The sequence below is a fragment of the Actinomadura kijaniata genome (assembly GCF_014138665.1).
GTDB classification, from domain to species: Bacteria; Actinomycetota; Actinomycetes; order Streptosporangiales; family Streptosporangiaceae; genus Spirillospora; species Spirillospora kijaniata.
The window spans coordinates 1-56,477 of record NZ_JACJIA010000004.1; the positions used below are offsets into that span (position 1 = coordinate 1).

General features: G+C 73.7%; 51 protein-coding genes (1 of these 51 running past the window's edge). 32 read left to right on the forward strand and 19 right to left on the reverse strand.

Translation table 11 applies throughout. From position 1 onward, the window contains the following. Positions 1–276: 276 nt before the first annotated feature. Both HNR61_RS16070 and HNR61_RS16075 read left to right on the forward strand, forming a co-directional pair. A complete protein-coding gene (locus HNR61_RS16070) occupies positions 277–783 on the forward strand; it encodes a MarR family winged helix-turn-helix transcriptional regulator (protein ID WP_312897926.1) in 507 nt (168 codons plus the stop codon). A 38-nt stretch (positions 784–821) separates the two neighbouring features. Next, positions 822–2,066, forward strand: a complete 1,245-nt coding sequence (locus HNR61_RS16075; protein WP_220509435.1) for an MFS transporter — start codon at positions 822–824, stop codon at positions 2,064–2,066. A 22-nt stretch (positions 2,067–2,088) separates the two neighbouring features. Here HNR61_RS16075 and HNR61_RS16080 read toward each other — a convergent pair whose 3' ends face one another. Beyond that, entirely contained in the window at positions 2,089–2,496 is a 408-nt protein-coding gene (locus HNR61_RS16080; RefSeq protein WP_182843986.1) for a VOC family protein, read from the reverse strand. 70 nt (positions 2,497–2,566) lie between these two features. After that, positions 2,567–3,754: a serine hydrolase domain-containing protein gene (locus HNR61_RS16085; RefSeq protein ID WP_182843987.1), complete on the reverse strand. Its 1,188-nt coding sequence runs from the start codon at positions 3,752–3,754 to the stop codon at positions 2,567–2,569. Positions 3,755–3,891: 137 nt separating this feature from the next. Here HNR61_RS16085 and HNR61_RS16090 point away from each other — a divergent pair, with 137 nt between their 5' ends. From HNR61_RS16090 to HNR61_RS16105, 4 genes are all read left to right on the forward strand, one after another. Then, positions 3,892–4,473, forward strand: coding sequence for a TetR/AcrR family transcriptional regulator (locus tag HNR61_RS16090; RefSeq protein WP_182843988.1), 582 nt, complete (start codon positions 3,892–3,894; stop codon positions 4,471–4,473). A 44-nt stretch (positions 4,474–4,517) separates the two neighbouring features. Further along, the gene (locus HNR61_RS16095; RefSeq protein ID WP_182843989.1) at positions 4,518–5,045 is read left to right on the forward strand and encodes a DUF6939 family protein; all 528 of its coding nucleotides are present in this window, start codon (positions 4,518–4,520) and stop codon (positions 5,043–5,045) included. A gap of 68 nt (positions 5,046–5,113) precedes the next feature. Beyond that, positions 5,114–5,392, forward strand: a complete 279-nt coding sequence (locus HNR61_RS16100) for a hypothetical protein (RefSeq protein ID WP_182843990.1) — start codon at positions 5,114–5,116, stop codon at positions 5,390–5,392. A 199-nt stretch (positions 5,393–5,591) separates the two neighbouring features. Further along, positions 5,592–5,759, forward strand: coding sequence for a hypothetical protein (locus tag HNR61_RS16105; protein WP_182843991.1), 168 nt, complete (start codon positions 5,592–5,594; stop codon positions 5,757–5,759). On the opposite strand, the gene qcrB is transcribed toward HNR61_RS16105, so the two are convergent. Further along, positions 5,743–7,077 carry a cytochrome bc1 complex cytochrome b subunit gene (gene qcrB, locus HNR61_RS16110; protein ID WP_182843992.1) on the reverse strand — a complete coding sequence of 445 codons (1,335 nt, stop codon included), beginning with the start codon at positions 7,075–7,077 and terminating at the stop codon, positions 5,743–5,745. The two genes, HNR61_RS16105 and qcrB, sit on opposite strands and share 17 nt — an antisense overlap. A 161-nt stretch (positions 7,078–7,238) precedes the next feature. On the opposite strand from qcrB, the gene HNR61_RS16115 reads away from it, so the two are divergent. Continuing rightward, complete coding sequence (locus HNR61_RS16115; RefSeq protein ID WP_182843993.1) at positions 7,239–7,817, forward strand: hemerythrin domain-containing protein; 579 nt, start codon at positions 7,239–7,241, stop codon at positions 7,815–7,817. Here HNR61_RS16115 and HNR61_RS16120 read toward each other — a convergent pair. The 6 genes from HNR61_RS16120 to HNR61_RS16145 all read right to left on the reverse strand — a co-directional run bounded on the left by HNR61_RS16120 (position 7,805) and on the right by HNR61_RS16145 (position 13,848). Continuing rightward, positions 7,805–8,761 (reverse strand): FAD-dependent oxidoreductase, encoded by a 957-nt coding sequence (locus tag HNR61_RS16120; RefSeq protein ID WP_182843994.1) that lies wholly within the window; start codon positions 8,759–8,761, stop codon positions 7,805–7,807. The genes HNR61_RS16115 and HNR61_RS16120 overlap by 13 nt on opposite strands. An 11-nt stretch (positions 8,762–8,772) precedes the next feature. After that, the gene (locus HNR61_RS16125; RefSeq protein WP_182843995.1) at positions 8,773–9,576 is read right to left on the reverse strand and encodes a helix-turn-helix domain-containing protein; all 804 of its coding nucleotides are present in this window, start codon (positions 9,574–9,576) and stop codon (positions 8,773–8,775) included. A gap of 156 nt (positions 9,577–9,732) precedes the next feature. Beyond that, positions 9,733–11,067: a C4-dicarboxylate transporter DctA gene (gene dctA, locus HNR61_RS16130; protein WP_182843996.1), complete on the reverse strand. Its 1,335-nt coding sequence runs from the start codon at positions 11,065–11,067 to the stop codon at positions 9,733–9,735. Positions 11,068–11,092: 25 nt separating this feature from the next. Further along, complete coding sequence (locus tag HNR61_RS16135; protein WP_182843997.1) at positions 11,093–12,148, reverse strand: tartrate dehydrogenase; 1,056 nt, start codon at positions 12,146–12,148, stop codon at positions 11,093–11,095. Positions 12,149–12,204: 56 nt separating this feature from the next. Next, positions 12,205–13,089 (reverse strand): LysR family transcriptional regulator, encoded by an 885-nt coding sequence (locus HNR61_RS16140; protein ID WP_182843998.1) that lies wholly within the window; start codon positions 13,087–13,089, stop codon positions 12,205–12,207. A gap of 27 nt (positions 13,090–13,116) precedes the next feature. Further along, positions 13,117–13,848, reverse strand: a complete 732-nt coding sequence (locus tag HNR61_RS16145; RefSeq protein ID WP_182843999.1) for a S1 RNA-binding domain-containing protein — start codon at positions 13,846–13,848, stop codon at positions 13,117–13,119. A gap of 60 nt (positions 13,849–13,908) precedes the next feature. On the opposite strand from HNR61_RS16145, the gene HNR61_RS16150 reads away from it, so the two are divergent. The 3 genes from HNR61_RS16150 to HNR61_RS16160 all read left to right on the forward strand — a co-directional run bounded on the left by HNR61_RS16150 (position 13,909) and on the right by HNR61_RS16160 (position 18,159). Next, a complete protein-coding gene (locus tag HNR61_RS16150) occupies positions 13,909–15,645 on the forward strand; it encodes a GTPase family protein (protein WP_182844000.1) in 1,737 nt (578 codons plus the stop codon). After that, positions 15,642–17,240: a YfjP family GTPase gene (locus HNR61_RS16155; RefSeq protein ID WP_182844001.1), complete on the forward strand. Its 1,599-nt coding sequence runs from the start codon at positions 15,642–15,644 to the stop codon at positions 17,238–17,240. Before HNR61_RS16150 ends, HNR61_RS16155 begins: the two co-directional genes overlap by 4 nt. Before the next feature lie 256 nt (positions 17,241–17,496). Further along, entirely contained in the window at positions 17,497–18,159 is a 663-nt protein-coding gene (locus tag HNR61_RS16160; protein WP_182844002.1) for a helix-turn-helix transcriptional regulator, read from the forward strand. A gap of 12 nt (positions 18,160–18,171) precedes the next feature. Here HNR61_RS16160 and HNR61_RS16165 read toward each other — a convergent pair whose 3' ends face one another. Continuing rightward, the gene (locus HNR61_RS16165; RefSeq protein ID WP_182844003.1) at positions 18,172–18,651 is read right to left on the reverse strand and encodes a 2-thiouracil desulfurase family protein; all 480 of its coding nucleotides are present in this window, start codon (positions 18,649–18,651) and stop codon (positions 18,172–18,174) included. A 138-nt stretch (positions 18,652–18,789) separates the two neighbouring features. Between HNR61_RS16165 and ctaD the strand changes: the two genes are divergently transcribed. The 3 genes from ctaD (at position 18,790) to HNR61_RS16180 (ending at position 22,545) form a co-directional block, all read left to right on the forward strand. After that, positions 18,790–20,475 carry an aa3-type cytochrome oxidase subunit I gene (gene ctaD / locus HNR61_RS16170; RefSeq protein ID WP_182844004.1) on the forward strand — a complete coding sequence of 562 codons (1,686 nt, stop codon included), beginning with the start codon at positions 18,790–18,792 and terminating at the stop codon, positions 20,473–20,475. A gap of 67 nt (positions 20,476–20,542) precedes the next feature. Continuing rightward, entirely contained in the window at positions 20,543–21,226 is a 684-nt protein-coding gene (locus HNR61_RS16175) for a class I SAM-dependent methyltransferase (protein ID WP_182844005.1), read from the forward strand. Between the two features lie 191 nt (positions 21,227–21,417). Continuing rightward, positions 21,418–22,545, forward strand: a complete 1,128-nt coding sequence (locus tag HNR61_RS16180; protein WP_182844006.1) for a PP2C family protein-serine/threonine phosphatase — start codon at positions 21,418–21,420, stop codon at positions 22,543–22,545. A gap of 39 nt (positions 22,546–22,584) precedes the next feature. Here the strand turns inward: HNR61_RS16180 and HNR61_RS16185 are convergent, their stop codons facing one another. The 4 genes from HNR61_RS16185 to HNR61_RS16200 form a co-directional block, all read right to left on the reverse strand. After that, entirely contained in the window at positions 22,585–23,403 is an 819-nt protein-coding gene (locus HNR61_RS16185) for an SDR family NAD(P)-dependent oxidoreductase (RefSeq protein ID WP_067828453.1), read from the reverse strand. A gap of 155 nt (positions 23,404–23,558) precedes the next feature. After that, a complete protein-coding gene (locus HNR61_RS16190; protein WP_182844584.1) occupies positions 23,559–25,070 on the reverse strand; it encodes a flavin-containing monooxygenase in 1,512 nt (503 codons plus the stop codon). A gap of 68 nt (positions 25,071–25,138) precedes the next feature. Next, on the reverse strand, positions 25,139–26,137 hold the full coding sequence (locus HNR61_RS16195) for an AurF N-oxygenase family protein (protein WP_182844007.1): 999 nt from the start codon (positions 26,135–26,137) through the stop codon (positions 25,139–25,141). Between the two features lie 41 nt (positions 26,138–26,178). Next, complete coding sequence (locus tag HNR61_RS16200; protein WP_312897927.1) at positions 26,179–26,853, reverse strand: TetR/AcrR family transcriptional regulator; 675 nt, start codon at positions 26,851–26,853, stop codon at positions 26,179–26,181. A gap of 307 nt (positions 26,854–27,160) precedes the next feature. Here HNR61_RS16200 and HNR61_RS16205 point away from each other — a divergent pair, with 307 nt between their 5' ends. Both HNR61_RS16205 and HNR61_RS16210 read left to right on the forward strand, forming a co-directional pair. Next, positions 27,161–28,069, forward strand: a complete 909-nt coding sequence (locus HNR61_RS16205; RefSeq protein WP_182844008.1) for a TIGR03619 family F420-dependent LLM class oxidoreductase — start codon at positions 27,161–27,163, stop codon at positions 28,067–28,069. A 100-nt stretch (positions 28,070–28,169) separates the two neighbouring features. Then, positions 28,170–29,381, forward strand: a complete 1,212-nt coding sequence (locus HNR61_RS16210; RefSeq protein WP_182844009.1) for a pyridoxal phosphate-dependent aminotransferase — start codon at positions 28,170–28,172, stop codon at positions 29,379–29,381. Between the two features lie 73 nt (positions 29,382–29,454). Here HNR61_RS16210 and HNR61_RS16215 read toward each other — a convergent pair whose 3' ends face one another. Continuing rightward, entirely contained in the window at positions 29,455–30,003 is a 549-nt protein-coding gene (locus HNR61_RS16215; protein WP_182844010.1) for an RICIN domain-containing protein, read from the reverse strand. Between the two features lie 310 nt (positions 30,004–30,313). On the opposite strand from HNR61_RS16215, the gene HNR61_RS49175 reads away from it, so the two are divergent. Then, positions 30,314–33,076: an ATP-binding protein gene (locus HNR61_RS49175; RefSeq protein ID WP_182844011.1), complete on the forward strand. Its 2,763-nt coding sequence runs from the start codon at positions 30,314–30,316 to the stop codon at positions 33,074–33,076. Between the two features lie 374 nt (positions 33,077–33,450). On the opposite strand, the gene HNR61_RS16225 is transcribed toward HNR61_RS49175, so the two are convergent. Next, positions 33,451–35,511: an ATP-dependent DNA helicase gene (locus HNR61_RS16225; protein WP_182844586.1), complete on the reverse strand. Its 2,061-nt coding sequence runs from the start codon at positions 35,509–35,511 to the stop codon at positions 33,451–33,453. A gap of 251 nt (positions 35,512–35,762) precedes the next feature. Between HNR61_RS16225 and HNR61_RS16230 the strand changes: the two genes are divergently transcribed. From HNR61_RS16230 to HNR61_RS16255, 6 genes are all read left to right on the forward strand, one after another. Further along, positions 35,763–36,764 carry an MlaD family protein gene (locus HNR61_RS16230; protein WP_182844012.1) on the forward strand — a complete coding sequence of 334 codons (1,002 nt, stop codon included), beginning with the start codon at positions 35,763–35,765 and terminating at the stop codon, positions 36,762–36,764. 49 nt (positions 36,765–36,813) lie between these two features. Then, positions 36,814–37,311, forward strand: a complete 498-nt coding sequence (locus HNR61_RS16235) for a phosphoribosyltransferase (protein WP_182844013.1) — start codon at positions 36,814–36,816, stop codon at positions 37,309–37,311. 84 nt (positions 37,312–37,395) lie between these two features. Then, positions 37,396–38,862 carry a sulfatase family protein gene (locus HNR61_RS49180; protein ID WP_182844014.1) on the forward strand — a complete coding sequence of 489 codons (1,467 nt, stop codon included), beginning with the start codon at positions 37,396–37,398 and terminating at the stop codon, positions 38,860–38,862. A 66-nt stretch (positions 38,863–38,928) separates the two neighbouring features. Further along, positions 38,929–39,951: a DUF4192 domain-containing protein gene (locus HNR61_RS16245; protein ID WP_182844015.1), complete on the forward strand. Its 1,023-nt coding sequence runs from the start codon at positions 38,929–38,931 to the stop codon at positions 39,949–39,951. Between the two features lie 222 nt (positions 39,952–40,173). Continuing rightward, positions 40,174–40,797, forward strand: a complete 624-nt coding sequence (locus HNR61_RS16250; protein WP_182844016.1) for a DUF2867 domain-containing protein — start codon at positions 40,174–40,176, stop codon at positions 40,795–40,797. A gap of 254 nt (positions 40,798–41,051) precedes the next feature. Further along, positions 41,052–42,056 (forward strand): nuclear transport factor 2-like protein, encoded by a 1,005-nt coding sequence (locus tag HNR61_RS16255; protein WP_182844017.1) that lies wholly within the window; start codon positions 41,052–41,054, stop codon positions 42,054–42,056. Positions 42,057–42,110: 54 nt separating this feature from the next. Here the strand turns inward: HNR61_RS16255 and HNR61_RS16260 are convergent, their stop codons facing one another. Further along, positions 42,111–43,670, reverse strand: coding sequence for an MFS transporter (locus HNR61_RS16260; protein WP_182844018.1), 1,560 nt, complete (start codon positions 43,668–43,670; stop codon positions 42,111–42,113). 80 nt (positions 43,671–43,750) lie between these two features. On the opposite strand from HNR61_RS16260, the gene HNR61_RS16265 reads away from it, so the two are divergent. Next, on the forward strand, positions 43,751–44,374 hold the full coding sequence (locus HNR61_RS16265; protein ID WP_220509437.1) for a TetR/AcrR family transcriptional regulator: 624 nt from the start codon (positions 43,751–43,753) through the stop codon (positions 44,372–44,374). A 26-nt stretch (positions 44,375–44,400) separates the two neighbouring features. Here HNR61_RS16265 and HNR61_RS16270 read toward each other — a convergent pair whose 3' ends face one another. Further along, complete coding sequence (locus tag HNR61_RS16270) at positions 44,401–44,778, reverse strand: hypothetical protein (protein WP_182844019.1); 378 nt, start codon at positions 44,776–44,778, stop codon at positions 44,401–44,403. Between the two features lie 189 nt (positions 44,779–44,967). Here HNR61_RS16270 and HNR61_RS16275 point away from each other — a divergent pair, with 189 nt between their 5' ends. From HNR61_RS16275 to HNR61_RS16295, 5 genes are all read left to right on the forward strand, one after another. Continuing rightward, positions 44,968–45,810 carry a polysaccharide deacetylase family protein gene (locus tag HNR61_RS16275; protein WP_182844020.1) on the forward strand — a complete coding sequence of 281 codons (843 nt, stop codon included), beginning with the start codon at positions 44,968–44,970 and terminating at the stop codon, positions 45,808–45,810. 131 nt (positions 45,811–45,941) lie between these two features. Further along, a complete protein-coding gene (locus HNR61_RS16280; RefSeq protein ID WP_182844021.1) occupies positions 45,942–46,475 on the forward strand; it encodes a DUF1707 and DUF4870 domain-containing protein in 534 nt (177 codons plus the stop codon). 129 nt (positions 46,476–46,604) lie between these two features. After that, entirely contained in the window at positions 46,605–47,972 is a 1,368-nt protein-coding gene (locus HNR61_RS16285; protein ID WP_182844022.1) for an FAD-binding oxidoreductase, read from the forward strand. Between the two features lie 98 nt (positions 47,973–48,070). Next, entirely contained in the window at positions 48,071–49,336 is a 1,266-nt protein-coding gene (locus HNR61_RS16290) for a class I SAM-dependent methyltransferase (RefSeq protein WP_182844023.1), read from the forward strand. Positions 49,337–49,475: 139 nt separating this feature from the next. After that, the gene (locus HNR61_RS16295; protein ID WP_182844024.1) at positions 49,476–51,032 is read left to right on the forward strand and encodes a GMC family oxidoreductase; all 1,557 of its coding nucleotides are present in this window, start codon (positions 49,476–49,478) and stop codon (positions 51,030–51,032) included. A gap of 66 nt (positions 51,033–51,098) precedes the next feature. Here HNR61_RS16295 and HNR61_RS16300 read toward each other — a convergent pair whose 3' ends face one another. Continuing rightward, positions 51,099–52,463 (reverse strand): aspartate aminotransferase family protein, encoded by a 1,365-nt coding sequence (locus HNR61_RS16300; protein ID WP_182844025.1) that lies wholly within the window; start codon positions 52,461–52,463, stop codon positions 51,099–51,101. Positions 52,464–52,653: 190 nt separating this feature from the next. Here HNR61_RS16300 and HNR61_RS16305 point away from each other — a divergent pair, with 190 nt between their 5' ends. From HNR61_RS16305 to HNR61_RS16320, 4 genes are all read left to right on the forward strand, one after another. Next, a complete protein-coding gene (locus tag HNR61_RS16305) occupies positions 52,654–53,541 on the forward strand; it encodes an alpha/beta fold hydrolase (protein ID WP_182844026.1) in 888 nt (295 codons plus the stop codon). A gap of 93 nt (positions 53,542–53,634) precedes the next feature. Further along, a complete protein-coding gene (locus tag HNR61_RS16310) occupies positions 53,635–54,894 on the forward strand; it encodes a cytochrome P450 (RefSeq protein WP_376770258.1) in 1,260 nt (419 codons plus the stop codon). 91 nt (positions 54,895–54,985) lie between these two features. Then, positions 54,986–56,254 carry a cytochrome P450 gene (locus HNR61_RS16315; RefSeq protein ID WP_182844027.1) on the forward strand — a complete coding sequence of 423 codons (1,269 nt, stop codon included), beginning with the start codon at positions 54,986–54,988 and terminating at the stop codon, positions 56,252–56,254. Between the two features lie 76 nt (positions 56,255–56,330). After that, positions 56,331–56,477, forward strand: partial view of an ArsR/SmtB family transcription factor gene (locus HNR61_RS16320; protein ID WP_182844028.1) — the 5' end (the start) only. 189 nt of this gene lie beyond the right edge of the window; the window shows 147 of its 336 coding nt (coding positions 1–147); the start codon lies at positions 56,331–56,333; its stop codon lies off the right edge, out of view.

Sequence of the window (56,477 nt, forward strand, 5' to 3'; positions counted from 1 at the left end):
TGCATGGGAGACTGTGTGGGAGAGTAGGACGCCGCCGGACTCATATTAGGAAAGGCCCCGCCGTTACCGGCGGGGCCTTTTCTCATTTCTGGGGAACGGCTCTATAGCTCAGTGCTGTTTGGGTCATGGCTGTGGGTGTCCGGTGAAGGCGCAGGGTGGTTCCGGGTAGAGCCGCAGTTCGACGTGCTTCACCGCGGCCGGTGCGCTGGCGAGGTCGACGGGCCGCTGGCTGTGCTCGTCCGTCCGTTGATATATGAGTGCTGTTATATTAGCGCTGTGACATCTTCGGATCCGACCGCGTCGCCTGGCCGGTGGCATGCGCTGTACACCTTGCTGGCCGCGATGGACAGCCAGATCGAGTCCCTCTACACCGAGCGGGGTGTCGAGGGTGTTCGGCCCCGGTTCGCCTATCCTCTGATCCGGCTCGCGCATACCGGTCCGCTGACCATCCGGGAGCTTGCCGACTCGCTGGATCGCTCGCACTCGGCGATGAGTCAGACGGTCTCGGCGATGCGGCGTGAGGGGCTGGTCGACACCGAACCCGGTGCCGACGCCCGCACCCGGCGCATCATCCTGACCGACCGTGGCCGGGACCTCGTCCCCTTTCTGGAGGCCGAGTGGCGTGCGACCGAGGCGGCGGTCGCCGAGCTCGACGACGAGGTGCCCTGTCCGCTCAGCGCCGTCGTCACCGAGCTGGAACGCGCCCTGGCCCGGCGGCCCATGAGGGACCGGATCCTGTCCCATCTTGAGGGATCGCTTCCCGACCCCGCGCCCCGCCCGTAGTGGGGGCCTGGCGGGAGAAGCTCATCGACGTCCGCCCGTTGCGCGGCAGTCGACCGTTCCGGGATCTGTGGATCGGCTCCTCCCTGGCCTCGGTCGGTCAGCAGGTCGCCACCGTCGCCGTTCTGCAGCAGGTCTGGGAGCTGACCCGCAGTCCGCTGTGGACCGGGGCCATCGGCGTGGCCACGGGCCTGCCGCTGATCGTTCTCGGTCTGGTCGGCGGGTCACTGGCCGACGCCGTCGACCGCAGGGGGCTGGTGCGCGTCGCCACGGGCGGCCAGGCGGTGGCGGCCGTGGGCCTGCTGGCGCAGGCCGCCGCGGGAAACCGGTCGGTCCTGCTGCTGCTGGCCCTGGTCGCCGTCCAGGCCGGCTGCGCGGCGCTCGGGGCACCGGCGCGGCGCACCTTCCCGGTCCGGCTGCTGCCCGCCGGCCAGGTCGCCGCCGGGCTCGCCCTGCAGAACCTCGCCTTCCAGGCGTCCATGCTGGTCGGGCCTGCTCTCGCCGGTGTCGTGCTCGCCCAGTGGCGGTATCCGGCCGCGTACGCGATCCAGGCGCTGACCGTGGCCGTGTCGCTGATCGCGCTGTTCCGGCTGCCCGCGATGCCCGCCCCCCGCGCCGTCGGCCGGGAGCGGCGCGGGCCGCTCCCGGGAGGGTGGCGGATCATCCTGCGGCGTCCGCTCCTGTGGGGGTCCTTCGCCATCGACCTCGCCGCGACCGTCCTGGCCATGCCGATCGCGCTGTTCCCGCTGATCAACGAAGTCCGCTTCGGTGGCGACCCCCGGACGCTGGGGCTGTTCCTGTCCGCGATCGCGGTCGGCGGGCTCGGCGCGGGGCTGTTCTCCGGGGCCGTGACCCGGCTCCGCCGCGGTGCCCTGGTCCAGCTCGTCGCGGCCACGGCCTGGGGGCTGGCCCTCGCCGGGTTCGGCCTGGCCGAGCCCTTCTGGCTCGCCCTGTCCTGCCTGGCGGTCGCCGGGGCGGCCGACACCGTCGCCGTCATCACCCGGGGCGCGCTGATCCAGCTCGAAACCCCCGACCAGCACCGGGGGCGGGTCTCGGCGGTCGAGCACGTCATCGGCATCGCCGGTCCCGAGATCGGCAACTTCCGCGGAGGGGCTCTCGCCTCGGCCACCTCCGCGCCCCTGGCCCTCCTGGCGGGCGGTCTGGCGGCCGCGGCCACCGTCGTCTCCGTCGGCCTCGTCAACCGTCCCCTGCGCGGGCATCGAACCCCGCCCGCGCACGAGGACGTCCAGCCGTCCACCGGGCCGCCCCAGCTCGCGGACCGCTGAGGCGCGCACCGGCTTCGCGGTCTCAGGCCGTGCCGGTGGCCTCCGGGTGCCTGGTGCTCACCCACCACAGCGTGCCGAACGGGTCGACGAAGCCGCCCATCCGGGTGCCGTCGTCCTGGGCGACGATCTCCTGCGCCGACCGGGCCCCGGCGGCGACCGCCCGCTCGTGCACCGCGTCGGCGTCGGGGACGGTGGCCCACAGCTGGACGTGCACCGGTTCGGACGGCGAGGTCAGGCACCGCTCGCCGTGCGCGCCGGAGTCGGCGAAGAACACGACCCCGGCCCCGATGCGCGCCTCGGCGTGCATCACCCGCCCGGGGTCCGAGGGCAGGGGGAGCACGTTGGTCACCTCGGCGTCGAACGCGCTCCTGAGGAACTCGCCGTACTCCTTGGCGCTGTCCACCATCACGTAGGGGATCACCGACGACATGTCCGCCTCCTTTGCTATTCAAATTTGACTACCCTCCCCACCGTACCGCGCCGGGCGGGGATCGGCACCCCTACTCGTCGGGGAGCGACGCGTAGAGGGCCTCCGTCAGGGAGCGGACCCGGAAGTCGCCGCCCTCCAGCAGCTCGGAGCCCCGGTTGGGGACGTAGCCGAAGGCGAGGCCGCGGTCGGGGTCGGCGAAGGCGAACGAGCCGGTGGCGCCGCTGTGCCCGAACAGGCCGGTGAGGTGGTCGGGGGCGGGCCAGAACGGGCCGCCGGGCACGGCGAAGCCGATGCCCCAGGCGGTGTGCACCCGCAGGATCCGGTCGACGCCCTCGGCCTGCGGGGTCCGGATCCGGTCGACGAGGCCGGGGTCGAGCAGCCGGACGCCGTCGACCTCGCCGGTCAGGGCGGCGAAGTAGCGGGCCAGGGAGTGGGCGGAGGCGACGCCGTCCATGGAGGGGCTCTCCACCCGGTAGGTGAGGGGGTCGGCGGCGGCCTCCCAGTCGAGGGCGACGCTGCCGTAGAGGGCGCGGTAGGGCAGGCCGCCGGGGTCGTCGAGCGCGCGGACGAAGTCGGCGAGCTCGGGGACCTCCATGCCCAGGCGCAGGGAGTCGGCGTCGGGGAGGACCATGGCGGCCAGGCGCGGCATCGCCTCGTCGGGCACGCGCACGTAGCAGTCCAGGCCGAGCGGGCCGGTGATCTCGCGGGTCAGGAACTCGCTGAGCGTCATGCCGGAGACCCGGCGGACGATCTCCCCGGCGAGGTGGCCGATGGTCACCCCGTGGTAGCCATGGGCGGCGCCGGGCGGCCACTCGGGGACGGCGGCCGCGAGGGCGTCGGTGATCGGCGTCCAGTCGCGCAGGTCCTCCCAGGTGATGGGGCGCATGTGCATGCTGGGCAGTCCGGCGCGGTGGCCGAGCAGGGTGCGCACGGTGATCTCGTCCTTGCCGTGCCGGGCGAACTCGGGCCAGTAACGGGCCACGGGTGCCTCCAGGTCCACCTGGCCGCGTTCGACCAGCAGCAGCACCGCTCCGGTGGCGAACGACTTGCACGTGGAGGCGATCGGGGCGATGGTGTCGCGCCGCCAGGGCCGGCGCGTCTCCGGATCGGCGTGGCCGCCCCACAGGTCCACCACGGGCCTGCCGTGCCGGTAGACGGTCAGGCCCGCGCCGACCTCGCCCCCTTCGGTGAAGTTCCGTTCGAACGCCTGCCGTACCGCGTGGAACCCCTCGGCGACGGTTCCCTGGACATGCGTCATTCCCCTGCCCCTTTCTCTACCTACCGGTCGGTCGGGAGCCTGACGATAGGCTACCGACCGGACGGTAGGCAAGGGCGACCGACCGGTAGGTCGGTAGACTCGGCGTTCGGCGTCGGGAACGGTGAGAGGTGGAGAGAGTGGCGCGGAACGAGGCGGGCGACACCCGGCAGCGGATCATCGAGGCGGCCCGCGAGCTGTTCACCGCGCAGACCTACCGCGCGGCCAGCATGCGCGACATCGCCGAACGCGTCGGCATCACCAAGCCCTCGCTGTACCACCACTTCCGCAGCAAGGGCGAGATCCTCGACAGCCTCGTCAGGCCGCCGATCGACCAGCTGGAGGCGACGGTCGAGGCCGCCGCCGCCCGCCCCACGCTCGCCGAGGTCCGGCGGCACGTGCTCGCCGGCTGCATCGACGTCATGCTCGCCCACCGCGCGACCATGGCGCTGCTCCTGCGCGACGCCTCCGTCTACGGCGACGAGACCGCCGACCTCGTGTCCCGCGTGGGCGACGTCACCGACCGCGCCGTCCTCCTGCTCGCCGGTCCCGACCCCGACTGGCGTCGGCGCGTGCGCGCCGCCCAGGCCTTCGCCGCCGCCACCGACCCCATCAGCCAGCTCCCGGACGTTCCCGCCGGCGACCTGCGCGCCGAACTCCTCCACGGCGCCGGCGCCATCCTGGGCCTGACCCCTGTTCCGGCGGAGGACCCGGCACGCTAGGAACGTCGGGCCGGACTGTCGGAGGGGGGTGGCAGATTCGGCTCATGCCCGTTCGCATCGCGAGTCGCCGCCGCACCACCCTCCGCCGGGACCTCCCCGACGCGCTGATCCTCGACGTGACCTCCAAGGGGGAGGAGCCCTGGGTCCGGCTCAGCCCCTTCTACCCGCACGGGGGCATCCCCGTTCCCGGGCATCCCGGACGCGTCTCCGAGTCGGTCGAGGGCGTCTGGCAGGCGTTGAAGGTGTTCGAGAGCGAGGCGGAGGACTTCGGCAAGCTGCGGATCGCGACGATGAAGGGCATCAAGCGGACGGTCCGCCGGCTCGGTCCTCCCCTCGGGCACCGGCTCGACGGCCGCCTGCTCGGCTACGAGGAGGCGCGCCGCCGCATCTACCTGCCGACCTACCGCTGGATGCTCGACCACCGGGCCGCCGACCTCGTCGCCGAGCTGCGCGAGCTGAGCGCGGCCAGGACCGTCGTGCTGCTCGACTACACCACGAACGCGGACGTGGCCGATCTGTCGACGCCGCTGTCCCATGCCGCGCTCGTCGCCCGGCGGGTCCGGGAGCCCTGACGTACAGGGGTCTCCCTCCCGCGCATGGGCGTCAGGCCCGGTACCGCCCGGCGCGCCGGTGATCCAGGGTGGAGGCGTCCGACCCCGCCCCGGACGGGGCCGCGGCGCGGGAGGTGCGGCAGCGGCTGGAGGAGGAGCGGCGCGCCCGCGCCTCGCAACTGGCCGTGCTGGAGCAGGCGATCGAACGCGCCCCGGTGGAGCAGGTGGAGGAGTCCGACCGCACCCGCCGCGAGAACCTGCGGCGGAGCCTGGCCGAGATCGACGGGGCGCTGCGGCGGCTGGAGATCCTGCCGTACGTCCGGTACTGCGTGCGGTGCCAGGGGCGCGCCAACCGTGCGCTCCGCTGAGCTGGACGGCTGGCGGGTGCTGGTTCCCCGGGCCGCCCACCAGGCGCCAGAGCTGTCGCGATGGCTGCGCCGTCACGGCGCGGCGGGTTCGCGTGGGTGGTGTTCACCTCCGCCAACACCGTGCGCGCCGTCCACCGTCGTCGCGCCCCGGCGGGACGATGGAGGGGACAGGGCCGGTGACGGAAGGATCGTGCGGTCGGTGCGGCTGTTCTGGCTGAACGCCCTCGTGGGGGTGGTGGCCACCATCCTTCTGATGGTCGGTCCCTGGACGGTGTCGGTGCCCATCCGGCTGACCGAGGCGCTGGTGCTGCTGGCCGGGCTGGCGGCGATGCTGCTCGCCAACCCCGCCGTCAGCGCGCCGCGGTGAGCTCGCGGACCTCGGCGGGCTCGTGGATCTCGCTGAAGCCGCCGGCCGGGTCCATCATGATCCGCCCGGTCTCGCGGCCGTGGACGGCCTCCTCGCGTTCGCGGCGGACCAGCCCCAGGCACATCCGGTGGACCACCAGGTAGGCCAGCAGCGGCCCCACCAGCACCGCGACGCGGAAGAACCAGGTCACCGCGAACAGCGACAGGTGGAACTCCACCGCGATCTGGTCGTTGGCCGACGCCGCCCACAGCAGCCCGTAGAACGTGATCCCCGCCGCGCCCACCGCGGTGCGGACGGCCGCGTCGCGGGGCCGGTCCAGCAGGTGGTGGACGCCGCCGTCGCCGGTGAGGCGGCGCTCCAGCCACGGGTAGGCGGCCAGGACGGTGAAGAACGCGCCGGGCACCAGCAGCGCCGGGACCAGCACGGCCAGGGTCAGCGGATGCCCGGCGACGGTCGGCTCCCAGTTGGGCATGATGCGGATCGCGCCGTCCAGGAAGCCCATGTACCAGTCGGGGACGGCCCCGGCGGTGATGTCGCCGGGCCGGTAGGGGCCGTAGTTCCAGATCGGGTTGATCTGCGCGAGCGTCCCCAGCATCGCCAGCACCCCGCAGGTGAACAGGAACATCGCCGCCGAGGTCGCGCGCGGGGCGGCGGTGGCCGCCTGGCGGAAGCGGGTGTGGCCGTTCCGGCGGACCAGGCGCCGCCGCAGCAGGAACAGGCCCGCCATGGCCAGGGGCAGCAGCGTGATGTGCAGCCAGTAGGCGGCCGGGATGACGGTGTCGCCGGGGAAGCCGCCGCCGAAGACCAGGTCGGCGAGTTCGGTGCCGACGAACGGGATCGACAGCGTGATGCTCTGGATCAGTCCCAGGGTGCCGCCCGACAGCATGTCGTCGGGGAGCAGGCCGCCGGTCACGCCCGTGACCATGGCCAGCACGAACAGGGCCACCCAGACCAGCCAGCCCAGGACGCGGGGGCGGCGGAACGCGCCGGTGAAGAACATCCGCAGCAACTGGCAGGCGATCGCGGCGGGCAGCAGCAGCGCCGCCCAGTGGTGGATCTGCCGCATCAGCAGCCCGCCGCGCGTGTCGAGGCTGATGTCCATCGTGGACGCGTAGGCCTGGCTGACGGGCAGGCCGCGCAGCGGCTCGTAGGAGCCCCGGTACGGGGTCCGCGTCATGTCCGGGTCGTAGAAGAACGTCAGGAACGCGCCCGTCACCAGCAGGATCACGAAGGAGTACACCGCGATCTGCCCGAACAGGAACGTCCAGTGATCGGCCGACGTCCGGCGGGCCGACCCGGTCGGCAGGTGGAGTCGCATGGGCGGCTTCCCTTCTGGAAAGGGGATGACACCTACAAGACGCCGCCGGGGGGTCCCGTTGTGACGGTCGCCGGACGTGAGTCGGATCTCATCGGCGGACTGTCACGCCCGGACGGGCCGGCGGCGTCTTGTGGGTGTCATCGTTCGGGAGGGAGAACGCGATGGAGATCATGTTGCGCGCCCGCCACCGGGCGTTCCTGCGGGATCTGGAGCGCCTCGCCGCCGGGGGCGCCGGGGATGGCGCGCCGGCCGGGTGGGAACGGTTCGGGGTCTTCCTGCGGATGCACCACGACGCCGAACGGACCGGGCTGTGGCCGGTGCTGCGCGCCAAGGCCGACCCCGCCACGAGGGTGCTGATGGAGCGGGCGGAGCGGGAGCGCATCGGGCTGGTCGCGCGGATGGACGCCGTCGACGCGGCCCTGGAGGAGGGCGGGGCGGCCGTCCGCGCGCAGGCGGAGGGGCTCGCGCGCGCCCTGGCCCGCCACCACCGGACCGAGACCGCCCTGGTCCGCCGCGCCGAGGCGCTGCTCAGCCCGCGCGAACGCTGCGACCTGGCCTGGGAGCCCCGGCGCCTGCTCGGGCTGCACGGGGCCGCCGACTACTACCCCTGGCTGCTGGAGGGCGCGCCGGAGGAGCTGCGGCGGGAGGTGCTGGCCCGGCTGGACCCGCCCGACCGGCTGCTGTACCGGCTGCGGTGGCGGGCCCGTTACCTGCGGGGGGCGCGCCTTCAGGCGGCCTGACCGAGCAGCAGCGCCGCCGCCTCGCGGGCGCAGCCCCACGACAGGCTGACCCCGGCGCCGCCGTGGCCGTAGTTGTGGACGCAGCGCGCCGGCCCGAGCGGCCCGGCCTCCACCCGGACCGACGGCCGCACGGGGCGCAGGGCCGTCTCGACCTTGACGACCTCGGCGTCGCGCAGGCGCGGTTCGATGCGGCGGCAGCGGGCCAGGATGCGTTCGGTGACGGCCGGGTCGGGGGTCGCGTCCCCGGTGGCGGGGGTGTGGAGGCTTCCGCAGACCACCCGGTCGGGGTGGGGGAAGAAGCTCGTGGACTCGGCGGCGCCGGACAGTTCGAGGAACGCCTCGTCCAGGCCGGGGTTGGTGAGGACGACGTGCTGGCCGAGGGAGGGCGTCAGGGTCGGGTCGGCGGCCAGGCGGGCGGCGGCCAGGCCGGTGCAGTTGGCCACCAGCGGGGCCAGCGTGGCGGCCTCCTCCAGCGAGCGCACCGCGCGGTGCTCGATCCGCCCGCCCGCCGCGGTGAGGCGGCGCGTCAGGTGGTCCAGGTAGACCGGCATGTCGATCAGCGGCATCGTGGACCGGAAGCCCGCGCCGAAACCGTCGGGCAGCTCGTCGGGAGCGCAGGCGCGCAGGTCCGGGATGAGCCGGACCTCGGGTGGGAGGTCACCGGCCGGCGGAAGCTGCCCGACGGTGAGGACGGGCGCCATCCGCACGCCCGTACCGGGCTGGTCGGCGAGGGCGCGGAAGTCGCGCAGGGAACGTTCGGTCCAGGCGAGCGTGGCGGCGCGCGGTTCCAGGAAGCACGGGCCCCAGATCGCCCCGGCGACGACGGAGGTGGTCTCCCGCGGGGGCGCGGCGGTCAGGACGCGGACGCCCGCTCCCGCCTCGGCGAGGCAGATCGCCGTGGTCAGGCCGCTGACGCCCGCGCCGAGCACGATGGTGTCGGTCATGGCGACGATCGTCACGCCGGGGCGGCCCCGCGGTCTTGGACGGATGGGAACTCCGCCAGCCAGCGCGTGGCGGTCGTGCCGCCCAGCGCGCGGAACTCGCGGGCCAGGTGCGCCTGGTCGAAGTAGCCGCAGCGGGCCGCCACGTCGGCCGGGCGGGCTCCCGGGCGGCGCAGCAGGCGGCAGGCGCGGGCGAAGCGGATCAGCCGCGCGGCGGTCTTGGGCGGCACGCCGAGCTCGCGGCGGAAGCGCTCGGTCAGGTGGCGGCGGCTCCAGCCGAGTTCGCCGGCCAGGTCGGCGACGGTGAGGTTCCCGCCGGTCTCGGCCAGCCGCCGCCACGCCCGGCCGACCTCCGGCGGCGGGGCGGCGGGACGGTCGCGGACCAGGGCCGCGAGGGCGGCGTCGAGGACCCGGAACCGGTCGGGCCAGGTGGGGGCGGTGTGCAGGCGTTCGGTGAGCTCGACGGCCTGGGGCCCGAGGACGGCCGCCGGGTCGAGGACCTCGCCCGCCAGCTCCCCGGCGGGCAGGCCGAGCAGCGCCCGCGCGGCCCGCCAGGTCAGGTCGATCTGCACGCCGTGCTGGAGCCCGTCGTGGGAGATCACCACGGGACGGTCGTGGAGGCCGCCCAGCGTCGCGGGGAACGCCGCCGTGCCGTCGCGGCCCACGATGTCGAGCGTCCCGGTCAGCGGCACGACGAGGATCAGGCGGTCGGAGGGCAGGCCCTGGTGCGTTCCGGGCGGGCCGGTGAGGCGGTAGCCCGAGTAGCCGGTGACCAGGCCGTCCAGCGCGGGCGCGGCCCGGGATCGGACGTATTCCATCCCTCCAGGTTAGGCCGCGGGATCCCACAGGCGCGTCCGGCCGGCGGGAGGGACAGCGCCGGGAACGTGCCCGAAGCCCTCGGAGCCCACCCGGTGGTTCACGGTCACCACCACGACCCCCGAACGGGCGAGCCTCGCGCCGCCGTGCGACCGGGGTCACGCCTGCGCGAGCCGTGGCGCGTCGGCCGTGCCGGCGGGCTCGGGATCGGCGGGTTCGGGGATACCGGAGCGCAGGACGCGGTTCACGCGCGCGACGTCCAGGACGCCCTCCCAGCGGGCCACGACCAGGGTCGCGACGCTGTTGCCCGCCAGGTTCGTCAGCGCACGGCACTCGGACATGAACTTGTCGACCCCGAAGATCAGCATGATGCCGGCGGCGGGCACCGTGTCCACCGCCGACAGGGTGGCGGCCAGGGCGATGAAACCGGCGCCGGTGACGCCGCCCGACCCCTTCGACGTGAGGATCATGACCGCCAGCAGCCCCAGCTGCTGGCCGAGGCCGAGCGGGGTGTCGGTGGCCTGGGCGATGTAGACGGCGGCCAGCGACAGGTACAGGGAGCTGCCGTCGAGGTTGAACGAGTAGCCGGTCGGCACGGTGAGGCCGACGATCTCGCGGCGGACGCCCAGCCCCTCCAGCTTCGCCATGAGCCGGGGCAGCACGCTCTCGGAGGAGGAGGTGCCGAGCACGATCAGGAACTCCTCGCGCAGGTGGCGCAGCAGCCGCAGGATGTTGATCCGCAGCAGCGCGGTGACGCCGCCCAGCACCACCAGCACGAAGAACAGCGCGGAGCCGTAGAACAGCGCGACGAGCCCGCCGAGGCTGGCGAGGGTCGCGACGCCGCACTCCCCGATCGTGTAGGCCATCGCCCCGAACGCCCCGACCGGCGCGGCCCGCATCACGTAGTGCAGGATCCGGAACGCCACCAGCCCCAGCCGGTCGAGGCCCTCCACGATCGGGCGCCCGGCCGGGCCGACGGCCTTCAGCGCGACGCCGAACAGCACCGACACGAAGATGACCTGCAGGACGTTGCCCTCGGCGAAGGCGCCGACCGCGCTGGAGGGCACGACGTCGGTCAGGAAGTGCCACCAGCTCCGGTCCTCGCCGCTGCCGACGTAGCGGGCCGCGTCGCCGGTCAGGCGCAGCTGGTCGGGGCGGGCGTGCACGCCGTCGCCGGGCCGGAACGCGTTGACCACGACCAGGCCCAGCACCAGCGCGGCCAGCGTCCCGGCCTGGAAGTAGGCCAGCGCCTTGAGCCCGACGCGGCCGACGCGGCGCAGGCTGTCGACCCCGGCGATGCCCGCCGTGATGGTGAGGAACACGATCGGGGTGATCAGCATCTTGATCGCGGCGACGAAGGTGGTGCCGACCGGTTCCAGCGCGACCCCGGCCGCGGGCCACAGCCAGCCGGTCAGCACGCCCGCGGCGATGGCGGTCAGGACCCAGAGGTAGAGCTGCCGGTACCAGGGACGGGACGGGGACGGCGCTGCCATGGTCTTCCTCCGGGCGGGGCGGCGGTCACAGCAGGTCGAGCAGCCGGTCGGTGACCTCGGCCGTCGTCGCGGAGCCGCCCAGGTCGGGGGTGCGCACGTCGGTCTTGGCCAGCAGGGCGGCGATGGCGTCGGTGACGTCCCGCGCGGCGTCCGGGTGCCCCAGGTGGTCGAGCATGAGGGCCGCCGACCAGATCGCGCCCAGCGGGTTGGCGACGCCCCTGCCGGCGATGTCGGGGGCCGAGCCGTGGACGGGCTCGAACAGCGACGGGAACTCGCGTTCGGGGTTGAGGCTGGCCGACGGCGCGATGCCGATCGACCCCGCGATCGCGGCGGCCAGATCGCTGAGGACATCGCCGAACAGGTTGGAGGCCACCACCACGTCGAAGCGGGCCGGGTCCAGCACGAACCCGGCGGCCAGCGCGTCGATGTGCTCCCGCTCCCAGGTGACCTCCGGGTGCAGCGCGCCCCGCTCGGCCACCAGCTCGTCCCAGAACGGCATGGTGTGGACGACGCCGTTGGACTTGGTGGCCGAGGTCAGCCGCCCGCCGCGCCGGGCCGCCAGCGCGAACGCGTGGTCCAGCACGCGCGTCACCCCGGCACGGGTGAACACCGACTCCTGGACGGCGATCTCGTCGGGGAAGCCCCGGTTGAGACGGCCGCCGATCTCGCTGTACTCGCCCTCGACGTTCTCCCGCACCACCACGAGGTCGACCGCGTCCGGCGCGGCGGTGCGCAGCGGGCTGCCGAGGCCCTCGAACACGCGGATCGGGCGCAGGTTGACGTACTGGCGGAAGCCCCGGCGGATCGGGATGAGCAGGCCCCACAGCGACACGTGGTCGGGCACCTCCGGCGAGCCGACCGCGCCGAGCAGGATCGCGTCGAACCCGCGTAGCCGGTCCAGGCCGTCGGCGGGCATCATCGCGCCCTCGCGGGCGTAGCGCTCGCACGACCAGTCGAAGGAGGTGCAGGCGAAGGCGATGCCGTGGCGGCGGCCCACGGCGTCCAGGATCCGGCGGGCCGGGGGGATCACCTCGGTGCCGACGCCGTCGCCGGGGATCAACGCGATGCGGTGGTTCGTCATGCGTCGATTGGAGCAACGCGCGTTCCGGACCGTCCAAGTCGCGTTGTGGATGCGCCTTATAAGGCGGGCTTATCGGTGGCGTGCTCGACGAAGCGCCGGGCGGCCGGGGACAGCTCGCCCCGGCGGCTCACCAGCGCGACGGCCAGGGCGCTGCGGGGCTCGATGTCCAGCACGCGCGCCCCGGCGCGTTCGGCGACACCGCGCCAGGACTCGGTCACCACGGCCATTCCCACCCCGGCCAGGACCAGCGGCAGGATCGACACCCGGTGCTCGGTCTCGGCGGCGACGGCGAACGCGACACCGTGCTCGCGCAGCCCGTCCACGTAGGCGCGCATCCCGGTGCCCCGCTGCCCGACGATCAGCCGCTGCCCGGACAGCTCGGCGCGGTCCACCGCGTCCCGGTCCGCGAACGGCCCGTCGGGCGCGGTGACCAGCACGAACCTCTGCTCCCCGAGCCGGTGGCAGACCACCTCCCGGTCCGGCGGCGGCCCCGCCGTCGCCAGCAGCCCGAGCTCGGCGGCCCCGGTGCGGACGGCCTCCACGACGTCCCGCGCGGTGAACGCGGCCCTGATCGCCACCGACACCCCCGGGTACCGGCCGGTGAAGGCCCGGACCATCGTCGTCAGCGGCTCCACCGCCTGCGACGGCATCGCGGCCACGTCCAGCCGCCCCGTGCGCAGCTCCGCCACGGCGGCGACCCGGGCCCGCGCGGTCTCCAGCCCGCGCACGGTGGCCCGCGCGGGCTCGATCAGCGCCCTCCCGGCCTCGGTGAGCACCGCCCGCCGCCCGACCCGGTGGAACAGCGCGCTCCCGAGGTCCCGCTCCAACGCCTGAACGGACTGGGACAGCGCGGGCTGCGAGACGTACGACGCGGCCGCCGCCCGGCCGAACCCGCCGTGGTCGACGATCGCGAGGAAGTACTCCAGCTGCCGGACGTCCATCTCACCCCCGAACCCGCCCGCACGACGCTAGACCGTCGGGACGGGAGAGAAAAGGACACGCCGCGTGCCGAGGTCCACCTCCTGGAGGACGACGGCGACCCGGTCGCCGGCCCGCTCGTCCGCCGAGGGGAGCAGTCCCTCGACCCCGTCGGCGACGCGCACGAACACCCCGAACGGCGCGACCTTGGTGACCACGCCGCGTAGCACCCGCCCCACCTCGTGCTCACGGGCGAACGCCTCCAGGGGATCGGGCAGCAACGCCCGCAGCGACAGCCGCGCCTCCCCGTTCCAGGTGTCGAACTGGAGGAACGCGCCCGTCACGCGTTCACCGACCGCCACCACGTCGGCGGGGTCGTCGAAGTGACGCCAGGCCAGCTCGGGGATCGTGACGAAGCCGACGCCCGGATACACCGGGTGGCCGGGCCCCTCGTCCAGGTCCACGAACACCCCGAACCGCTCGATCGCCGCGACCCGCCCCGACAGGCGTCGTCCCAGCCGCAGCGAGCCGAGGAACGCCCACAGCCCGGGATCCTCGGCGGCGGCGAGCGACAGCCGGACCCCGGGCTCCACGGCGATCACCCCGACGGTGACCCGCCGCCCCACCGCCAGCTCCTCGACCACCTCGCCCCACGGGCGCCGCCAGGAGCCCTCCAGCCGGGAGACGGTCCCCGGCGTCCCGTCGACGGCCACCGACACGTGGGAACGCGTGATCTCCGTGACGGTGCCGGTGCGCACCTCGCCCACCCTCGGTTCGCCCATCGCGCCCAGCCTGTCACGGGTGGGCAGGTTGATCGAGGGCTCAGCGGGAAGGCCCAGCGTATGGCTGAGGGGTTGGCCCAGGGACTCTCCGGGGCGCTGCTGGAGCTGCGGCGGCTGCTGGACGGGGAGCTGTTCCCGCTGGCGGTCGGGGAGGTCGAGACCGACCGGCGGGCGCGGCGGGAGCTGGTCGGGCAGCTCGACGACTACCTGCTGCCCCGGCTGGCCGCGATCGACGCGCCGCTGCTGGCGGTGGTGGGCGGCTCGACCGGCGCGGGCAAGTCCACGCTGGTCAACTCGCTGGTCGGGGAGCGCGTCAGCCGCGCGGGCGTGCTGCGCCCCACGACCCTGGCGCCCACGCTCGTCACGCACCCCGGCGACGCGGCCTGGTTCGTCGCCGGGCACGTGCTGCCGGGCCTGCCCCGCGTGACCGGCGGGGGACAGGGCGAGCCCGGCGCGCTGCGGGTGGTGGAGGACGCGCGCGTCCCGGCCGGGCTGGCGCTGCTGGACGCCCCCGACATCGACTCGGTGGTCACCGCCAACCGCGAGCTGGCCGCGCAACTGCTGGCCGCCGCCGACCTGTGGCTGTTCGTCACGACCGCCGCGCGCTACGCCGACGAGGTGCCGTGGGGCTTCCTGCGCACGGCCCGGGAGCGCAGCACCGCCCTGGCCGTCATCCTGCAACGCGTCCCCGGGGACGCCGCCGGGCCCGTGGGCCGCGACCTGACGCGGCTGCTGGAGGAGAACGGCCTCGGCGGGACGCCGCTGTTCGTGGTGCCCGAGCTGGCGCTGCCCGAGGAGGACGCCGCGCTGCCCGCCGAGGTCGTGCGGCCCGTCCGGGAATGGCTGGAGGGCCTGTCCGCCGACGCGCAGGCGCGGGCCCGGGTCGTGCGGCAGACCCTGGCGGGCGCCCTGGACAGCCTGGCCACCCGCGTCCCCGCGCTGGCCGGCGCCGTCGAACGCCAGCGCGCCGCCGCCGGGGAGCTGCGGCGGCTGGCCGAGCGGAGCTACACCTCCGGCATGGCGGCGTTCGACGAGGGCATGCGCGACGGGACGCTGCTGCGCGGCGAGGTGCTGGCGCGCTGGCAGGACTTCATCGGCACCGGGGACCTCATGCGGTCGCTGGAGTCGCGGATCGGGCGGATGCGGGACCGTGTCGTGGCGGTGTTCACCGGCCGCCCGGCGGCGGCGCGGGAGCTGCGGACCGCGCTGGAGAGCGGCGTCGAGGCGCTGGTCCGGTCCGTCGCCGACGGGGCCGCCGAACGCGCCGTCGACGCCTGGCTCGCCGTCCCCGCCGGCCGCGACCTGCTGGAACGCGCCGGGGTCGCGCGGGCCGGGCGGCTGGGGCGCGCCTCACCCGACCTGGCCGGGCGCGCCGAGCGCGCCGTCCGCGACTGGCAGGGCTACGTGCTGGACCTGGTGCGCACCGAGGGGGCCGAGCGGCGGGGCGCGGCGCGGGCGGCGTCGTTCGGCGTCAACGGCCTCGGGCTGCTGCTGATGCTGGCGGTGTTCGCCTCCACCGGCGGCCTGACCGGCCTGGAGATCGGCATCGCGGGCGGTACGAGCGTGCTCAGCCAGAAGGTGCTGGAGGCGGTCTTCGGCGACCAGGCCGTCCGCAAGCTCACCGAGAACGCCCGCGACGACCTGCGGCGGCGCGTCCGCGAGCTGATGGACGGCGAACAGGGGCGCTTCACCGCCCTGCTGGACGACCTGACCGGCCCCGATCCGGACGAGCTGCGCGCGGCGGCCGCCGCCGTCCGCGAACGCCGCCGCGAACTGCCCGAGGGGAAGCCACGGTGAAGACCCTGCTGCGCAAGCCCGCCCCGACGCTCGACGAACGCCTCGCCGCCCTCGGCGAGGCCGCCGACCTGGCCGAGGGGCGCCTCGACGGCGACGTCGTGGAACGGGCGCGGGCCGTGGTCGGACGGGCCGGGACCCGGGCCGCGCTGTCGGTCGACCACACCGTCGCCGCGCTGGCCGGAGCGACCGGCAGCGGCAAGTCGTCGCTGCTCAACGCGCTCGCCGGCACCGACCTGGCCGCCGTCGGCGTGACCCGCCCGACGACCTCGGCGGCCCAGGCCGCGCGCTGGGACCCCGAAGGCTCGGGCCCGCTGCTGGACTGGCTGGAGGTGCCGCGCCGCCACACCGTCGAGGGCGGCGACCCGGCGCTGTCCGGGCTGGTGCTGCTGGACCTGCCCGACCACGACTCGATCGAGGTCGCCCACCGGCTGGAGGTGGACCGCCTGGTCGGGGTCGTCGACCTGCTGGTGTGGGTGCTCGACCCGCAGAAGTACGCCGACGCCGCCGTCCACGAACGCTACCTGCGCCCCCTCGCCCGGCACCGCGACGTGACGGTCGTGGTCCTCAACCAGGTCGACCGGCTGCCGGACCGCGCCGTGCGCCGGTGCCTGGACGACCTGCGCGGGCTGCTCGCCGACGACGGGCTGGCGGGCGTCCCGGTGCTGGCGGTGTCGGCGCGCACCGGGCGGGGCCTGCCGGAACTGCGGGGCCTGCTGGCCGAACGCGTCTCCCGGCGGCAGGCGTGGGCCGCGCGGCTGGCCGCCGACGTCGCCACCGCCGCCGACGGCCTGGCCGGCGCCCTCGGCCCGCACCCCGGCGACGGCCCGGCGCGGGGCGGCACCGCCCTCACCGCGCCGCTCACCAGGGCGCTGGCCGAGGCCGCCGGGGTGCCCACCGTCGTCGCGGCCGTGGCCCGCGCGCACCGGCACCGTTCCGTGGCCGCCACCGGCTGGCCCGTGACCCGGTGGGCGCGCAGGATGCGGCCCGACCCGCTGCGCCGGCTGCGGCTGGACGACGGCGGCCGCACCTCGCTGCCGGCCGTCTCGTCCGTCCATCGCTCCCGCGTCGAGATCGCGTTGCGCGAGGCGGGCGCCGGGGCGGCGGCCGGGGTGCCCGAGCCGTGGGCCCGCTCGGTCCGGGAGGCCGCGCGCGTCCACGAGGACGAGCTCACCGACGCCCTGGACCGGGCGGTCTCCACGACCTCCCTGGACGCCTCCCGCCCGCCCCGCTGGTGGACGCTGGCCGGCCTCCTCCAGAAGATCTTCCTGGTCGCCCTGGTGGCGGGCGGTCTGTGGCTGCTGGCGCTGGCGGTGGTGGGCTACCTGCGGCTGCCCGACGTCCCCACGCCCGAGGTCGGCGCGGTGCCCTGGCCGACGCTGCTGCTGCTCGGCGGGGCGCTCGCGGGGGTGCTGCTGGCGCTGCTGTCGCGGGGGTTCGCCCGGCTGGGCGGCCGCCGCCGCGCCAAACGGGCCGACCGGGCCCTGCAAGCGGCCGTCGCCGAGGTCGGCGAACGCCTCGTCCTGCGGCCCGCCGCCACCGAACGCGACCGCTACACCGAGTTCGCCGACCGCGTCACCACGGCCCGCGCCCGCTGACGGGCCGCCGGACGGAAGGCCCGGCAGGCGGAGGGCAGTCCCGGTGCCGGGTCCCCCCATGCCCTCCGCCCGTCGGAGGGCTCCTGGCGACGGGGGCGCGCCAGGAGACCGCCCCTCAGTCAAGACCCGCGCCGGAACGGCGGCAAGCGGGGCTTCGTCCAGCGGATGATTCCTGCGCTCGGTGGATAGTCCGTGCATCCCGAGCGGGTACGTCACCTTGGGAGCCGACCCGCGGACCCCCGAATCCGAGGTGCCCATGGCCGACCGGTCCGACAGCGCGGTGGAACGGGTGGAGTTCGCCACCGGCGACCTCGCCGAGGCCCACGAGTACCTGTGCTCGATGTACTCCGACCACACGCCGGTGCTGTCGGGCGACCGGGAACGGTTCCGCTTCCGGGCCCGCGCCGCCGGGGAGGGGCGGTACGGCGTCGAGTTCGTCTCCCACTCGATGGAGATGCGCACCTCGGCCGAGCCCGAGCCGGCGGCCAGCCCGCTGCTGCGCGCCGAGGCCTTCCGCCTGCTCACCACGGCGCTGGTCGAGACCTTCCCGATCATCGAGCCGTCCGGCGCGCCGGACGGCCGGGCCGGGGCCGCCGCCGTGCGCCGCGCGGCCGCGTTCATCGAGGACAACGCCCACCGCGGCATCGGCCTCACCGAGATCGCCGCGGCCGCCGGGACCAGCCCCCGCAGCCTCCAGGCCGCCTTCCGGCGGCACCTGGACACCACGCCCGTCGCCCTTCTCCACGAGGTCCGCCTGCGGCGCGCCCACGCCGACCTCCTGGCCGCCGGTCCCACGACGGGCGCGACCGTCGCCGCGATCGCCGCCCGGTGGGGCTTCACCCACCACGGGCGCTTCGCCGCCGAGTACCGCCGCCGCTTCGGCCGCCCCCCCCCCCCGCGCCAGGCCCTCTGGAGCTGACGCCCGGAACGCTCAGTCCAGCAGGGCGGCCAGGTCGGCGAGGCCCTCCTCGCCGAACACGCGGATGCCCTCGCGTTCCAGCAGCGCGGCCGTCACCCCGTCCCCGGCGACCCAGGTCCCGGTGAACGTGCCGTCGTAGATCATCCGGCTTCCGCAGGAGGGGCTCGACTCCTTCAGGAGCGCCACCCGCGCCCCCGCGCGCCGCGCGGTCTCCAGCGCCAGCCGCGCCCCCGCCACGAACGCCTCGGTCACGTCCTCGCCGGTGTCGGCCACCACCCGCGCCGCGCCGTCCAGGACGTCCGCGCCGTCACCGCCCACGATCTCGGCGGGCGGCCGCGGCACCGGCAGCCCGCCCGCCACCTCCGGGCAGAACGGCACCAGCCGCCCCTCGGCGCGCCACCGCTCGAACAGATCGTCGCGCACCGGCCTGCCCCGCCCGTCGTAACGCACGGGACGGCCGAGAAGGCAGGAGCTCACCAGGATCCGTTCCACGCATGTCAGCCTACGTTCCCCGCCGCCCGCCGGGCCGGGCGGCCACGTCCGGCAGGCGGTCTTGCGCCCCGTGGGACGGGGGCGAATAGTTGAGGGAGAGCCCGTCCACGGGGAGACCCTGTTCCCAGGGAGCACGGCATGGTCCTGCTCGGCCGGAAACCGCAGGAGGCGCCGCCGGTACGGCGGTCGCGCGGCGCGATCCTGGTGTCCTGGATCACCACCACCGACCACAAGGTGATCGGCTACCTGTACCTGACGACCTCGTTCGTCTTCTTCCTGCTGGCCGGGCTGATGGCCATGGTCATCCGCGCCGAGCTGGCGGAACCGGGGCTGCAGTTCACCAGCAACGAGCAGTACAACCAGATGTTCACCATCCACGGGACGGTGATGCTGCTGCTGTTCGCGACCCCGCTGTTCGTCGGCTTCGCCAACGTGATCATGCCGTTGCAGATCGGGTCGCCGGACGTGGCCTTCCCCCGGCTCAACATGTTCAGCTACTGGCTGTTCCTGTTCGGCGGGCTGATCGTGTTCTTCTCGTTCGTGTCGCCGGGCGGCGCGGCCAGCTTCGGCTGGACCGCCTACGCGCCGCTCAACAACGAGATCCGCACGCCCGGCGTCGGCGCCGACCTGTGGATCATGGGGCTGGCGCTGTCGGGCTTCGGCACCATCCTCGGCGCGGTCAACTTCATCACCACCATCGTGGGGATGCGCGCGCCCGGCATGACCATGTTCCGGCTGCCGATCTTCACCTGGAACGTGTTCCTGACCAGCGTGCTGGTGCTGATGGCGTTCCCGATCCTGGCGGCGGCGCTGCTGGTGCTGATGTCGGACCGCAAGTTCGGCTCGCACGTGTTCGACCCGTCGGTGGGCGGCGCGATGACCTGGCAGCACCTGTTCTGGTTCTTCGGGCATCCCGAGGTCTACATCATCGCGCTGCCGTTCTTCGGGATCATCACCGAGGTCATCCCGGTGTTCAGCCGCAAACCGCTGTTCGGCTACCTGAGCATGGTCGCCGCGACCGTCGCCATCACGGGGCTGTCGATGGCGGTGTGGGCGCACCACATGTTCACCACCGGGCGGGTCCTGCTGCCGTTCTTCTCGTTCATGACGTTCCTGATCGCGGTGCCGACGGGGGTGAAGTTCTTCAACTGGGTCGGCACGATGTGGCGCGGCCAGGTCAGCATGGAGACGCCCATGCTGTGGTCGGTGGGGTTCCTGGTGACGTTCCTGTTCGGCGGGCTGACCGGGATCATCCTGGCGTCGCCACCGATGGACTTCCAGTTGCACGACTCCTACTTCGTCGTCGGCCACTTCCACTACGTGGTTTTCGGAACGGTCGTATTCGCGATGTTCGCCGGGCTGTATTTCTGGTGGCCGAAGATGACCGGAAGGATGCTCGACGAACGCTGGGGAAAGGTCCACTTCTGGACGCTGTTCGTCGGCTTCCACACCACGTTCCTGATCCAGCACTGGCTGGGCGCCCAGGGCATGCCGCGCCGGTACGCCGACTACCCCGACGAGTTCGTCACCCTCAACCGGATCTCCAGCGCCGGGGCGTTCCTGCTGGGCGTCTCGACGCTGTTCTTCCTCTACAACGTCCACAAGACCACGCGGAGCGCGCCGCGCATCGAGGCCGACGACCCCTGGGGTTACGGAAACTCCCTTGAGTGGGCGACGTCCTGTCCGCCCCCCCGGCACAACTTCAAGTCCATCCCCCGGATCCGATCCGAAAGGCCCGCTTTCGACCTGCACTATCCTCGGCAGACCTCGCAGGAGGCCCTGTCGGGCAGGGGAGAACACGCCTCCGGTGAACACGGGAAGTGAAGGCCAGGAACGGTCAGGTTTTCACATGCCGCGAAAATTCGTTCACTGAGCGTTCTATCTTCGTCGCATGGAGCGACAGCAGACCCAGCGTGACTGGGCCGCCTGGCACAAGGAGTACGACGACCCCCACTCGCCCCTGTCACGGCGTCTCGCCCTCGTCCGCCGGCGCATCGCCGAGATCCTCGACGCCGCGCCCGCCGGACCGGTCCGGACCGTGTCGTTATGCGCGGGCCAGGGCCGCGACCTGATCGGCGCGGCGGCCGGGCACCCCCGCGCCGCCGACGTCCGGGCCCGGCTCGTGGAGCTCGACCCCGAGAACGTGTGGGCGGCGCGGGAGGCCGCCCTGAGCCTCGGCCTCCCCGGCATCACGGCGGTCGCCGCCGACGCCTCCGTCACCGACGCCTACCTCGGGGCCGTCCCGGCGGACCTGGTGCTGGTGTGCGGGGTGTTCGGCAACATCACCGACGCCGACATCCGGCGGACCGTGTCGCTGCTGCCGCGCCTGTGCGCCCCCGGCGCGCACGTGGTGTGGACCCGCAACCGGGTCCCGCCCGACCCCACCCCCGACATCTGCCGCTGGTTCGGCGAGCACGGCTTCCAGGCGCGCTGGCTGTCCCCGCCCGAGGCGGGCGTCTACGGGGTCGGCGTCCACCGCTTCACCGGGACGCCCCTCCCGCTGGAGCCGGGCGTGCGGATGTTCACCTTCGTCGGGTACGACGAGCTGCGCGACGGCGCCCCCTGGCCGTCCTGAGAACGGGCTTCGTGAAAAACAGCCGAGAGGGAACACCCCTCGTGAGATGACCGGAATCCGGGGCGGGCCCCGCCTCCCGCGGCCCGTCCGGACCGGTTTCCCGCAACCCCGCTTCGGCGGGTGCGCGCCCGACTACAATCGGCCACCGTCGTTCAAGTCGGGCCCACAGCGATATGAGGGCGGCGATCGTCATGATCCGATCGCACCACGGTCCATCGCGGACCTGCGGGAACCTGCCGGCGGTGCTGGCCGCGGCGGGCTGCGCGCTCGCCGCCGTCACGGCCGTGGACCTCGCGCTGCCCGCGTCCCGCACCGTCCTCGCCCTGCTGGTCGCCGTGCCCGCGCTCGGCGCGCTGTGGCCCGTCCGCGACCGCCACGTCCTGCTGGTCGGGGCCGTGGACCTGGTCTTCGTGCTGCCGCTGCTCCCGCGCCACTGGGACGACCTGCCGCACCTCGTGGTGACCGTTCCGCTGGGCGTCGTGTGCACGACCGGCGTGGTCGCCCTGGCCGCCCACCGCCGGGCGCGCGCCGCCGACGCCGCGGCCGACCTGCGCGTGATCGCCGAGACCATGCAGCGCGCCGTGCTGCGGCCCGTCCCGCCGCGCGTGGGGCGCGTCCGGGCGCAGGTGCGCTACCTGGCCGCGGCCGGGCCGGTCCAGGTCGGCGGTGACCTGTACGACGTGCTGGACACACCGTTCGGCACCCGCGTGATCATCGGGGACGTGATGGGCAAGGGCCTGACCGCGGTGGAGAAGGCCATCGACGTGCTGGGCGCCTTCCGCGAGCTGGCCCGCCGCGAACCGGGCCTGCCGGGCCTGGCCGGACGGCTGGACGACTTCCTCGCCGTCCGCGACCCCGACCAGGGGTTCGTCACCGCCCTGATCGCCGAGATCCCCGCCGACTCCGCCACGGTCCGGCTGGTGTGCTGCGGGCACCCGCCGCCGCTGGTGCTGTCGGGCGGGCGGATCGCGTTCGTCGACGACCTGCCCTCGTCCCCGCCGCTGGGCCTGCTGCGGCTGTCCGTGGCCGAGGAGCGCGACGCCCGCGACCCGTGCCCGGCGGGCGCGGTCACCCTGGGCGCGGGCGACCGGCTGCTGCTCTACACCGACGGGGTCACCGAGGCGCGCGACGCCGACGGCGCCTTCTACCCGCTGGCCGAACGCGCCGCCCGGATCGCCCGCCAGGGCCGCGACCGGTTCCTGGACCGGCTGAAGAACGACCTGGTCGCGCACGGCAAGGGGCGCCGCCAGGACGACGCGGCGCTGCTGTTGCTGGAGTTCGACCACGCGGCGGCCCCGGCCGGGGCGGCGGCCCGCTGACCGCCGCCCTCCCGGCCCGTCCGGCCGCGCGGCCCCGGCTCACCCGCCCGAACGCAGGCGCGCCACCGCCAGCGAGGCCACCTTCACCGCGGCGCCCGGGTTGAGGCGCATGCCCCGCCAGGCCGCGCGGCCGTGCGCGGGGGCGACGATGAGCGCCTGGTTGCGCGCCACGCCCCGCATGATGTCGCGGGCCAGCTTCTCGGCCGTGTACAGGCGCGGCGCGGCCTTCTGGATGTCGTCCTTGGCGTCGCCGCTCATCGAGGTCGGCGGCAGGTCCGGGTTGACGTTGGTGAGCAGCGGGGTGTCCACGAAGCTCGGGCACACCACGCTGACCTTCACGCCGCGCCCGGCGGCCTCGGCGCGCAGGCCCAGCGACAGGCCCACCACCGCGTGCTTGGTGGCGGTGTAGGGGATGCCGAGCGGCATCGGCACCAGGCCGGCCAGCGAGGCGGTGTTGACGATGTGCCCGGACCGCTGCTCCAGCATGATCGGGTAGGCGGCGTGCACGCCGTGCACCACGCCCTTGAGGTTGATGTCGATGGCGCGGTCCCAGTGGTCGAGGGTGAGCTCCTCGGCCGCGCCGCCGATCGAGATCCCGGCGTTGTTGAACACCAGGTCGAGCGCGCCGTGCTCGGCCCGGACGCCCCGGTACAGCTCCTCGACCGCGGCGGCGTCGGTGACGTCCAGCCGGGCGGCGGCGGCCTTGCCCCGGCCCAGGGAGTTGAGCCGGTCGGCGACCTTCCCGGCGCCCTCCTCGTTGATGTCGGTGACGACCACCGTGTCGCCGCGCGCCACCAGGCAGGTGGCGACGGCGCGGCCGATACCGGACGCGCCTCCGGTCACGATCGCAATGCTCATCGGGGCTCCGCTCGCTGTGCTGGGTGGGTGGTGGCCGTGACGGCCGGGGGCGCCCCGCGGGGACGCCGGCCCGCGGGCCGGGGCCGAGGGGGGAGTGGTCCCGGGCCCGCCGGGCGGTATTGGATGTACTGTTGAATTGCGGCGAGTCTACCGGATCACCGTCCGGCGGTCGCGACCCGGCCGATCTCGAAGTCGGACGGGTCGATCCGGCGCGTGCGCAGCCAGTAGTTCACCGTGGAGGCCGGCCAGGCGGCGCGGTTGACGCCGTCGGCGTCCAGATACCAGCTCCTGCACCCGCCGGCCACCCATACGGCACCTTCGGACTTCCTCTGCACCCACCGGTTGAACCGGTCCTCGACGTCGTCGCGCACCGCGATCCGGCTCCCGCCGCGGGCGTCCAGCAGTTTCAGGCACTGCAGGACGTAGCGGATCTGCGCCTCGATCATGAAGATCATCGAGTTGTGGCCCAGCCCGGAGTTCGGGCCGATCAGCAGGAACAGGTTCGGGAAGCCCGCCACCGTGACGCCCATGTGCGCCCGCATGCCGTCCTTCCAGGCGTCCTGGATGCGCAGCCCGTGGCGGCCCACGATGTGCGCGTCCTCGAACGCGTCGGTCACGTGGAACCCGGTCCCGAAGATGATCGCGTCGACCTCGTGCTCGGTGCCGTCCCCCGCGACGATCGAGTGCTCGCGGACCTCGGCGATCCCGGCGGTGGTCAGCTCGACGTTCGGCCGCGTCAGCGCCGGGTAGTAGTCGCTGGACACCAGCGTCCGCTTGCAGCCCATCGTGTAGTCCGGGGTGAGCCTGCGGCGCAGTTCGGGGTCCGGCACCTGCCGCGCCAGGTGCAGCCTGGCCAGCGAGCCGGCGGCCTTGAGCAGCCTCGGGTTCTTGAAGCCGAGGACGAAGCTCTCCTGGACCAGGTAGACGCCGTTGCGGTAGGCGCGCTGCACGCCCGGAACGCGCCGGAACAGCGCCCGCTCGACCCCGCTGATCCGCCGGTCCGGCTTGGGCAGGATCCACGGCGGCGTCCGCTGGAACACCGTCAGCCGCCCGACCTTCCCGGCGATCTTCGGGACGAACTGGATCGCCGACGCGCCCGTCCCGACGACGGCGACGCGCTTGCCGGTCAGGTCGTAGTCGTGGTCCCACCGCGCGGAGTGGAACGTCGTCCCTCCGAAGTTCTCCAGCCCCGGCAGGTCCGGGACGCTGGGGTGGTGCAGCGGGCCCATGCCCGCGACCAGCGTCCGGCCCCGCACCACCTCGCCGTCGGCCGCGCCCGCCCCGTCCACGGTGACCCGCCAGGTGTCGGTGGCGTCCTCGTACTCGGCCCCCGTCACCTCGGTCCGGAACCGGATGTGCTGCTCCAGGTCGTACTTGGCGACGATGTCCTTGATGTAGGCCAGCAGCTCGCGCTGCTCGGGGAACATCCTCGACCAGTCGCTCTTGGGCTCGAACGAGTAGGAGTACAGCAGCGACATGATGTCGCAGGCGCAGCCCGGGTAGGTGTTCTCCCGCCAGGTGCCGCCGACCTCGCCGGCCTTCTCCAGGACGACGAAGTCGTGGATCCCGTTCCGCTTCAGCGCGATCGCCATGCCCAGCCCGGAGAAGCCGGTCCCGACGATCACGACCTTGTAGGGGCCGCCCGGCCCGGCCGCGGGCGTCACCACGGCGGGCCGGGGCCGCCGCCCCGTGCCGTCGTGCCCCGTGCCGTCCTGTTCGGTGCCGGTCACGCCGCTCACGCGGCCTTCACGGCGCGGCGGGACCTCTTCGGGTCCTCCCAGATGCCGAACGCCTTCCAGATCCGCTTGTTGACCGGCGTGATGACCCCCAGCTCGTCCATCAGCTCGCGGATCTTGCCGACCGAGTTGCAGATCTCCTGCTTGGCCTCGGGGTTGTCCTTGTAGGCCGCGCGCACGACCTCGTCGGGGATGCCGAAGTGCCGCACCATCGGGCCGGGCGGGGCCAGCATGATCCGCGCCATCACGCCCAGCACGACCGGGGTCAGCGCGCCCAGCAGCCGCCGCCGGGTCCGGTTCATCCCCGGCACCCGGTGCTTGAGGTAGTGCCGGGCGAACGAGATGTGCCGGGCCTCCTCCGCGATGTGGATCCGCATGATGGTCTCCTCCAGGGGGTGCTTGATGTGCCCGCCCTTGAGGGACTTGCGCTGCACGTAGTCGATCGGGTCCTCGCCGCCCAGCACGAACACGAAGAACATCTCGGTGCTGATCAGCGGGATCCACGGCGCGAGCTGCGCCACCAGCGTCAGCGACCGCGGCATGCCCCGGATCGGCAGCTTCGTGCGGTTCACGAACTCCTGGAACATCATCCCGTGGTGACATTCCTCGGTCGTCTCGTGGTAGACGTACCGGAACTCCGGCCGCCCGTTGGGCAGCCAGTAGGCGTAGTTGAGCAGCCCGCGCTTGAGCAGGTTCTCGAACTGCAGGCCGATCTTCATCGCGGTCGCGACCCGCCACAGCCCGATCTGCGCCTGGATCTCCGGCGGCTGCGACCGGTACCACTCGGTCTGGCCGAGCCGGTCGAACGGCGGCAGCACCCAGCGCGGGTCGTTCTTGTCGACCTGGAACTCCGGGTCGTCCCAGGGGACGTCGGCGTAGGCCTCCCAGTGCTTCTCGACCGACGCCTTGTTCAGGCGGTCGATGACGCCCAGGTAGGACTTCTTGTCCTTGACCTGCGCGCGCACTTCCTCGGCGAGTTCGGTCGGTGCTTGGGCCATGGTTGCGCTCCCTCGGGGGTGAAGGGTTCGGCGGAGGTGGGTCACCCCGTCGCCGCGGGGCCGGCGTCGCCCCGGTCGCCGGGGACGATCAGCCGGGCGATGCTCTTGACCTGTGCCAGCACGGCGGCCTGGTGGCCCGCGTCGTCATCGTCGAGCGCGTTCTGCACCGACAGCCCGACGAACATCGCGAACAGCCCGCGCAGCGTCGTCGGGACGGCGTCCTCGGGCAGGTTCGAGGCGGGGAACAGCTTCTCGAACGTCTCCAGGATGACCTGGAGGATGTGCTCGTTCAGATCGCGGCAGAGCGGGCGCAGCTCGTCGTCGGTGCGCGCCGCGACCGCCAGCTCCAGCAGCGCCTTGGCGGGGCGGCCGCGGAAGATCTCCCACAGCAGGTCCAGCGCGCCCTCGACGTTGCGCCGTCCGGGCGGCAGCGCCGCGAACGCCGACTCGAACGCCAGCCTCTGCGCCTCCAGCAGGTGCTCCAGCGCGGCGGCGACCAGCTCCATCTTGGTGGGGTAGTGGTGCTGCTGCGCGCCCCGCGACACGCCCGCGCGCCGGGCGACCTCGGTGGTGGAGGTCCCGGACCAGCCGAGGTCCACCAGGCACTCCATGGTGGCCTCCAGCAGCCGGGCCTGCGTGCGCGACCGGCGTTCCTCCTGGGTGCGGCGCGTGCCGCCGCGTCCGCTCGGGCGCCGTCGGCGAGTGCTTACTGACACACCTCGACGGTAAGAGCGGCAGTTACAAGCAAGCAAGCCTGCATGTATGTTGCGCGCATCACAATTGGACGCGAAGTCCAATCGCGGGCGGCCCCTCGACACGCGGCGCCGAGATCCCGCCGGTAATTTTCTGACAGGGCTCGTGACTCAGTGAATCTTTGCAGTAATTTGACGATCATGTCGCCGCGTTTCCCGCCCGCCGGGACAAGCATTGATCACGCGGCGGCCGCGCGCGGTACGCGCCGGTCGCGCCGCGTCAGGGGTCAACGCTTCTCGGACCCCCTCGTCCCCCGCGAAAGGAGAGCACATGGAACTGGGTGTATTGCTGCCCACCACCGGCCCGGCCGCCTCCCCCGAGGTCATCGCCGCCACCGCCGAGCAGGCCGAACGCGTCGGCCTCGGGTCGGTCTGGGTCCAGGAACGCCTGCTCCGCCCGCCCGCCGACATCTCCTACGGCGGGCTCACGCCGCCCGCGCCCGCGCCCGCCGAGTGGGCGGTCGCGTACGACCCGCTGGAGACCCTCGCCTACGTGGCGGCCCGCACCGCCCGGATCGTCCTCGGCACGTCCGTGGTCGCCGCGCTGTTCCACCCCCCGGTCGTGCTGGCCCGCCGGATCGCCACCGTCGACCGGCTGTCCGGCGGGCGGCTGCTGGTCGGCCTCGGGCAGGGCTGGATGCCGCAGGAGTTCGAGGCGGCGGGCGTGCCGATGAGCCGCCGGGGCGCGGGCTTCGAGGAGCACGTCGCCGCGATGCGCGCCGTGTGGGGTCCCGACCCGGTGTCGTTCCGGGGGCGCCTCCACACCATCGGCGAGTCGCAGATCGGCCCGAAACCGGTCCTGCCCGGCGGCCCCCCGCTCGTGGTGGGAGCGACCACCGAGAGGGCGATCGGGCGCGCGGCGCGGCTCGGCGCCGGTCTCACCCTGGCCGTGTCCCGGTGGGACGACCTGGAGGACGCGGTCGGCGGGCTGCGGTACGCCGCGGCCGAGGCGGGGCGCGACCCGTCGGCGCTGCCGGTCGTCGCGCAGGCCAACGGCCCCGTCACCGACCGGGACCTCGGCCCGGACCGGCTGCCGCTGACCGGTTCGGTGCGCCAGGTCGTCGCCGACCTGGAACGGCTGGCGAAGCTGAACGTCGACCACGTCTACTGGCCCCTCGGTGAGGGCCATCGCGCCGACCGGCTGAGGCCGCTCGCCGAACTCCGGTCGGCCTGTCCCTGACCCCCGGCCGGGACGAACCCGAAGAAGCCGGACGGGGCCGGGCGGGCACTGGTCCGTACCACCCGAGCGCACCTGCCACATGCGTGAATAGGGTTGGTTCATGCAGGTGAACCAGTCGGGGAAGCTCAGCAACGTCTGTTACGACATCCGCGGGCCGGTGCTCAAGCGGGCCAAGCAGCTGGAGGCCGAAGGCCACCGCATCCTCAAGCTGCACATCGGCAACCCGGCCCCGTTCGGCTTCGAGGCGCCGCCCGAGCTGATCCAGGACATGATCCGCGGCCTGCCGGAGGCGCACGGCTACAGCGACTCCAAGGGCATCCTGCCCGCCCGCCGCGCCGTCGTGCAGCGCTGCGAGCAGCTCGGGATCGCCGGGGTGGACGTCGAGGACGTCTACCTGGGCAACGGCGTCTCCGAACTGATCGTCATGACGCTCCAGGCGCTGCTCAACGACGGCGACCAGGTGCTCATCCCCGCGCCCGACTACCCGCTGTGGACCGCGGCGGTGTCGCTGAGCGGCGGCACCCCGGTCCACTACCGCTGCGACGAGGCCGCCGACTGGCAGCCCGACCTCGACGACATCGAGGCGAAGATCACCGACCGCACCCGGGCGATCGTGATCATCAATCCGAACAACCCGACCGGCGCGGTCTACTCCCGGGAGGTCCTGGCGCGGATCGCCGAGCTCGCGCGCCGCCGCAACCTGCTGATCTTCTCCGACGAGATCTACGACAAGATCCTGTACGACGGCGCCGCGCACGTCCCGATCGCCTCGCTCGCGCCGGACGTGCTGTGCCTGACGTTCGGCGGCCTGTCCAAGAACTACCGGGTCGCGGGCTTCCGCTCCGGCTGGGTCGTGCTGTCGGGGCCCAAGGAGCACGCCGAGTCCTACATCGAGGGCCTGGACATCCTGGCGAACATGCGGCTGTGCCCGAACGTGCCCGCCCAGTACGCCATCCAGGCCGCGCTCGGCGGCCACCAGAGCATCGAGGACCTGGTGCTGCCCACCGGCCGCCTCGGCGAGCAGCGCGACCGGGCCGCCAAGCTGCTGAACGACCTGCCGGGCGTGAGCTGCGTGCGGCCCAGGGGCGCGCTGTACGTGTTCCCGCGCCTCGACCCGGAGATGTACCCGATCGCCGACGACGTGCGGTTCGCGTTCGACCTGCTGGAGCAGCAGAGGATCCTGGTGGTGCAGGGGACCGGTTTCAACTGGCCGAGCACCGACCACTTCCGCGTCGTCACCCTCCAGCACGCCGACGAGCTGGAGGAGGCCATCGGCCGGATCGGCGACTTCCTGGAGACGATCCGGCGCTGAGCGTTCCGCCGGCGCGGGTGGGGCGGGATCTCGGCCGGCCCCACCCGCACCGTCCCCCCACGATCCCGGGCGGTCAGGTGCCCGGGACGTGCTCCAACCGGAAGTACTGGTTGCTGGTGTACGTGCAGGACGCGGTCCGGAGAACGGCCCCGTATCCCTCCAGGCACTCGCCGGTATAGAAGTTCTTCCAGTAGACGGGCTTGCCCGCCCACATCGCGTCGTAGTCGGAGACGACCCACAGGGCGCCGGAGAACCCGCAGTTGTCCTGCTCCACGACCTTGCTGGTGGTGGAGGTGGCCCGCATGCAGTACTTGGAGTGCCGGTTCTCCATCTTCCGCTCGGTGCCGGACCCGAGGATCTTCCAGTGCTGGGCCCCGTAGTTCCCCTTGATCGACTGGACGATCGGCGCCCTCCGCTCCTTGGAGTGCTCGTAGGGCATGGCCGCCTTGCCGGACTTGAGGTTGATCATCCAGTAGAACGGCCCCGGCCCCGCCTTCGCGGCCGCGGTGGTGGCGGTGGTGCCGGCCTCGGCCGCGGCGCACGGCCCGGCCGCGGCGACGCCCAGCGTCGCGGTGGCGGCCGCCGCCAGCGCGAGCTGGCGGAGTTTCACGCGGTTGCTCATGATGTCCCCTCTCATGTGCCCGGTACATGGACCAGGCGGAATCTCCGGCGGCGGGTCTGCCGGACGATCGGGTTCCGGACGGCCGGGCCGCGCGGGATCTCCATTGCGATCGTCCGGGCGGCCCTGCGGTTCGTGTCGGGTTCGCATGTGCTCCTCCTCGGCTGTCGGGCCGACTCCAGGAGCGTCGCGCGGCGGGCCGGGGGCGCGGATCGGTGAGCGTCACCGAGTTAGGGCGGGACTGGGTAGGCAACCCGGTAGGTCAGTGGAACTCCGGATGTCGCGGGGCGGGGACCTGCGGATACTCGGAGCCATGACGTTGGGGGAGAGCCCCGCCATGGTGGGGCGCGAGGCCGAGTCGGCACTGGTGGGCGACCTGGTCGCGGGAGCGGCCGGGGGACGCGGCGGGATGCTGATGGTGCTGGGCGAGGCCGGGATCGGCAAGAGCCTGCTGCTGGCCGGGACCGCCGCCCGCGCGCGGGCGGCCGGGATGCTCGTGCTGACGGGGCGCGCGGTGCAGGGCGGCGGCGCGTACCGGCCGCTGGCGGAGGCGCTGATCGGCCTGCTGCGCGACGAACCCCCGGACGCCGTGGCGGAGCTGCGCCCCTACCGCGCGGCGCTGGGACGGCTGCTGCCGTGCTGGGCGGGGGAGGGGGAGCCGCCCCCGCCGCTGGTGGACCCGGTGGTGGTGCTCGGCGAGGGGCTGGCGCGGCTGCTGTCGCTGCTGAACGGCGGACGCGGCTGCCTGCTGGTGCTGGAGGACCTGCACTGGGCCGACGCCGACACCCTGGCGGTCCTGGAGTACCTGGCCGGGGCGGTGCGCGAGCTGCCCGTCCTGGTCGCCGGGTCGGCGCGCGACGAGGAGCACCAGCCGTGCCGGGGCGGCCGCGTCCTCGACCGCCCCGAGACGACCGCGGTGCGGCTGCGGCGGCTGGACCCGGCCGGGGTCGTCGAGCTGGCGCGGCGCCGCGCCGGGACCGCCGACCTGCCTGAGCCGGTGCGGCGGCTGGTGCTGGACAAGTCCGACGGCCTGCCGTTCCTGGTCGAGGAACTGGTGGCGGGCGCGTTGGAGGGGAGCGCGCCCGCTCCGGTCCCGCCGACGCTGGCGGGCCTGGTGGACGCGCGGCTGGCGGCGCTGGACCCCGGGCACCGGCGGGTCGTGGAGGCCGCGGCGGTCGTCGGGGGCGAACCCGACCCGGCGGTGCTCGGTCCGGTCACCGGGCTGGACGAGACGACGGTGCTGGCGGCGCTGCGCGCCGGGCGGCCCCGGCTGCTGGTGCCGGCCGGGGACGCGCTGCGCTGGCGGCACGCCCTGACGAGGGAGGCGGTGCTGGCCGCCGTCCCGCCGCCCGAACGGTCCGCGCTCGCCCGCCGCGCCGCCGCCGCGCTGCTGGACCGGGGCGCGCCCGACGACGAGGCCCGCGCCGCCGACCTGCTGGCGGCGGGCGGCGACCGCGACGGCGCGGGGGCGATCTACCTGCGGCTGGCCCGCCGCGACCTGGCGCGCGGCGCGCTCCGCGACGCCCACACGATGCTGGCCCGCGCCGGGTCGCTGTCGGGCGGCCCGCGCGCCGCCGTGGTCGTCGAGCGCGTCCGCCTCCTCACCCTCACCGGCCGCGCCGGGGAGGCCCTGGAGACCGGCGCGGCGGCGCTGCCCGCCGCGACCGGCGACGACCACGCCCGGCTCTGCCTGCGCCTGGCCGACGCCGCGCTCGCGCTGCGCCGCTGGCCGGAGGCCGAACGCCTGCTCGCCCGCGCCGGACGCCCGGCCGACCCGCACGCCCTGGTGCTGGCCGCCGGCGCCGCGTTCGGCCCCGGCGACCTGACCCGCGCGGCGGCGCTGGCCACCGACGCGATCGCGCGCGCCCGGCGGGCGGGCGACGGCGAGGCCCTGTGCCGCGCCCTGATCGCCCTCGGCCGCTGCGCGACGTCGCACGACCCGCCGGCCGCCCGCGCCACCTACGGCCACGCCGCGCAGGTCGCCGCCGAACACGGCCTCACCCCCTGGCGGATCGCCGCGCTGACCGGCCTGGCCGCCGTGGAGGGCGGCGCCCACCCGGCGCTGGCCGAGGCGCGCGAGCTGGCCCTGGAGGCCGGGTTGCTGGCCGAGGTCGTCGCCTGCGACCTGCTGCGCGCCAAGACGATCTGCACGGCCGAGGGGCCGCGCGCCGCCGCGCCCCTGGCCCGCCGGACCGCCGGCCGCGCCGCCCGCCTCCGCCTCTCGGGCGCCCGCGCGGTCGCGGAGCTGCTGGTGGCGTTCGCCCACGCCGCCGACGCCGACGACGAGGGCATGGACCGGGCGCTGACGACCGCCGCCGACCTCCCCGACGCGCCGATCGAGGTGGCGGCCCTGACCCCGGCGGTGTCCGCCCTGCGCCGTCTGCTGGACCGCGACCTGGCGGAGGCCGACCGGCTGCTGGACTCCGGAATGCGCCGCCTGGTCGGGCGGCCGCAGGCCGCGCCGGTCCCGCTGTGGGGACTGTGGGCGCTGCTGCGGACCGTCCACGGCTCCGACGACGCCCGCACGACGCTGCGGCGCTCCTCCGCGGTGCTGCGCGGCGTGAACCAGGGCGTTCTGCACTACGCCGACGCGGTCGCGGCCGGACGCGCGGGACGTTCCGGCCGCGCCGCCGAACTGCTGGCCATGGGCGACCTCGTGCTGGCGGAGCATCCCTGGTGGCGGCGGCTGTGCCGGCTGCTCGCGCTGGAGGCGGCGGTCGCCGACGGGTGGGGCGATCCCGTGCCCGTGCTGCGCGCCGACCTCGACGTGTTCGACCGCGCCGGGGAACCTCGTCTGGCCCGCACCTGCCGCGACCTGCTGCGGCGGGCCGGCGCGCCCACGCGCCGGGGCCGCGGCCGCACCCCCGTCCCCGCGCCGCTGCGCGCGGCGGGCGTCACCAGCCGCGAGATGGACGTGCTGGAACTGGTCGCGGCGGGCCTGACCAACCGCCAGATCGCCGAACGCCTGTTCCTGTCGCACCGCACCGTCGACACCCACGTGGCCAGCCTGCTGGCCAAGACCGGCACGACCTGCCGCAACGAGCTGAGCGCCCGGACGAACGCCCAGCTCACCTGATCACCCATGGGGACCTTCACCGACGCGCACACCACCCCCATGGGGCGGCTCCTCCCGGTCACTGTGTTCATTTGCTTCACGGCCCAGCCCCTCCGCCCTGGGGGCTCCGGGGCTGACCGCTGCGCGGGCGAGCGCTGCATCGCTTCGCGATCTTCCGCCGGGATCTCGCCTTCGGCTTTGATCCCGGCCTCAGCCTCCGGACGCGCTCGCGTGCGTGGTCGGGGCCGGCGTGAGGGTATTCACGGCGATCTCAGCCGCATTAAACGCGCGGGCCACCTGGCACCCATGGGGGTCCTTACCTACGCGCACACCCACCCCCATGGGGCGGCTCCTCCCGGTCACCCCACCGGGAGGGGCCGCATGGCTTCACGGGCTCAGGAGGCGGCGGCGTCGAGGCGGCGGAGGGCGCCGCGTACCTTCTCCGCGTCGGTGGTGGCCCAGAACGGCGGCAGCGAGTTCTTCAGGAACCCGCCGTACCGGGCGGTGACCATGCGCGGGTCGAGGACCGCGATGACGCCCCGGTCGTCCATCGACCGCAGCAGGCGGCCCGCGCCCTGCGCCAGCAGCAGCGCCGCGTGCGTGGCGGCGACCGCCATGAAGCCGTTGCCGCCGCGCGCCGCGACCGCCCGCTGCCGCGCCGACTGCACGGGGTCGTCCGGGCGCGGGAACGGGATCCGGTCCATGATCACCAGTTGCAGCGACGGGCCGGGCACGTCCACGCCCTGCCACAGCGACAGCGTCCCGAACAGGCAGCTCCGCTCGTCCTCGGCGAACTGCTTGACCAGCAGCGACGTGGAGTCCTCGCCCTGGCACAGCAACGGGTGGGACAGATGGTCCCTCAGCTCGTCGGCGGCCTGCCGGGCCGCCCGCATCGAGGAGAACAGCCCGAGCGTGCGCCCGCCCGCCGCCTCGATCAGCTCGGTGATCTCGGTGAGGTAGGCGTCGGGCAGCCCGTCGCGTCCCGGCTGCGGCAGGTGCCGCGCGACGTACAGGATCCCCGACCGGGCGTGGTCGAACGGCGACCCCACGTCCAGCCCCGACCAGACGAGCTTCTTGGCCTCCCCGTCGCCCTTGCCGTCCTTGGTGGCGGTCTTCGCCAGTCCCTCGGCGGCGGTCCTGGCGTCGGGGGAGGAGCCCTCGCCGAGCGGCGGCAGCCCCCACTGCCCGGCCAGCGGCTCGAACGACCCGCCGAGCGTGAGCGTCGCCGACGTCAGGATCGCCGTCCGCTTCTCGAACAGCGTCGTGCGCAGCAGCCCGCCGACCCCGATCGGCGCGACGTGCAGCGCGGGGGGCCGCCGGGGGCGGCCGTCCGGCACGAACGGCTTGTTCAGCCACACCACGTCGAACCGTTCGGCGATCGGCGGCTGGAACGACTCCAGCAGCCGCACCGCCGTGTCGTGCATCTCCTCCAGCGTCGACCGCGCGGCCTTGCGCGCGCCCGCGTCCGCCGGGTCCAGCTCCTTCTTCTCCGGGCCGATCGCGGTCAGGCACGCGTGCGCGGCGTCCCGCACCACGGCCACGACCTGCCCCAACGACTCCGGAAGCACGTCCATCCGCCCGGCGGGCAGGTCCTCCAGCAGGTGACCCAGCGCCTCCCCGGCCTGCTTGAGCCGGTCGGCGACGCCCTCCTCGACCAGCCGTCCGCACCGGCGCGCGGCGATCTCCACGGCGGGCGCGCTGAGGTCCCCGGTGGCGACCGAGGTGACCCGGTCCACCAGCTCGTGCGCCTCGTCCACGATCACCACGTCGTGGTCGGGCAGGACCTGGAACTCCTCCAGCGCGTCGATCGCCAGCAGCGCGTGGTTGGTGACGACGATGTGCGCCTCGCCCGCCTCGGCGCGGGCCAGCTCGGCGAAGCACTCGGTGCCCTGCGGGCAGCGCTGGGCGCCCAGGCACTCGCGCGCCGTCACCGCCACCTGCCGCCACGCCTGCTCGCTGACTCCCGGCACCAGCTCGTCGCGGTCCCCGGTGGTGGTCTCCTCGGCCCACTCGTTGAGCCGCTTGACCTGGCGGCCCAGCGTCGACATCTGCTGCGGGTCGAACAGGCTCTCGCCGAACTCCTCCGGGTCGTCGGGGACGCCGGTCTGCACCCGGTGCAGGCACAGGTAGTTGCGGCGGCCCTTGAGGATCGCGAACTTCAGCTCGGTCCCCAGGTGCGGTTCCAGCGCCTCGGCCAGCCGGGGCAGGTCGCGGTCCACGAGCTGGCGTTGCAGGGCGATGGTCGCGGTGGACACCACGACGGTCGTCCTGTTCCTGACGGCGTGCCGGATCGCCGGGACGAGGTAGGCCAGGGACTTGCCGGTGCCGGTGCCCGCCTGGACGGCCAGATGCTCCCCGCTCTCGACGGCGTGCGCGACGGCCTCGGCCATCCTCACCTGGCCGGGGCGTTCGGCGCCGCCGATCGCCTCGACGGCGGCGGCGAGCAGGGTCGCCATGTCGGGAACGCGGGTCTCGCTGGCGGTCAGCACTTCAGGGGCGGGCACGTCGCCCAACGCTACCGTCCGCCGGGGACGCTCTGGCCGGAACCGCGAGGAGCGGTCGCCGCGACCACCGGCGGAACGCCGGACGATCTTCGTGAAAGAGATCACATGGCCGGTGGGTGACGGTCGGGACCGCCTGCCCCGGATAATGCAAGTGCTCACTTACGGCGGGCGGCCGGTTGTGGCCGGGCAGAGGGGGTAACGGCATGACCGATTCGGGGCTGTCGGCGCGTTCGCGGACCAGGTTCGCCCTGCTGGGCACGGTCGCGATCGCCGCGGCCGCCACGGCGGTCGCGTTCCCCGCGCTCCCCGCGAACGCGGGCACCACCACCTACGACGCCGTCTTCGGCCGGGCCGGTCAGGGACTGGACGCCAGGTCCGACATCAAGGTGCGCGGGGTCACCGTCGGCCGCGTCGAATCGGTCGGCCTCAACCCCGACGGCCGGGTCCGCGTCCGGATGCGCGTCGGCCGGGACGTCCGGGTGCCGCGCGACGCCGAGGCCCGCGTCGACCCCGTCTCGGTCTTCGGCCCCAAGGAGATCACCCTCGAACTCGGCCGCGGCTCGGGCCCCTACCTGGCCGAGGGCGGCACCGTCACCCGCACCCGCGACGCCGCCGACCCCGCCGACACCGCCCGCCCCGCCTACGAGTTCGGCAGGGTCGTCGACCCCCAGGACGTGGCGACGCTCGCGCACACGTTCGCGCGCGGCCTCGACGACCAGGGCCCCGCCCTGCGCCGCGCCGTCGACAACGGCGCGAAGGTCGTCGACGCCACCCACCGGCGCCGCGCGGAGCTGCGCCGCCTGACCGAGGACCTGGCCGGGCTGTCCGGCGCGCTCGGCGGCCGGGGCGACACGGTCGTCGGCGTGGCCCGCGACGCCGACGCGCTGGCCCCGCTGGCGACCGGCGCGCCGGACCGGGTCGCCCGCCTGCTCGACGAGGCCGGGCGGCTGTCCACCCGGGTCGGCGGCACCCTCCAGCGACAGGGCGGCAACCTCGGCGGCCTCGTCGACGGCACCGCGCCCTACGCCCGCCTCGCCGCCGGGCACGACCGCGAGCTGCTGGTCCTGCTCGACAGCCTCACCGGCTTCTTCGACGGGCTGGCCAGCGTCATGACCGCTCCGGGGCCGAACGGCACCCGGCCCGCCGTGCTGCGTGGAACGCTCCCGCTCGACGCCTGCAAGATCGCCGTGGACGTGTGCGGCTGACCGGTCCCCGCGTCCGGAGCACCCCGGGCGATCGGCGAAGATGGGGCTCGTGTCTGCGGAAAGAGAAGTCCTGACCTGGGAGTTGTTCGGCACCGCCAGCCGCGCGCTGGCGCAGGAGATCGCCGACAGCGGCTACCGGCCCGACCTGATCCTGTCGATCGCGCGCGGCGGCCTGTTCGTCGCCGGAGCCCTCGGCTACGCGCTGGACGTCAAGAACCTCCACGTGATGAACGTCGAGTTCTACACCGGTGTCGACCAGCGACTGGACATGCCGGTCATGCTGCCGCCGGTGCCGAACGCCGTGGACCTGTCGGGCGCGAAGGTGCTGGTCGCCGACGACGTCGCCGACACCGGCGCCACCCTGAAGCTGGTCCGGGACTTCTGCGCCGACCACGTCGCCGACGTGCGCTGCGCCGTCGTCTACGAGAAGCCCCGCTCGTTCGTGAAGTGCGAGTACGTCTGGAAGCACACCGACCAGTGGATCAACTTCCCCTGGTCCACCGAGCCGCCGGTCGTGCGGCGCGAGAACCAGGTCCTCGACGCCTAGGGGGAACACGCCCTCACGGAGAGTGACAGGACCGGGGGGTCGGGGGAAGAGTCGGGGGAGACCCGCTCGTCAGGAAGGCCCCCGGTGTTCCACCCCCGCCGCCCCTGGGCGTTCGCCCCGGTCCCCGCCCTGCTCGCCGCGTCCCTCGCGGCCGCGGGCGGGGACGCCCCGGCCGCCGCGCCGCGCCGCCCCGACATCGTGCTGATCGTGGCCGACGACCTCGCCGCCCACGACGACCTGCGCCGCTTCCCGAACCTCGCGCGCCTGCGCCGCCAGAGCGCCGCGCTGACGAACTTCACCGTCGCCGACTCCTGGTGCTGCCCGTCGCGCGCGACGATCCTGCGCTCGCAGTACGTGCACAGCCACGGGGTGCGGACCAACAACCCGCCCGGCGGCGGTTTCGAACGCTTCCACGCCCGCGGCCTGGACCGCTCCACCGTCGGGACGTGGCTGCGCGCGGCGGGCTACCGGACGGCGCTGGTCGGCAAGTTCCTCAACGGCTACCCGGCCACGGCCGGTCCGGCGTACGTGCCGCCCGGCTGGGACGACTGGCGCGTGCCCACGGCCCGGAACCTCTACCGCCAGCGCGACTACGTCCTCGTCGAGCGGGGGGAGCGCCGCCCCCACGCGCGGCACCTGGACGACGTCCTCACCGAGAGGGCCACGTCGTTCATCGCCTCCACCCCCGCCGACCGGCCGCTGTTCCTCCACCTGGCGCCCGTGGCCCCGCACCTGCCCGCCGCCCACGCGCCCCGGCACGCGCGGGCGTTCGGGAGGGCGCGGGCGCCGCGCACCCCGTCGTTCGGGCGCGCGGCCTCCCGGTCCGAGCCCCGCTGGCTGCGGCGCCTGCCGCCGCTGAAGCCCGGGGAGGTCAGGCGCATCGACCGCGTCCACCGGGCCCGGATGCGTTCGCTGCTGGCGGTGGACGACATGGTCGGCGCGGTGCTGCGGACCCTCCAGAGCACCGGCCGGGCCCGTGACGCCTACCTGTTCTTCACCTCCGACAACGGCTTCCACCTGGGGCAGCACCGGCTGCGGCCGGGCAAGACGACGCCCTTCGAGGAGGACGTGCGCGTTCCGCTGCTGGTCCACGGCCCCGGCGTCCGCCCCGGTCGGATCACGGCCCCGAGCGGCACGGTGGACCTGGCGCCGACGTTCGCCGAGCTGGCCGGGGCGCGGGCGCCGTCGTTCGTGGAGGGGCGCTCCCTGGTCCCCGTCCTGACCCGCCGCCGGGTGGCGTGGCGGCGCGGCATGCTGATCGAGTTCTTCGCGGACCGGCCCAGGCACAGGCCCGAGGGCCCCGACTGCGACACGAGGACCCGCAAGGGCTGCCCGCTCCCGCCCACCTACGCGGCCCTGCGCACAGCGCGCCACACCTACGTGGAGTACGCGACGGGCGAGCGCCAGCTCTACGACCGCGCGAAAGACCCGCACCAACTGCACAACCTGGCCCCCAAGACGAACAAGGCCACCCTCCGCCGCCTGCACGCCTGGCTGACGAGCCTGCGCACGTGCAGGGCGGCGGCCTGCCGCCGGGCGGACCGGGGCTGAAAGAAGTTATCCACAGGTCCTCCTCCGGCCTGTCGGCCGCCGCGTCCCGCCTGCCACGCTCGACCCATGAGCAACCGACCCCCTCAGATGAGGATCCGCACCCCGGAGGACGTGATCGCGGCCGTCCCCTACCTGCTCGGCTTCCACCCCTCCGACAGCATCGTGCTGGTCGCCTACGGCGGCCCCCACGGCACATGCGCCCTCCGCCAGGACTTACCTCCCCGGGGCGGCGATCCCGAGGGGGAGCGCCTGGCCGCCGTCCTGACGGGCAACGGCTTCGAACGGGCGGTGCTCCTCGGCTACGGCCCGCCCGGCCGCGTCGCGGCGGCCGTGGGCCGGATCCGCTCGGCCCTGGAGCACGCGGGCGTCGAGGTGGCCGAGACGATGCGGGTGGGCGACGGCCGCTGGTGGTCGCTGAGCTGCGCGAGCCCGTGCTGTCCCCCCGAGGGCCGCCGCTACGACATCGCCGCCACCCAGATCGCCGCCGAGGCGACCCTCGCGGGCCAGGTGGTGCTGCCCGACCGTTCCGACCTGGTCCGCTCGATCGCCTCCCTGGGCCTGCCCATGCGGGAGGCGACGACCCGGGCCGAGCAGCGCTGGTTCGACTGGGTCCGCGAGGGCCTGTCCCCGGCCCGGATCCGCTCCCGCGCGGCCCGGGAGGGCACGGCCCTGCTGGACGACCTGCCGGCCCGGGTCCGCGGCGACGGCCCGCCGCCCACCGGTGAGGAGGTCGCCTGGCTGGGCGTCCTCCTCACCGAGACCCGGGTCCGCGACGAGGCGTGGATCCGCATCGACCCCGACGATCCCGGCCCCCACCTGGAGTTCTGGCGCTACGTCGTCCGCCGGGTGGAGGAGCCCTACATCACGGCCCCGGCGGTGCTGCTGGCCTACGCGGCCTACAGCACGGGCGACGGAGCCCTGGCGAACATCGCCCTGGACCGCGCCGCCCCCGACTACCCCCTGGCCTGGCTGCTCCGGGAGATCATGGCCGCCGGCATCCCCCCGTCGGCGATCCACCCGGCCCTGATCGCGAGAGAGCTCTCCTCCCACGACGAGGACCTACAAGAAGAGGAGCCCCAAGCAAGCTGACCGGTTCCGGGCCCGCTTTCCCACACCCCTTGCAGCGGGCCCGGAACCCCCGAACCCCTCCACGGCGGAGGCCCCCGGCCCGCCCTTGCGCCCGCCATGTGCCCCAGCTCACTTCCGCGCCGTGTATACGCGGCCGTATAAACGGGCTAGCCTCGGTTTATACGTAGGCGTATGGAAATGAGCGGCGGGCGGCGTCCCGGCGCGGGAGAGGCGGTGGCGGTCATGAAGCTTCCTCGGACGGCCCATACCGATCGGCCATGGCGGATCCACGAGATCGCCGCCGACTTCGAGGTCGAGGACGTGTGGTCCTTCCGCACCCCCGGTGCCGGGCCGGACGACTTCCCCGTGATGCTCGCCGCGATGCGGGCGGGCGGCGGGTTCGCCAACCAGCCCCCCGCGGTCCGGTTCCTGTTCGCGGTGCGCTGGAAGCTCGGCGCCCTGCTCGGCTGGGACGGGTCCGGGGCGGGCCTCGGGGCGCGCGTCCGGCCGCTGCGCGACCGCCTGCCGGACGACCTCCGCGAGACCGCGGACGACTCCGCCGCCGACGCCACCCCGTTCAGCCCGGTGTACGACCTTCCCGACGAGTCCGTCCGCGAACTGGCCAACAAGACCGTCCACACCCTCATGCACCTGGGGTGGGCGCCGACCGGCGACGGCGACCACGAGCTGCGGATGGCCGTGCTGGTCAAGCCCAACGGCCGGTTCGGGCGGCTGTACATGGCCCTCATCGCGCCGTTCCGCTACCTGATCGTCTATCCCGCGCTGACCCGCCAGTGGGAACGCGCCTGGCGGGACCGCGCGCTCCTGCTCCCCGAGGGCGCCGCCACCACCTCCCGCCAGGAGTGACGGGACGCCTCCTTGCCGGCGTCGCGTGTGACCTCGGCGGCCGCTGCGCCCGCTTCAGAGGCGGTGGTCACCGATCCGCGCTCCGCGTCCGGCGTCCTCACCCCTTGCGGCGAACGTGACGGCCGCCCTCCGGCGGCCGGTCCGCCGGTGACCGGTGCGACGTATGACCCCGCACGTAATCGATCTTCGATGGCGTGGTCCGGGAGGCTGGCGGCGTCCTTCCCGCGCTCGGCCTCACCCCGCAAGGAGCACCCGTGGACACACGTTCGGTCAAGGCGTTCGTGGTCGCCGTCGCGATCGCCGTCCCGATGGTCCCCGCCGTCACGGCACGGGCGGACGGCCCGGCGGTGGTCGAGGGAACCCCCACCCCCGCCGCCCGGACGTTCATCGACCGTCAGACGCGGTTCGGGGCGATGCCGACCTACACCACCCCCGGCGCGCCCGACGAGGCGGACCTGAACCGGCGGGTCGCCGCCTACGGGGAGATGTGGCACGAGGACGCGACCCTCTGGGAGGCCGCCCGGGAGCCGGTCCGGGGGCGCGCGAACATCGAGAACTCGATCCGCGGGTCGTTGCGCCTCGTGCCCTCGTTCGGGTTCCGGCCGACCCGCGTCGCCGTCGGCCCGAACGTGGTCATGTACGGCGCGCACAACGAGGCCGTCATCAACGGCAACGAGGTCTCCTACCCCGCGATCTACCGGGTGGTGCTGGACCGGAACGGTGACGTCGTCCAGGGGAGGCGCTACTACGACCGGTTCCGGTGGTTCAGGCCGCTCGACGGCTCCCTGAGGGACCTGTTCGGCGACGTGCGGGACCGCGGCCCCGGCACCGCCCCGGCCGCCGGGCGCCCGGCGGCCCCCGACGACGTCGCGGGCCGGGCCGCGGCCTGGAACCGGCGGGACGCCGCCGCCCTGGTGAACTCCATGCGGAACGTCCCGCTGTCGGGCACCGGCCTCGACGGTCGACGGCTGCACACCCGCGGCGGCAAGCTCGCCTACCTGCGGCGGCTGTTCAGCACGTTCGGCGCCGACCCCGCCGCGAGGCTGGAGCCCGGCGCGAGGGTGAGCACCCCCGTGGCCACCTACCAGGAGTGGTACGGAACGGTGAACAGCCAGGGCCGCACCACCTCGTTCGGCATCATCGAGCGCTTCGGGCACCGCGACGGCGGACCGGCCGACTGGACGCTGACCTTCGACACGCTCCCGCTGATCGCCGACGACCGGGAGATCGCCAGGCTCTACGGCCTGATCCGGCCCTGACGCCGGACGGCGCCCGTGCCGTCCACCGGCGGGACGGCACGGGCGCCGCGGCTCTCAGGAGGCCCGGCCGGGACCCGGGCGGAGCAGGGACAGCGTGAGGAGGCAGCCGAGGGCCGCCAGGGCCGCGGCGGCGGCGAAGCCCGCGTGGATGCCGTCGATGTAGGCCTCCGGCGTGGAGCCCCCCACCTCGGCGGCCAGCAGCAGGAGGGCGGTGACGCCCAGGCCGGAGCCGACGCGCTGCACCGTGTTGACGATCCCGGCCGCGATGCCGGTGTCGTCCTTGTCCACGGCCGTCACGGCGGGCACCGTCACCCCCACGAACGCGGCGGGCAGCCCCACCCCGAACACCAGCGCCGCGGGCAGCACGTCCACCACGTACGAGCCGTCGAGGGGCAGCCGCGCGAACCACGCCATCGCGGCGGCCTGCAACGCCATCCCCGCCGCCAGCACGCCCGTCGCGCCCAGCCGCTTGAGGGCGTAGGGGATGAGGGTGCGCGAGACCACGATGTTGACCGCCGCGACCGGGAGCACCGCCAGGCCCGACCGGGTCGGGCCGTAGCCCTGGCTGTTCTGCAGGTACAGCGCCAGCAGCGCGAACGCGGGCACGTGCGCCGCGCCGACCAGCGCGTTCACCGCCGCGGAGCCGCTGACCGCCCGCACCGCGAACAGCCGCAGCGGCATCAGCGGATGCGGGCTGCGCGCCTCGATCACCAGGAACGCGGCCAGCAGCCCCGCCCCGGCGGCCAGGCACGGCCAGGCCACCGCGCGGGCGCCCGGGTCGCCCAGCGCGCCGATCGCGTACCCGAGCAGGAGGAGCGCCGCCGTCCCGGTGACCGCGCCCGGCACGTCCAGCCGCCCGGGCCCCCGCGCCGGACGTCCGACGGCGGGGTCGCGCGGGGGCGCCGCGGCGGTGGCGGCCCGTCCCGGAGCGGACGGCGGCGGTCCCGGCGTCGGCGGGACTTCCGCGCCGCCCGCCGGGCGCGCCGCCGTGCCGGCCGCGCGGGCCGCTCCGGCGGCGTCCGGGCGCGGGTCGGCGGGGAGCAGGCGGGGCAGGAACGCCAGGGCCACCACCCCCACCGGCACGTTGATCAGGAAGATCGACGGCCAGCCGAACCCGTCGGTCAGCGGACCCCCGGCCGCCGTGCCGACCGCCGCGCCCGCCGCGCCCATCGCGCTCCACACCCCGAACGCCCGGCGGCGCGCCTCGGGGGAGGTGAACGTCGCCGTCAGCAACGCGAGCTGCGCGGGCACCACCACCGCCGCGCCGATCCCCTGCAACGCCCGCGCCGCCACCAGCAGCCACGCCGTCCCCGCCAGCCCGGCCAGCGCCGACGCGACCGTGAAGACCGCCAGGCCCCACGCGAACACCCGGCGCGGCCCCAGCAGGTCGGCGGCGCGTCCGCCCAGCAGCATGAAGCCACCGAACGCCAGCAGGTAGGCGTTGGTGACCCAGCCGAGGCCCGCCTCGTCCAGACGCAGGTCGCGGCCGATCGCGGGCAGGGCCACGTTCAGCACCGTGGTGTCCAGGAACACCACCAGCTCCACCGCCGTGAGCAGCAGCAACGCCCGGCCCCGGCCGTCCAGCGACCCGCCGGGCGCACGTCTCCCCTTCATGAACACTCCTTCACTAGAGCAATGCTCCAGTGAAAATTCCACTAGAGTGATACTCCAGTCAAGTGGGGGCGGGTGTGGGGATGGGCACGAGGAGACCCGGGGTGCGGGCGGCCAGGACCGCGGCCAACCGGGCGCGGATGCTGGAGGCGGCGCGGGAGCTGTTCACCGCGCACGGCTACACGGCCACCACGATGAAGGCCATCGCCGAACGCGCGGGCATGGCCGTGCAGACCCTCTACTTCACGTTCGCCACCAAGCGGGCGATCCTGTCGGAGCTGCTGGACGTCGAGATCGCGGGCGACGCCGAGCCCGTCGCCACCCTCGACCGGCCCTGGGTCGCCGCGGCCGTCGCCGCGCCGCCGGCCGAGCAGCTCCGGCTCCAGGTCGCCGCCGCGGGCGAGATCCTGGAGCGGGTCACGCCGCTGCTGGAGGCCGTGCGGTCGGCCGCCGCGAACGATCCCGAGATCGCCGAGCTGTGGCGGACCAACATCGAGCAGCGGCGCACGGTGCAGCTCCGCCTCGCCGAGGCGCTGGCGGCCAAGACGGCGCTGCGCGGCGGCATGGACGCGTCGCGCGCGGCCGACATCGCGCTCGCGGTGCTGGCCCCGGAGACCTACCACCTGCTCGTCGGCGAACGCGGCTGGAGCGCCGGACAGTGGCGGGAGTGGGCGGTCGACGCCCTGACCCGGCAGCTCCTCGACTGATCAGCGGGAGCGGCCGGGGAAGGCGGTCAGGAGGAGACGGCCTCGCCGGGGGTGCCGGGGTCGATGCGGCGGGCGCGGTCGCGGTTGCGCTCGTTCCAGGCGCGCATGCGCGGGGGGTAGCCGACGATCTGCACGTCGTAGACCGGCAGGCCCAGGTCGCGGGCGACCTTCCCGATCACCTTGGGGGAGCCGACCCGGCGGCGGGTCCACTCGCCGTCGTCGGCGACCGCCACGGCCGTGGTGTCGGTCGCGAACGTCTCGGGCTCGACGAAGAACTCCACGCCCTTGCGGGAGCGGGCGAAAGCGATCAGTGCCTCGATGTCGGCGTCGGTGGCCTCGCGGTCGAACTTGGCGACCGAGTCACCACGGTTCTTGCGGAGCCCGAACCGGTCCCGGAACCTCATCGGCCTGTCCCGTCCGTGTCATGCCGCTCCGGAACGGTTCCGGAGACAGTGGTGCGGTATGACAATAACGATCTACCGGTCAGACGGGGTTCCCGACACGGGCAGGTTTCCGCCATGTCGGCGGATGCGCACGCCCTACACTGGCGGATCCGGTGAACCCGCGGGGGCGGGCGAGGCGAGAGGGCGCACATGGCACGGACGGGGGCGTTTCATCGGTGGTGCGCCGCGGCGGCGGCGCTGACGGCCTGCGGCTGGCTCAGCACCCTGCAGGCGGCGACCGCCGACGACGCCCGGGCGCCCGCCGGGCTGGCCGCCAACGGCCGGGACGCGACGCGCGCCGCGCCGCAGGGCAGGCCCCACGACGGGGCGCAGGGCACGGCGGCTCCCCAGGCGGCCCCGACCACTCCGCCCCGGCCCCGGAAGACCGACTGCAAGAAGGCCAAATGCGTGGCGCTGACCTTCGACGACGGTCCGATGGCGCCGACGGCCAAGCTGCTGGACATCCTGGCCCGGCATCAGGCGCGCGCCACGTTCTTCATGGTCGGCCGGAACGTCGAGTCCCGCCCCGACCTGCTGCGCCGCGAGCTGGCCGCCGGCCACGAACTGGCCAACCACAGCTACACCCACGTCGACCTGGGGCGTTCGTCGGCCGCCAAGGTCCATGCCGAGCTGTCGCGCACGCAGGCCGCCATCAAGCACGCCACGGGCGTCACACCCACGCTGATGCGCCCGCCCTACGGCTCCACCGACGGCACGGTCGCCTCGGTCAGCAGACGGCTCGGGCTCGCCCAGATCCTGTGGACCGTCGATCCGCTGGACTGGAAGGACCGCGACAGCCGCCAGGTCGAGCAGCGCGTTCTCCGGGCCACCAGACCGGGCCACATCGTGCTGCTGCACGACATCCACCCCTCGACCGTGGCCGCCGTGCCCGCCATCCTCCAGAGGCTCTCCGCCAAGGGCTACGTCTTCGTGACGGTCTCGGAGCTGTACGGCCGCCCGCTGACGCCGGGCAAGAAGTACGTCGAGCGCTGACGGCCGGACGCGGCCGGCCGCCGTCCCCCGCGCGGGTACCCCCTCCTCCGCCGTGCGGGGTGGTGCTCTCAGGGGTGGATCAGGGTCTTCCCCCATGGTGGGGAGAGCGGGCGCCGCCGAGGATGGAACGTATGAAGACCACGAATGCCATGGGGGAGCTCCGCGTCGGGCACACCGAGCGGGAGGCGGCCGTCGAACGGCTCCAGGAGGCCTACGCCGAGGGGCGGCTGGAGCACGAGGAGTTCGACACGCGGATGCATCTGGCGATGACCGCCAAGACGCACGCCGACATCGAGGTGCTGTTCCGCGACCTGGCGGGGACGGGCGGACGGCCCGCGCTCGCCGCCGGAATGGCCGGAACCGGTCCCGAGCCGACCGGTGAGGACCGGGCGCTGGCGGCCCTGACCCACGGGCTGGGCTACGTGACGTCGTTCGTGGGCCCGCTGGTGATGATGGCGCTCAGCGGCAAGCGGTCGGAGTACGTGCGGCGGCACGCGGTCGCGGCGCTCAACTTCCAGCTCACCCTGCTGCTTCTCACGATCGTGACGTTCGGGATCGGCGGGATCCTGTACGCGGTCACCTGGATCGTCGCCGGGATCGCGGCGTGCTACGCGCTGGCCGGACGCGACTTCCGCTATCCCTGGACGCCCCGGCTCGTCAAGTAACGGACGACCGAAAGCCCCGCCACCGGAGGACTCGCGGGGTTTTATTCCCCTGCCGACCTGTGACGATCTTCTCGCGTATTTATGTGGACCATACATGGGATGATCGGTTTACTGGCCATGGGAGGGGACATGACGGAGCTTCTGATCAACGACGATCACCGGCGGGCGGTCGAGGCACTCCGGAGGTCGTACGCGGCGATCCCCGAGGGGACCCCCGTGCGGCTGGCGAAGAAGACCTCCAACCTGTTCCGGTGGCGGGATCCCTCGCAGGCGCCCGGCCTGGACGTCTCCGGGTTCGACAGGGTGCTGGGCGTCGATCCCGCGACCCGGACCGCGCAGGTGCAGGGGATGACCACCTACGAGGACCTGGTCGACGCGACCCTGCCGCACGGGCTGATGCCGACCGTCGTGCCGCAGCTCAAGACGATCACGCTGGGCGGCGCGGTCACCGGCCTCGGCATCGAGTCCTCCTCCTTCCATCTGGGACTGCCGCACGAGGCCGTCCAGGAGATGGAGGTGCTCACCGGCGACGGCCGGACCGTCGTCGCCACCCGCGACAACGAGCACTCCGACCTGTTCTACGGCTTCCCCAACTCCTACGGCACCCTCGGCTACTCGCTCCGCCTGAAGATCGATCTGGTGCCGGTCAAGCCGTACGTGAAGGTCCGCCACCTGCGCTTCGACGACGCCGCGGCCGCCGCGCGGGCGATGGCCGACATCAGCGAGAGCCGCACCCACGACGGCGAGTCCGTCGACTTCATGGACGGCACGGTCTTCGGCCCGGACGAGCAGTACGTCACCATCGGCACGTTCGTCGACACCGCGCCCTACACCTCCGACTACACCGGCCAGAAGATCTACTACCGCTCGATCCAGCAGCGGTCGGTGGACTTCCTGACCGTCCGCGACTACATCTGGCGCTGGGACACCGACTGGTTCTGGTGCTCGGGCGCGTTCGGCGTCCAGCACCCGGTGGTGCGGCGGCTGTGGCCGGACAAGGCCAAGCGCTCGGACGTCTACCGCAGGATGGTCGCCTACGACCGCCGCTTCCAGGTCGTCGCGCGCGTCGACCGCTGGCGCGGCCAGCGGCCCCGCGAGGACGTCATCCAGGACATCGAGGTGCCGGTCGAGAACCTCCCGGCGTTCCTGGAGTTCTTCCACGAGAAGATCGGGATGAGCCCGGTCTGGCTGTGCCCGCTGCGCGCCCGCGAACGCTGGCCGCTGTACCCGCTGGAGCCCGGCCGCACCTACGTGAACGTGGGCTTCTGGGGAACGGTCCGGCTCCCCCCGGGCCAGATCCCCGAGTACCACAACCGTCTGATCGAACGCCGGGTCGCGGACCTTGACGGACACAAGTCTCTCTATTCGACTGCTTTTTACAGCCGGGACGAGTTCTGGCGGTACTACGACGGGGAGACCTACCGGCGGTTGAAATCCGCCTACGACCCCGCCGAGCGACTGCTGGACCTCTACGACAAGTGCGTGCGCGGACGCTGACGTCCGCGCGGTTATCGGGGGGAGGCCCCGCGGCCGGGGCCGGCGACACCACGTCAGGACCCCGCTTTCCCCGGGGCGGAACGACAGGAGGAACCAAGATGACGCTGGCCAGGGTCTTCGAGCGGCTCGCCGGGGCTGGGGCGCCAGTGGAGTTCACGGCCTACGACGGGTCGCGGGCGGGGGTGAACGGCGCCGACCTGCGCTTCCACGTGCGCTCGCCCCACGCGGTGTCGTACCTGGTCCACTCGCCGGGGGCGCTGGGGCTGGCCCGGGCGTACGTCAGCGGCATGATCGACGTGTCCGGAGACATGTACACCGTGCTGTCGACGATGCAGCAGGTGCTGGGTGAGGTCAGCGCCCGCGAGAAGGCCCGGGTCCTCTCGGAGGTGCTGCGCGACCCGCTGCTGCGCGGCGCGGTGTCCCGGCGGCTGGACCCCCCGCCGCAGGAGGCCCCGTTCAGCCGCGTCCCGTCCTGGCTGCGTCACTCCAAGCGGCGCGACGCCAAGGCCATCTCCCACCACTACGACGTCTCCAACACCTTCTACGAGTGGGTGCTGGGCCCGTCGATGGCCTACACCTGCGCCTGTTTCCCCGAGGAGCACTCCACCCTGGAGGAGGCGCAGTTCCACAAGCACGACCTGGTCGCGAAGAAGCTCGGGCTGGAGCCGGGCATGCGGCTGCTGGACGTGGGCTGCGGCTGGGGCGGCATGGTGATGCACGCCGCCAAGGAGTACGGCGTGAAGGCGCTCGGCGTGACGCTGTCCAAGCAGCAGGCCGAGTGGGCGCAGAAGGCGATCGCCGACCGGGGCCTGTCGGACCTGGCCGAGGTCCGGCACATGGACTACCGCGACGTGGCCGAGACCGGCTTCGACGCGGTCAGCTCCATCGGCCTGACCGAGCACATCGGCAAGGCGAACCTGCCGTCGTACTTCTCGTTCCTGTACGACAAGCTCAAGCCGTACGGGCGCATGCTCAACCACACCATCACCCGCCCGGACAACCTGGCCCCGCCCATCAAGCAGGACGGGTTCATCAACCGGTACGTCTTCCCCGACGGCGAGCTGGAGGGCCCCGGCTACATCCAGTCGCAGATGAACGACGCCGGTTTCGAGATCCGCCACCAGGAGAACCTGCGCGAGCACTACGCCCGCACCCTGCGCGGCTGGTGCGACAACCTGGAGGACCACTGGGACGAGGCCGTCGCCGAGGTCGGCGAGGGCACCGCCCGCGTGTGGCGCGTGTACATGGCGGGCTGCGTCCTCGGCTTCGAGCAGAACTGGATCCAGCTCCACCAGACGCTCGGCGTCAAGCTCGACGACAAGGGTGACGCGCGGATGCCCCTGCGCCCCGACTGGGGCGTCTGAGCCGCGCGACCGTGACGGCCCGCCGGACCCCGGCGGGCCGTCACCGTTCCCGATCGCCGGCACGCATTGTCATGGCTCCGTCACGGGGTCTATGTTCGGTCGGACGCGCCGTGGCTTCTCACCCCCCTTCGGAGCCCCCATGCAATTCGACTACATCGTCGTCGGCGCCGGTTCGGCCGGCTGCGCGCTGGCCGCCCGGCTGAGCGAGGACCCGGGCACGAGCGTGGCGCTCGTGGAGGCGGGCGGGTCCGACCGCGCGCGGGAGGTCGGCGTCCCGGCGGCGTTCGCGAAGCTGTTCCGGACGGCCCGCGACTGGGACTTCCACACCGTCGCGCAGCCGGAGATGGAGCACCGCGAGATGTACTGGCCGCGCGGGCGGATGCTCGGCGGCTCGTCGTCGATGAACGCGATGATGTGGGTGCGCGGCCACCGTGCCGACTACGACGGCTGGGGCGTTCCGGGCTGGTCCCACGACGAGGTCATGCCCTACTACCGGAGGCTGGAGCGCCGTGTCGGCGGCAACGCGGACGGGGTGTACGGCACCGACGGGCCCGTGCTGGTCTCCGACCAGCGCGACATGAACGAGACCACGCGGGCGTTCCTGGCGGCCTGCGAGGCGAGGGGCCTGAAGCGCCTGCCCGAGCTCAACGTCCCCGACGGGGAGGGCCACGCCCCGACCCCCGTCACCCAGAAGCGCGGACGCCGCTGGAGCGCCGCCGACGCCTACCTGCGTCCCGCGCGCCGCCGCCGCAACCTCACGGTCGTCACCGACACCCAGGTCACCCGCGTCGTCATCGAGGACGGCCGGGCCACCGGCGTGGAGCGCGGCGACGGCAGGCGCCTGTTCGCACGGCGCGAGGTGATCCTGTCGGCCGGGGCGGTCGGCTCGCCGCACCTGCTGCTGCTGTCGGGCGTCGGCGACCCCGACCACCTGCGCGAGCACGGCATCGAGCCGGTGGCCGAACGCCCCGCCGTCGGCCGCCACCTCCAGGACCACCTGGCCGTGGCGGTGCTGCGGCACGCCACCGTCGCCGTGACCCTCACCGGCGCCGACACGCCCCGCAACGTCGCCCGCTACCTGCTGCTGCGGCGCGGCCCGTTCACCTCCAACGTCGGCGAGGCCGTGCTGTTCACCCGCAGCGACGACGCCCTGACCGCCCCCGACCTGGAACTGGTGTTCGCGCCGGTGCCGTTCAGCGACCACGGCCTGGAGGCGCCCACCGAGCACGGTGTCACCGTCGGGGTGATCCTGCTGCGCCCCGAGTCGTCCGGCCGGGTCGCGCTGGCCTCCGCCGACCCCCTGGCCGCGCCCCTGATCGACCCCGGCTACCTGACGGCCGACGCCGACCTGCGGCGCGTGATCCACGGGGTGCGCCTCGCCGAGGAGCTGCTCGACACCGCGCCGCTGAACGAGTACGTGGGCGGCTCGATGGCCCCCTACCCGGGCGCGCACGACGAGAAGGAGCTCGTGGACTACGTCCGCGCGCACGCCCAGACGATCTACCACCCGACCGGCACCTGCCGGATGGGCGCCGACGACGACGCGGTGGTCGACCCCGAACTCCGCGTCCGGGGCGTGGCGGGCCTGCGCGTCGCCGACGCCTCGGTCCTCCCGGAGATCATCCGGGGCCACACCAACGCGCCCGCCATCATGATCGGCGAGAGGGCCGCCGACCTGGTCCGCCGGAACGCCTGAACGGGCGGCGCCGCCCGGGCCGGAGGGACCCGGGCGGCGCCGCCCGTCCGGTCGGGGCGCGCCGGACTACAGGCGCGACGACGCCTCCGTCAGCACCGAGCGCAGGATCTGCTCGATCTCGTCGAACTGCGACTGGTCGCAGATCAGCGGCGGCGCGAGCTGCACCACCGGGTCGCCGCGGTCGTCGGCGCGGCAGTACAGGCCGGCCTCGTACAGCGCCTTGTCCAGGAAGCCGCGCAGCAGCCGCTCGGACTCCTCGTCGGTGAACGTCTCGCGGGTCTGCTTGTCCTTGACCAGCTCGATCCCGTAGAAGAAGCCCGCGCCGCGCACGTCGCCGACGATCGGCAGGTCCAGCAGCTTCTCCAGGGTGCCGCGGAACGCGTCCTCGTTGCGCCGGACGTGGCCGAGCAGGTCCTCGCGCTCCAGCAGGTCCAGGTTGGCCAGGGCGACCGCCGCCGACACCGGGTGCCCGCCGAAGGTGTAGCCGTGCGCGAACATGTTCGCGTCCCGGCTGAACGGCTCGAACAGCCGGTCGTTCACCAGCATCCCGCCGAGCGGCGAGTAGCCGGAGGTGACGCCCTTGGCGAAGGTGATGATGTCGGGCTCGTAGTCGTAGCGGTCGGCCCCGAACATCGTGCCGAGCCGCCCGAACGCGCAGATGACCTCGTCGGACACCAGCAGCACGTCGTGCCGGTCGCAGATCTCGCGGACCCGCTGGAAGTAGCCGGGCGGCGGCGGGAAGCAGCCGCCGGCGTTCTGCACCGGCTCCAGGAACACCGCGGCCACGGTGTCGGCGCCCTCGAAGAGGATGGCCTCCTCGATCCGGTCGGCGGCCCAGCGCCCGAACGCCTCGGGGTCGTCGCGGTGCTCGGTGGCCCGGTAGATGTTGGTGTTCGGCACGCGGAACCCCGACGGCACCAGCGGCTCGTAGGGGGCCTTGATGCCGGGCAGGCCGGTCAGTGACAGCGCGCCGTGCGGGGTGCCGTGGTAGGCGACCGCGCGGCTGATCACCTTGTGCTTGGTGGGCTTGCCGACCAGCTTGAAGTAGTGCTTGGCGAGCTTCCAGGCGCTCTCGACGGCCTCGCCGCCGCCGGAGGTGAAGAACACCCGGTTCAGGTCGCCCGGGGCGAGGTCGGCCAGCCGGGCCGCCAGCTCGACGGCCTTGGGGTGGGCGTAGGACCACAGCGGGAAGAACGCCAGCTCGGCCGCCTGCTTGGCGGCGGCCTGCGCCAGCTCCTCGCGGCCGTGCCCGGCCTGGACGGTGAACAGACCGGCCAGGCCGTCCAGGTAACGCTTGCCACGGTCGTCGTAGACATAGGGGCCCTCGCCGCGCACGATCATCGGCACCTCGGCGCCGTCGCGGATGGCCGAGTGGCGGGCGAAGTGCAGCCACAGATGGTCGCGGGCCGCGTCCTGAAGGGAGTCGGTCATCACTCTTCCTCGGTCCGAGCGGGGACACCCGCTGTTTGCGAGCGATCCAGTTGCCTAGATGCTAGGTCTCAACTGATTCCGATGTAAATACCTCTCCATACAGCGATTTCCGTAGCAATCGTGAACCTTCTCACTCCAGAGCGCCCGATCGCGGGAGGGTAACGTCGCCGCCGAGCGCACGGGAGGCGACATGAGCGACGCGATCACCACTGGTTCGGTCGAGGCCGGCGGCCTGGAGTTCGGGTACCTGGCGGCGGGTCCCGGGGACGGCCCGCTGGCGTTGTGCCTGCACGGGTTCCCCGACTCGGCGCACACCTGGCGGCACCTGCTGCCGGAACTGGCCGGCGCCGGGTACCGCGCCGTCGCGCCGTTCATGCGGGGGTACGCGCCCACGCGGGTCCCCGAGGACGGCGCGTTCCAGACCGGGGCCCTGGCCGCCGACGCGGTCGCGCTGCACGAGGCGCTCGGCGGGGACGGGAACGCGGTGATCATCGGGCACGACTGGGGCGCGTTCGCGACCTACGGGGCCGCCGCCCACTCTCCCGGGCGCTGGCGGAAGGCCGTCACCCTGGCGGTCCCGCCGCTGGGGGCGATGATGAACGCGTTCTCCTCCTACGAGCAGCTCAAGCGGTCCTTCTACATCTTCCTGTTCCAGACGCCGCTGGCCGAGGCGGTGCTGGACCGCGCGTTCGTGGAGGGGCTGTGGCGCGACTGGTCCCCGCCCGGGGCCGAGGTCGCCGGGGACGTCGACCGCGTCATGGAGTGCCTGGCCACGCCCGCCAACGTCGCCGCCGCGGTCGGCTACTACCGGGCCATGCTCGACCCGTCGCGCCTGCTCGACCGGTACGCGGCCGAGCAGCGGTCGGCGTCGCGGACGGGGGAGCGGCCGGTCCTCTACCTGCACGGCGCGGCCGACGGCTGCCTCGGCGCGGACGTGGTGATGTCCGACCCGGCGGCGGTGCTGGCCCAGCTTCCGCCCGGCTCCCGCGCGGAGGTGGTCGAGGGCGGCGGTCACTTCCTGCAACTGGACCGTCCCGCCGAGGTGAACCGCCTGATCCTGGACTGGCTCGCGGCCTGAGAGTGTGACGTGAGTCACCTCCATGTCCATCCCCGGACGCGCTTTACTCTGACACAGTTGGTGTAAACCGAATCTCGTTCTGGTCGATAGGCGGTGGGCACCGTGCTCAAGGTCGAGGACATCAACCTGACGGACATCGAGTTCTGGAACGGGCCGCGCGAGCGCCGTCACGAGGCGTTCAAGGCCCTCCGCCGGGAGCCGGGTCTCATCCGGTTCGAGGAGCCGGAGGTCCCGCTCGTGCCGCGCGGCCCCGGCTACTACGCCCTCACCCGGCACGCCGACGTGGTCGAGGCGTCCCGGCGACCGCAGGACTTCTGCTCCGGTCAGGGCGCGATCAGCATCCCCGACATGCCGGGCGACCTGCACGAGTTCTTCGGCTCGATGATCAACATGGACGACCCGCGGCACGCCAAGATCCGCCGGATCGTGTCGCGGGCGTTCTCCCCGCGCATGATCCAGCGGTTCGAGGACCAGGTGGAGGCGGTCGCGGCGCAGATCGTCGAGCGCGTCGCCGCCGGGGAGGGCACCGGCGACTTCGTCCACGACGTCGCGGTGCGCCTCCCACTGAAGATCATCTGCGATCTGATGGGGATCGGCGAGGAGCACTACGACACCGTGGTCAACGCCACTAACGTCATCCTGGCGGGCCACGACGAGGAGTTCCTGCCGACCGGGAACCCCGAGGAGGTCCCGCTGGCCCTGTTCGCAGCGGGCCAGACCCTCAAGGAGCTGGTGGAGGACCTGGGGCGGCGGCGCCGCGAGGACCCCACCGACGATCTGACCTCCGCCCTGGTGACCGCGAACATCGACGGTGAGTCCCTCACCGACCAGGAGCTCGGGTCGTTCTTCATCCTGCTGGTCGTCGCCGGGAACGAGACCACGCGCAACGCCATCGCCCACGGCCTGGACCTGTTCACCCGCCATCCCGAGCAGCGCGCCGCGCTGCTGGAGGACTTCGAGGGGCGCGTCGCCGGGGCCGTGGAGGAGATCGTCCGCTACGTCTCCCCGGTGATCTGGATGCGCCGCACCGCCACCCGCGACACCGAGCTCAACGGCATCCCGGTCCGCGAGGGCGACAAGCTCGTCCTCTACTACGCCTCCGCCAACCGCGACGAGACGGTCTTCCAGAACCCCGACGCGTTCGACATCCTGCGCGAGGACGTCAAGGAGCACATCGGCTTCGGCGGTCCCGGCCCGCACTTCTGCCTGGGCGCGCACCTGGCCCGCCGCGAGATCACGGTGATGTTCCGCGAGCTGTTCCGCCGCTTCCCCGACATCCGCGCCACCGGTGAGCCCGAACGGCTGCGCTCCAGCTTCATCAACGGCATCAAGCGACTGCCCTACACCGTCTGACCCGCCGGTCCCCCCGGCCCCGGGCCGCGTTGACACGGCCGCTCCGAACGTCAAGATGAGGTTCTGGGCGGCCGTTCACGAAGGGGACGCTATGACCGCGACCGGTCCGGCACGGCTCGACGACATCAACCCCGCCGACCCGGCGTTCTGGATGCGCCCGGCACGGGAACGCGAGGAGGCGTTCGCGGTGCTCCATGCCGCGGGGCGGCCCCGGCACTTCCCCGAACCCGACCTGGAGGCGTTCGGCCTCGGCGCGGGTCCCGGCTACTACGCGCTGGTCCGGCACGCCGACATCGCCGAGGCCAGCCGCACCCCCCGGGTGTTCAGCTCCGAGCGCGGCATCGCCGGGCTGGTGGACCCGCCGGAGGAGTTCGCCGAGTTCTTCGGCTCGATGATCGTGATGGACGACCCCCGGCACGCCCGGCTGCGCCGCATCGTGTCGCGCGCGTTCACCCCCCGGATGATCGCCGGGCTGAACGCCGGGATCCAGCGCGCCGCCGTCGAGATCGTGGAGGCGTTCCGGCCCAAGGGGGGCGGCGACTTCGTCGACGAGGTCGCGGCCCCGCTGCCCATGCGCGTGATCTGCGACATGATGGGCATCCCGCCCGAGAAGCGCGCACGCGTGCTGGAGCTGTCCAACATCGTCATCGGCGCGGGCGACCCCGAGTACACCCCCGGCGCCGACACCATGGAGCAGGCGTTCCTGGCCACCTACGAGGCCAGCAAGGAACTGGCGGCCCTGGTCACCGACCTGGCGGCCGAACGCGCCGAACGCCCCACCGACGACCTCACCTCGGTGCTGGTGCACGCCAACGTCGAGGGGGAGAAGCTCACCCACCGGGAGGTGGCGGCGTTCTTCATCCTGCTGGTCGTCGCCGGGAACGAGACCACGCGCAACGCCACCGCCCACGGCCTGAAGCTGTTCACCCGCCATCCCGAGCAGCGCGCTGCGCTGCTGGAGGACTTCGAGGGCCGTATCGCCGGGGCCGTCGAGGAGATCCTCCGTTACGCGTCCCCCGTCACCTACATGCGCCGCACCCTGACCCGCGACCACACGCTGAGCGGCACGCCCATGAAGGAGGGCGACAAGGTCCTGATGTTCTACGGGGCGGCCAACCGCGACGAGACGGTCTTCAAGGACCCCCACGTCTTCGACATCGCCCGGGACCCGAACCCGCACCTGGCGTTCGGCGCGGCGGGCCCGCACTTCTGCCTGGGCGCGCACCTGGCCCGGCGGGAGATGACGGTGATGTTCCGCGAGCTGTTCACCCGCCTGCCCGGCATCCGCTCCACCGCCCCGCCGGAGCGGCTGTTCTCCAGCTTCGTCAACGGGATCAAGCATCTGGAGTGCGCGTTCTGACCCGGGGGGATTGACCGGCCGGGGGCGGGCCGGTAGAAAGAGAACCACCCAGTTATATAGCTAGGTGGTTATCTAGATGACGGACACGGCCCCGCTCGACGCGACCTTCGCGGCGCTGGCCGACCCGACCCGGCGGGCCATCCTGGCCCGGCTGGCCCGCGGCGAGGCGACGGTCGGCGAACTGGTCGAACCCTTCGGGATGAGCCAGCCCGCCATCTCCAAG

Bases quoted from the DNA above. Each gene is read 5' to 3' on its own strand.
- HNR61_RS16315 (WP_182844027.1), top strand. From the start codon at position 54,986: ATGACCGCGACCGGTCCGGCACGGCTCGACGACATCAACCCCGCCGAC.
- HNR61_RS16120 (WP_182843994.1), bottom strand. From the start codon at position 8,761: ATGACCGACACCATCGTGCTCGGCGCGGGCGTCAGCGGCCTGACCACG.
- HNR61_RS16290 (WP_182844023.1), top strand. From the start codon at position 48,071: ATGACGCTGGCCAGGGTCTTCGAGCGGCTCGCCGGGGCTGGGGCGCCA.
- HNR61_RS16260 (WP_182844018.1), bottom strand. From the start codon at position 43,670: ATGAAGGGGAGACGTGCGCCCGGCGGGTCGCTGGACGGCCGGGGCCGG.
- dctA (WP_182843996.1), bottom strand. From the start codon at position 11,067: ATGGCAGCGCCGTCCCCGTCCCGTCCCTGGTACCGGCAGCTCTACCTC.
- HNR61_RS16135 (WP_182843997.1), bottom strand. From the start codon at position 12,148: ATGACGAACCACCGCATCGCGTTGATCCCCGGCGACGGCGTCGGCACC.
- HNR61_RS16215 (WP_182844010.1), bottom strand. From the start codon at position 30,003: ATGAGCAACCGCGTGAAACTCCGCCAGCTCGCGCTGGCGGCGGCCGCC.
- HNR61_RS16245 (WP_182844015.1), top strand. From the start codon at position 38,929: ATGAGCAACCGACCCCCTCAGATGAGGATCCGCACCCCGGAGGACGTG.
- HNR61_RS16230 (WP_182844012.1), top strand. From the start codon at position 35,763: ATGACCGATTCGGGGCTGTCGGCGCGTTCGCGGACCAGGTTCGCCCTG.
- HNR61_RS16265 (WP_220509437.1), top strand. From the start codon at position 43,751: ATGGGCACGAGGAGACCCGGGGTGCGGGCGGCCAGGACCGCGGCCAAC.
- HNR61_RS16185 (WP_067828453.1), bottom strand. From the start codon at position 23,403: ATGAGCATTGCGATCGTGACCGGAGGCGCGTCCGGTATCGGCCGCGCC.
- HNR61_RS49175 (WP_182844011.1), top strand. From the start codon at position 30,314: ATGACGTTGGGGGAGAGCCCCGCCATGGTGGGGCGCGAGGCCGAGTCG.
- HNR61_RS16295 (WP_182844024.1), top strand. From the start codon at position 49,476: ATGCAATTCGACTACATCGTCGTCGGCGCCGGTTCGGCCGGCTGCGCG.
- HNR61_RS16270 (WP_182844019.1), bottom strand. From the start codon at position 44,778: ATGAGGTTCCGGGACCGGTTCGGGCTCCGCAAGAACCGTGGTGACTCG.
- HNR61_RS16085 (WP_182843987.1), bottom strand. From the start codon at position 3,754: ATGACGCATGTCCAGGGAACCGTCGCCGAGGGGTTCCACGCGGTACGG.
- HNR61_RS16150 (WP_182844000.1), top strand. From the start codon at position 13,909: ATGGCTGAGGGGTTGGCCCAGGGACTCTCCGGGGCGCTGCTGGAGCTG.
- HNR61_RS16140 (WP_182843998.1), bottom strand. From the start codon at position 13,089: ATGGACGTCCGGCAGCTGGAGTACTTCCTCGCGATCGTCGACCACGGC.
- HNR61_RS16280 (WP_182844021.1), top strand. From the start codon at position 45,942: ATGAAGACCACGAATGCCATGGGGGAGCTCCGCGTCGGGCACACCGAG.
- HNR61_RS16250 (WP_182844016.1), top strand. From the start codon at position 40,174: ATGAAGCTTCCTCGGACGGCCCATACCGATCGGCCATGGCGGATCCAC.
- HNR61_RS16125 (WP_182843995.1), bottom strand. From the start codon at position 9,576: ATGGAATACGTCCGATCCCGGGCCGCGCCCGCGCTGGACGGCCTGGTC.
- HNR61_RS16225 (WP_182844586.1), bottom strand. From the start codon at position 35,511: ATGGCGACCCTGCTCGCCGCCGCCGTCGAGGCGATCGGCGGCGCCGAA.
- HNR61_RS16305 (WP_182844026.1), top strand. From the start codon at position 52,654: ATGAGCGACGCGATCACCACTGGTTCGGTCGAGGCCGGCGGCCTGGAG.
- HNR61_RS16300 (WP_182844025.1), bottom strand. From the start codon at position 52,463: ATGACCGACTCCCTTCAGGACGCGGCCCGCGACCATCTGTGGCTGCAC.
- HNR61_RS16285 (WP_182844022.1), top strand. From the start codon at position 46,605: ATGACGGAGCTTCTGATCAACGACGATCACCGGCGGGCGGTCGAGGCA.
- HNR61_RS16195 (WP_182844007.1), bottom strand. From the start codon at position 26,137: ATGGCCCAAGCACCGACCGAACTCGCCGAGGAAGTGCGCGCGCAGGTC.
- HNR61_RS16175 (WP_182844005.1), top strand. From the start codon at position 20,543: ATGGAGCGACAGCAGACCCAGCGTGACTGGGCCGCCTGGCACAAGGAG.
- HNR61_RS16080 (WP_182843986.1), bottom strand. From the start codon at position 2,496: ATGTCGTCGGTGATCCCCTACGTGATGGTGGACAGCGCCAAGGAGTAC.
- ctaD (WP_182844004.1), top strand. From the start codon at position 18,790: ATGGTCCTGCTCGGCCGGAAACCGCAGGAGGCGCCGCCGGTACGGCGG.
- HNR61_RS16205 (WP_182844008.1), top strand. From the start codon at position 27,161: ATGGAACTGGGTGTATTGCTGCCCACCACCGGCCCGGCCGCCTCCCCC.
- HNR61_RS16210 (WP_182844009.1), top strand. From the start codon at position 28,170: ATGCAGGTGAACCAGTCGGGGAAGCTCAGCAACGTCTGTTACGACATC.
- HNR61_RS16095 (WP_182843989.1), top strand. From the start codon at position 4,518: ATGCCCGTTCGCATCGCGAGTCGCCGCCGCACCACCCTCCGCCGGGAC.
- qcrB (WP_182843992.1), bottom strand. From the start codon at position 7,077: ATGCGACTCCACCTGCCGACCGGGTCGGCCCGCCGGACGTCGGCCGAT.
- HNR61_RS16275 (WP_182844020.1), top strand. From the start codon at position 44,968: ATGGCACGGACGGGGGCGTTTCATCGGTGGTGCGCCGCGGCGGCGGCG.
- HNR61_RS16180 (WP_182844006.1), top strand. From the start codon at position 21,418: ATGATCCGATCGCACCACGGTCCATCGCGGACCTGCGGGAACCTGCCG.
- HNR61_RS16145 (WP_182843999.1), bottom strand. From the start codon at position 13,848: ATGGGCGAACCGAGGGTGGGCGAGGTGCGCACCGGCACCGTCACGGAG.
- HNR61_RS16115 (WP_182843993.1), top strand. From the start codon at position 7,239: ATGGAGATCATGTTGCGCGCCCGCCACCGGGCGTTCCTGCGGGATCTG.
- HNR61_RS16160 (WP_182844002.1), top strand. From the start codon at position 17,497: ATGGCCGACCGGTCCGACAGCGCGGTGGAACGGGTGGAGTTCGCCACC.